General features: G+C 68.6%; 38 protein-coding genes and 1 pseudogene (1 of these 39 running past the window's edge). 29 read left to right on the top strand and 10 right to left on the bottom strand.

The features are described 5' to 3' along the window. The 3 genes from AB1L88_RS22880 to AB1L88_RS22870 form a co-directional block, all read left to right on the top strand. Positions 1-542, top strand: the 3' portion of a protein-coding gene (locus AB1L88_RS22880) for a CoA-transferase (protein WP_367099016.1). Its footprint begins 1,012 nt before the window's first position; 542 of the gene's 1,554 nt are visible here — the last part of the coding sequence; the start codon falls outside the window, past its left edge; the stop codon is at positions 540-542. Continuing rightward, positions 542-1,693 (top strand): acetyl-CoA C-acyltransferase, encoded by a 1,152-nt coding sequence (locus AB1L88_RS22875; protein ID WP_367099015.1) that lies wholly within the window; start codon positions 542-544, stop codon positions 1,691-1,693. Before AB1L88_RS22880 ends, AB1L88_RS22875 begins: the two co-directional genes overlap by 1 nt. Positions 1,694-1,764: 71 nt before the next feature. Beyond that, on the top strand, positions 1,765-3,153 hold the full coding sequence (locus tag AB1L88_RS22870) for a GntP family permease (RefSeq protein ID WP_367099014.1): 1,389 nt from the start codon (positions 1,765-1,767) through the stop codon (positions 3,151-3,153). 30 nt (positions 3,154-3,183) lie between these two features. On the opposite strand, the gene AB1L88_RS22865 is transcribed toward AB1L88_RS22870, so the two are convergent. After that, positions 3,184-5,232: a M13 family metallopeptidase gene (locus tag AB1L88_RS22865; RefSeq protein WP_367099013.1), complete on the bottom strand. Its 2,049-nt coding sequence runs from the start codon at positions 5,230-5,232 to the stop codon at positions 3,184-3,186. A gap of 327 nt (positions 5,233-5,559) precedes the next feature. Between AB1L88_RS22865 and AB1L88_RS22860 the strand changes: the two genes are divergently transcribed. Continuing rightward, positions 5,560-8,079 (top strand): prolyl oligopeptidase family serine peptidase, encoded by a 2,520-nt coding sequence (locus AB1L88_RS22860; RefSeq protein ID WP_367099012.1) that lies wholly within the window; start codon positions 5,560-5,562, stop codon positions 8,077-8,079. Positions 8,080-8,130: 51 nt separating this feature from the next. On the opposite strand, the gene AB1L88_RS22855 is transcribed toward AB1L88_RS22860, so the two are convergent. The 3 genes from AB1L88_RS22855 to AB1L88_RS22845 form a co-directional block, all read right to left on the bottom strand. Continuing rightward, positions 8,131-9,078, bottom strand: coding sequence for a ParB/RepB/Spo0J family partition protein (locus AB1L88_RS22855; protein WP_367099011.1), 948 nt, complete (start codon positions 9,076-9,078; stop codon positions 8,131-8,133). After that, a complete protein-coding gene (locus tag AB1L88_RS22850) occupies positions 9,075-9,914 on the bottom strand; it encodes a ParA family protein (RefSeq protein ID WP_367099010.1) in 840 nt (279 codons plus the stop codon). The genes AB1L88_RS22855 and AB1L88_RS22850 overlap by 4 nt, the downstream gene beginning before the upstream one ends. A 795-nt stretch (positions 9,915-10,709) precedes the next feature. Next, the gene (locus tag AB1L88_RS22845; protein ID WP_367099009.1) at positions 10,710-11,396 is read right to left on the bottom strand and encodes a recombinase family protein; all 687 of its coding nucleotides are present in this window, start codon (positions 11,394-11,396) and stop codon (positions 10,710-10,712) included. 188 nt (positions 11,397-11,584) lie between these two features. Here AB1L88_RS22845 and AB1L88_RS22840 point away from each other — a divergent pair, with 188 nt between their 5' ends. Both AB1L88_RS22840 and AB1L88_RS22835 read left to right on the top strand, forming a co-directional pair. Further along, positions 11,585-13,126, top strand: coding sequence for an ATPase domain-containing protein (locus AB1L88_RS22840; RefSeq protein WP_367099008.1), 1,542 nt, complete (start codon positions 11,585-11,587; stop codon positions 13,124-13,126). Next, positions 13,119-14,717, top strand: coding sequence for an ATP-binding protein (locus AB1L88_RS22835; RefSeq protein WP_367099007.1), 1,599 nt, complete (start codon positions 13,119-13,121; stop codon positions 14,715-14,717). Before AB1L88_RS22840 ends, AB1L88_RS22835 begins: the two co-directional genes overlap by 8 nt. A gap of 423 nt (positions 14,718-15,140) precedes the next feature. On the opposite strand, the gene AB1L88_RS22830 is transcribed toward AB1L88_RS22835, so the two are convergent. Further along, entirely contained in the window at positions 15,141-16,565 is a 1,425-nt protein-coding gene (locus AB1L88_RS22830; RefSeq protein WP_367099006.1) for a replication initiator protein A, read from the bottom strand. Positions 16,566-17,814: 1,249 nt separating this feature from the next. On the opposite strand from AB1L88_RS22830, the gene AB1L88_RS22825 reads away from it, so the two are divergent. The 8 genes from AB1L88_RS22825 (at position 17,815) to AB1L88_RS22790 (ending at position 28,744) form a co-directional block, all read left to right on the top strand. Further along, positions 17,815-18,141, top strand: a complete 327-nt coding sequence (locus tag AB1L88_RS22825; RefSeq protein WP_367099005.1) for a hypothetical protein — start codon at positions 17,815-17,817, stop codon at positions 18,139-18,141. A gap of 418 nt (positions 18,142-18,559) precedes the next feature. Continuing rightward, a complete protein-coding gene (locus AB1L88_RS22820) occupies positions 18,560-19,960 on the top strand; it encodes an MFS transporter (RefSeq protein WP_367099004.1) in 1,401 nt (466 codons plus the stop codon). Between the two features lie 154 nt (positions 19,961-20,114). Then, positions 20,115-20,285: a toxin-antitoxin system HicB family antitoxin gene (locus tag AB1L88_RS22815; RefSeq protein WP_367099003.1), complete on the top strand. Its 171-nt coding sequence runs from the start codon at positions 20,115-20,117 to the stop codon at positions 20,283-20,285. Positions 20,286-20,377: 92 nt separating this feature from the next. Further along, positions 20,378-21,064 (top strand): PTS sugar transporter subunit IIA, encoded by a 687-nt coding sequence (locus tag AB1L88_RS22810; RefSeq protein WP_367099002.1) that lies wholly within the window; start codon positions 20,378-20,380, stop codon positions 21,062-21,064. A 64-nt stretch (positions 21,065-21,128) separates the two neighbouring features. Further along, positions 21,129-24,245, top strand: a complete 3,117-nt coding sequence (locus AB1L88_RS22805; RefSeq protein WP_367099001.1) for a DUF2309 domain-containing protein — start codon at positions 21,129-21,131, stop codon at positions 24,243-24,245. Beyond that, positions 24,242-25,630, top strand: a complete 1,389-nt coding sequence (locus tag AB1L88_RS22800; protein ID WP_367099000.1) for a proton-conducting transporter membrane subunit — start codon at positions 24,242-24,244, stop codon at positions 25,628-25,630. The genes AB1L88_RS22805 and AB1L88_RS22800 overlap by 4 nt, the downstream gene beginning before the upstream one ends. Further along, on the top strand, positions 25,630-27,096 hold the full coding sequence (locus tag AB1L88_RS22795) for a proton-conducting transporter membrane subunit (protein ID WP_367098999.1): 1,467 nt from the start codon (positions 25,630-25,632) through the stop codon (positions 27,094-27,096). The genes AB1L88_RS22800 and AB1L88_RS22795 overlap by 1 nt, the downstream gene beginning before the upstream one ends. A 214-nt stretch (positions 27,097-27,310) precedes the next feature. Then, positions 27,311-28,744: a diadenylate cyclase gene (locus tag AB1L88_RS22790; RefSeq protein WP_367098998.1), complete on the top strand. Its 1,434-nt coding sequence runs from the start codon at positions 27,311-27,313 to the stop codon at positions 28,742-28,744. Positions 28,745-28,807: 63 nt separating this feature from the next. Here AB1L88_RS22790 and AB1L88_RS22785 read toward each other — a convergent pair whose 3' ends face one another. The 4 genes from AB1L88_RS22785 to AB1L88_RS22770 form a co-directional block, all read right to left on the bottom strand. Beyond that, complete coding sequence (locus AB1L88_RS22785; RefSeq protein WP_367098997.1) at positions 28,808-30,208, bottom strand: sulfatase; 1,401 nt, start codon at positions 30,206-30,208, stop codon at positions 28,808-28,810. A 12-nt stretch (positions 30,209-30,220) separates the two neighbouring features. Next, positions 30,221-30,673 carry a hypothetical protein gene (locus AB1L88_RS22780; RefSeq protein WP_367098996.1) on the bottom strand — a complete coding sequence of 151 codons (453 nt, stop codon included), beginning with the start codon at positions 30,671-30,673 and terminating at the stop codon, positions 30,221-30,223. Beyond that, positions 30,673-31,581: a DUF1559 domain-containing protein gene (locus AB1L88_RS22775; RefSeq protein WP_367098995.1), complete on the bottom strand. Its 909-nt coding sequence runs from the start codon at positions 31,579-31,581 to the stop codon at positions 30,673-30,675. Before AB1L88_RS22775 ends, AB1L88_RS22780 begins: the two co-directional genes overlap by 1 nt. Before the next feature lie 159 nt (positions 31,582-31,740). Continuing rightward, positions 31,741-31,878, bottom strand: a complete 138-nt coding sequence (locus tag AB1L88_RS22770; RefSeq protein ID WP_367098994.1) for a hypothetical protein — start codon at positions 31,876-31,878, stop codon at positions 31,741-31,743. 280 nt (positions 31,879-32,158) lie between these two features. Between AB1L88_RS22770 and AB1L88_RS22765 the strand changes: the two genes are divergently transcribed. From AB1L88_RS22765 to AB1L88_RS22705, 13 genes are all read left to right on the top strand, one after another. After that, the gene (locus tag AB1L88_RS22765) at positions 32,159-33,724 is read left to right on the top strand and encodes a sigma 54-interacting transcriptional regulator (RefSeq protein WP_367098993.1); all 1,566 of its coding nucleotides are present in this window, start codon (positions 32,159-32,161) and stop codon (positions 33,722-33,724) included. A gap of 631 nt (positions 33,725-34,355) precedes the next feature. Next, the gene (locus tag AB1L88_RS22760; RefSeq protein WP_367098992.1) at positions 34,356-35,888 is read left to right on the top strand and encodes an NADH:flavin oxidoreductase; all 1,533 of its coding nucleotides are present in this window, start codon (positions 34,356-34,358) and stop codon (positions 35,886-35,888) included. Next, complete coding sequence (locus tag AB1L88_RS22755; RefSeq protein WP_367098991.1) at positions 35,881-37,593, top strand: cytochrome c; 1,713 nt, start codon at positions 35,881-35,883, stop codon at positions 37,591-37,593. The genes AB1L88_RS22760 and AB1L88_RS22755 overlap by 8 nt, the downstream gene beginning before the upstream one ends. Beyond that, on the top strand, positions 37,590-37,991 hold the full coding sequence (locus AB1L88_RS22750; RefSeq protein ID WP_367098990.1) for a hypothetical protein: 402 nt from the start codon (positions 37,590-37,592) through the stop codon (positions 37,989-37,991). Before AB1L88_RS22755 ends, AB1L88_RS22750 begins: the two co-directional genes overlap by 4 nt. Beyond that, positions 37,988-39,514 (top strand): cytochrome c, encoded by a 1,527-nt coding sequence (locus AB1L88_RS22745; RefSeq protein ID WP_367098989.1) that lies wholly within the window; start codon positions 37,988-37,990, stop codon positions 39,512-39,514. Before AB1L88_RS22750 ends, AB1L88_RS22745 begins: the two co-directional genes overlap by 4 nt. A 71-nt stretch (positions 39,515-39,585) precedes the next feature. Next, a complete protein-coding gene (locus AB1L88_RS22740) occupies positions 39,586-40,761 on the top strand; it encodes a hypothetical protein (RefSeq protein WP_367098988.1) in 1,176 nt (391 codons plus the stop codon). Between the two features lie 63 nt (positions 40,762-40,824). Next, positions 40,825-41,610 carry a papain-like cysteine protease family protein gene (locus AB1L88_RS22735; protein WP_367098987.1) on the top strand — a complete coding sequence of 262 codons (786 nt, stop codon included), beginning with the start codon at positions 40,825-40,827 and terminating at the stop codon, positions 41,608-41,610. Positions 41,611-41,619: 9 nt separating this feature from the next. Next, positions 41,620-42,351: a hypothetical protein gene (locus AB1L88_RS22730; RefSeq protein WP_367098986.1), complete on the top strand. Its 732-nt coding sequence runs from the start codon at positions 41,620-41,622 to the stop codon at positions 42,349-42,351. 324 nt (positions 42,352-42,675) lie between these two features. After that, positions 42,676-45,966 carry a sodium/calcium exchanger protein gene (locus tag AB1L88_RS22725; protein ID WP_367098985.1) on the top strand — a complete coding sequence of 1,097 codons (3,291 nt, stop codon included), beginning with the start codon at positions 42,676-42,678 and terminating at the stop codon, positions 45,964-45,966. A 35-nt stretch (positions 45,967-46,001) separates the two neighbouring features. After that, positions 46,002-48,212 (top strand): GMC oxidoreductase, encoded by a 2,211-nt coding sequence (locus tag AB1L88_RS22720; protein ID WP_367098984.1) that lies wholly within the window; start codon positions 46,002-46,004, stop codon positions 48,210-48,212. Positions 48,213-48,240: 28 nt separating this feature from the next. Continuing rightward, on the top strand, positions 48,241-50,838 hold the full coding sequence (locus AB1L88_RS22715) for a hypothetical protein (RefSeq protein ID WP_367098983.1): 2,598 nt from the start codon (positions 48,241-48,243) through the stop codon (positions 50,836-50,838). A 208-nt stretch (positions 50,839-51,046) separates the two neighbouring features. After that, the gene (locus AB1L88_RS22710) at positions 51,047-53,551 is read left to right on the top strand and encodes a PAS domain S-box protein (RefSeq protein WP_367098982.1); all 2,505 of its coding nucleotides are present in this window, start codon (positions 51,047-51,049) and stop codon (positions 53,549-53,551) included. After that, positions 53,511-53,993, top strand: coding sequence for a response regulator (locus AB1L88_RS22705; RefSeq protein ID WP_367098981.1), 483 nt, complete (start codon positions 53,511-53,513; stop codon positions 53,991-53,993). Before AB1L88_RS22710 ends, AB1L88_RS22705 begins: the two co-directional genes overlap by 41 nt. Positions 53,994-54,208: 215 nt before the next feature. Here the strand turns inward: AB1L88_RS22705 and AB1L88_RS22700 are convergent, their stop codons facing one another. Continuing rightward, positions 54,209-55,843: a sigma 54-interacting transcriptional regulator gene (locus tag AB1L88_RS22700; RefSeq protein WP_367098980.1), complete on the bottom strand. Its 1,635-nt coding sequence runs from the start codon at positions 55,841-55,843 to the stop codon at positions 54,209-54,211. A gap of 475 nt (positions 55,844-56,318) precedes the next feature. Between AB1L88_RS22700 and AB1L88_RS22695 the strand changes: the two genes are divergently transcribed. Continuing rightward, entirely contained in the window at positions 56,319-57,260 is a 942-nt protein-coding gene (locus AB1L88_RS22695; protein ID WP_367098979.1) for a M28 family peptidase, read from the top strand. A 31-nt stretch (positions 57,261-57,291) separates the two neighbouring features. Beyond that, positions 57,292-57,671: pseudogene (locus AB1L88_RS22690) on the top strand (hypothetical protein); the annotation flags it as partial.

The raw sequence follows: 57,671 nt of genomic DNA, 5'->3' as shown, positions 1-57,671 counted from the left end.
GCCTGAGCTTCGGCGCCTCAAGTCACCCCGAGGCGATCGTCGATCAACCGGCCCAGTTCGACTTCTACGACGGCGGCGGCCTCGACTTCGCCGCGCTGGGGGCCGCCGAGATCGACCAGAGGGGCAACGTCAACGTCTCTCGCTTCGGCACCCGGCTCGCGGGTGTTGGCGGATTCGTGAACATCTCCCAGAATGCTCGCCGGGTCGTCTTCTGCGGCACCATGACCTCCGGCGGACTTGAGGTCGAGGTCTTCAACGGCCGCTTGCGGATCGTCCGGGAAGGGGACGTCCGCAAGTTCGTCCCGATCGTGGAGCAACTCTCCTATGCGGCCGACGTCGCCCGCCAGAAAGGGCAGGAGGCACTATACGTCACCGAGCGGGCCGTCTTCCGCTTGACGGCGGAGGGCCTGGAGCTGATCGAGGTCGCGCCGGGCATCGACCTCCGGCGCGACGTGATCGACCAGATGGGGTTCCGCCCCATCATCCGCGAACCCAAAACGATGCCGATCTCCGCATTCGATCGGAACACCGAGGAAGACTGATGGATCGCCTCTGCATCGTCGCGGCCAAGCGAACCCCCCAGGGCCGTTTTCTCGGGGCCTTGAAGCGGCTCTCCCCGGTCGACCTGGCCTGCGCGGCGGCCTGGCCGGTTGCCGATCAGGTCGACGGGTCGATGATCGATCAGGTCATCATCGGCAACGTCCTCGGCGCAGGGCACGGCATGAACATCGCCCGGCAGGTGGGCATCCGCCTCGGCCTGCCGCCGGAGGTCCCGGCCTTCACCGTGAATATGATGTGCGGATCGGGTTTGCAGGCCGTTCGACTGGCCGCTCAGGCCATCCGGAGCGGAGAGGCACGGGCCGTCCTCTGCGGCGGCACCGAGTCAATGTCGGGCGCCCCCTACCTGCTCCCCCGCGCCCGGCAGGGCCTGAAGCTGGGGGACGCCCCGCTCGTCGATTCGATCCTCCGCGATGGCCTGCTCGACGCCTTCGACGGCCGTCACATGGGCCTCCTGGCCGAGGCCATGGCCACCTCGTACGCCATCGACCGCCGCAGCCAGGACGCCTGGGCCGCTCGCAGCCAGCAGCGTTACGCCGACGCCGAGGAGTCCGGCGCGTTCGACGATGAACGGGTCTCCGTCGAAGGGCTTGAGACCGACGAGCACCCCCGACCGGGAACGACCCTCGACGACCTCTCCCGTCTGAAGGGTGTCTTCGACCCCGACGGCACCGTCACGGCCGGCAACGCCAGCGGGATCAACGACGGCGCGGCCATGCTCATGCTGGCCGATCACGCCCTGGCCGTCCGCGAGTCGTGGCCGATCCTCTGCGACTGGGTCGATTCGGTCGCGGTCGGCTGCGAGCCGGCGCAGATGGGTCTCGGCCCGGTGCATGCCCTGCGTCGACTCTGCGATCGGCGGCGGTGCTCCCTGGCCGACTGCGACGCGGTCGAGATCAACGAGGCGTTCGCCGCCCAGGTGCTCGCCTGCGTCCGAGAACTGGCAGTGCCCGAAGCGACCGTGAATCGCTGCGGCGGCGCCATCGCCCTCGGGCATCCGATTGGGGCCAGCGGCGCCCGGCTGGCAGTCCACGCGGCGCATCAGATCGCACGAGGGTCCGTCCATCAGGCCGCCATCAGTCTCTGCGTCGGGGGAGGCATGGGCGTGGCGGCACTCCTGAGGGCGCCGGAGTGATCGCCAGTCACGACCGAGACGAATCATTCCATGCCGACACGCCGTTCCAATGATCCCAGGGACCTAGACCAATGCTGATCGAGGTGGGAGCGATTGTCGTGGCCCTTGGCCTCTTGATGACGGTAGCCTATCGCGGCCTGCCCGTCATCGTCTTCGCCCCGCTCTGCGCCTTGCTAGCCGCGGCGCTGTCGGGGATGCCGCTCCTACCCGCCTACACCGAACTGTTCATGACTGGCGTGGCCGGGTTCGTCCGGGCCTTCTTCCCCCTGTTCCTGCTGGGAGCGATGTTCGGCAAGCTGATGGATTCGAGCGGTTCGGCCGCCGCGATCGCCGCCGCCATGACCCGGGCCTTGGGGCCTCGCCACGCGATCCCGGCGGTCGTCCTCGCCGGGGCGGTCCTCACGTATGGCGGCGTCTCCCTGTTCGTGGTCGCGTTCGCGGTTTATCCGCTGGGGGCGGCCCTGTTCCGAGACGCCGGCATCCCCAAGCGACTCTTGCCGGCGGCCATCGCCCTCGGGGCGTTCACGTTCACAATGGATGCCCTGCCCGGCACGCCTCAGGTCCAGAACATCATCCCCACGCGCTTCTTCGGGACCGATGCGTATGCGGCCCCGCTGACCGGGACGATCGGCGGGGCCATGGTCTTGATCGGCGGCCTTGTCTGGCTGGAACGACGACGGGCCCGCGCGGCGTTGCTTGGCGAGGGTTACGGCACCGGCCACCAGAACGAGCCCGCGGCCCGATCGGCCGATCGGCTCCCGCCTCTCTGGGCCGCGGTCGTGCCGTTACTTGTAGTGCTCACGGTCAACTTCGTCCTGAGCCGGACCGCCTGGTCGGTCGAGACGTGGTACCCCGAGGCGTCCTTGCTCCGCGACTTCCCCGAGACACGCCCGCGGGATGCGGCCTCGACCTGGGCCGTGATCGTCGCCCTCTCGGCGGGAATCCTGGCGACCTTGGCCTTGAACTCCGGTCGGATGAGGGACTCGGTCTCGGCGTCCCTCTCCGCCGCGGCGGCGGGATCATTGCCGGCGATCTTCAACACGGCCTCGGAGGTCGGATTCGGCACGGTCATCAAGACCCTGCCGGGCTTCGAGATCGTCCGGTCGATGGTGCTCGACGTGAGTCGGCATGTGCTCATCTCCCAGGCGGTCGCCGTCAACGTCCTGGCGGCGATCACCGGGTCGGCCTCGGGCGGGCTCTCGATCGCGCTGGAGGTGATGGGCCGCCAGGCGCTCGACGCCGCCCAGGCCCAGGGGATCAGCCCCGAGCTGCTCCACCGCATCGCCTCGATGGCCTCCGGGGGCATGGACACCCTGCCCCACAACGGGGCGGTGATCACCCTGCTTGCCATCACGGGATTGACGCATCGGCAATCGTACCCGGATATTTTCGTGATTACCCTGATCAAGACCGCCGCGGTCTTCATCCTCGCCGCGACGGCCTCGGCCCTGGCGGGGTGACGCACGGCCACCCCGCCAGGCGCGAGCGCATCACCAGATCTTGACACGTTCTTCGGGCGGGAGATACAGGTCATCCCCCTCCTTCACGCCGAATGCGTCGTAGAACTCGGGCATGTTGCGGATCACGCCGTTGCAGCGGAACTCGGCCGGGGAGTGGGGGTCGGTGGCCAGCCGGCGGGTCAGCTCGGCGTCGCGGTATTTGGTCCGCCAGACCTGGGCCCATCCCATGAAGAAACGTTGATCGCCGGTCAGTCCGTCGATGACCGGCGGCTCCTCGCCGTCGAGCGAGATCCGGTAGGCCCGGTGCGCGATGGTCAGGCCGCCGAGGTCGCCGATGTTCTCGCCGATCGTCAGGGCGCCGTTGACCGTCTGCCCGGGGAGCTGGTCCGGCTCGAAGCCGTTGTACTGCTCGATGAGCTTGCCGGCTCGGGCGTCGAACTCCTCGCGGTCGGAGTCGGTCCACCAGTCGTTCAGGTTGCCCAGGCCATCATATTTCGACCCCTGGTCATCGAACCCGTGGCCGATCTCGTGGCCGATCACTGCGCCGATCGCCCCGTAATTGGCGGCGTCGTCGGCCTCCATGTCGAAGAAGGGGGGACGCAGGATCGCCGCCGGGAAGACGATCTCGTTCATGCCCGGGTTGTAATAGGCATTGACCGTCTGCGGAGTCATGAACCACTCGCCCCGGTCGACCTCCTGGCCGAGCTTCTTCAGGTTCCGATCGACCTCGAAGGCGGTCGCGCGCTGGATGTTGCCGACGAGGTCGTCGGGAGCGATCTCCAACGCCGAGTAATCACGCCAGGTGTCGGGATAACCGATCTTCGGGTTGAAGGTCTCCAGCTTCTCCAGGGCCTTCGCCTTGGTCTCCTCCCCCATCCAGTCGAGGCCGTTGATCCCCTGGCGATAGGCCTCGATCAGGTTGGCGACCAGTTCTTCCATCCGTTCCTTGGCCCGGGGCGGGAAGTGTTCCTCGACGAACAGCTTGCCGACGGCCTCGCCGAGCGACCCTTCGACGACCTGGACCCCGCGCTTCCACCGCGGGCGGTTCTCCTCGGCCCCGGTCAGGGTCTTGCCGAAGAAGTCGAAATTCTCGGCAACCATCGCCTCGTTCAGGTACGGGGCATAGGCGTGCAGGACGTTCCAGGTCAGCCAGGTCTTCCACTGGTCGAGAGGGATCCCGTCCAGGACCTCATCCATCGCCTCGAAGTAGCTCGGCTGGGCGATGATGACCTGCTCGATCCCGCCCGCGCCGTAGGCATCGAAGTAGCGGGGCCAGTCGAAGCCCGGGGTCAGTTCGGCCAGGGCCTCGCGGTCCTTCTTGTTGTAGGTGAGGGTCGCGTCCCGGCTCCGGACGCGGTCCCAGTGGTGCGACGCCAGTTGGGTCTCCAGATCCATCACCTGCTGGGCCTTCTGCTCCGCATCGGCGACATCGGCCAGCGTGAACATGCGAGCGATGTGATCGAGGTACGCCTCCCGGATCGGCGCGAACTTCTCGTCGCGGTAGTACGACTCGTCCGGCAGGCCGATCCCCCCCTGGTACAGGTTGAGGATGTAGGCGTCGGACTGCCGGGCATCGGTATCGACGTAGCCGCCGAACAGGCCATCGACCCCCACCCGCTCCAGCTCGGCCAGGGTCTGGAGGAATTCGTCCTTCGATTCGATCGCGTCCACCTTCGCCAGCTCGTCGCGGATCGGCTCCAGGCCGAGTTCCTCGACGCGGTCTTCATCCATGAAGCTGGCGAACAGGTCGCCGACCTTTTGCGTCTCCGAGCCGGGCTCGCCGCCAGTCTCGGCCGCACGCTCGATCAGGGCCTTCAGGTCTTCCTCGGCCTCGTCGCGGAGGGCGTAGAAGGCCCCGTCGGCCGAGCGATCGGCGGGGATCTCCGCCTCGAGCAGCCACTTGCCGTTCACATGGCGGAACAGGTCGTCCTGCGGTCGGATCGCCGGATCGGTGTTCGAGAGGTCGATCCCCGATCGAAGCGTCGGCTTCGAGGAATCGACCGGGTCGGAGGCGAGAGCGCCTTGGACTGCAATCAGCAACAGCGACGCGACCATCGCGACGCGGGCCGGATAAGTCATCGGATGAGGCTCCTTGGGTGAATCATGCGGGCTCGGGCATGGTGGCGGAACGCCCTCGGCCGGGACCTTCGACCCGACGGGAGGGGATCCATGCCGCTCGCCCTGCTCATGGACGTCGGAACCATTGCAGCCGATCCCTCGATCCGATTCCAGGCCATTCACGCCGGAATGAGGACGGGACCGCCCGGCCGTCTCCGACCGGATCGGCCCCGGCGAGGCGGAGGGATGGTTCCCCTGAGGCGTTCCGTCGGGGATAATCGGCCCCGGCCGGCCGAGGGTTTCGCGGCCAGCAACACCGGACGACGACGGATCAAGAGGAGCCTTCTCGTGAATCGAACCCCACCCAGCGGGCCGCATCGGCCGGCGATCCTCGTGGCCCTGCTGACCGCCCTGTCGGCGACGGTGGCGGGGGCAGACGACCCGGCGCTGATCGAGATCCGGGAGGCCCTGGCCCTCCCCGGGATCGGCAGCGGGGGCCGGTCCCCCGTCCATGTCGATCCGGTCGAGGCCCGGGTCGTTTCCGGCGACTGGTCGATGCCCCAGGCCGGCGACGAGGTCATGCTTCCCGGCGATCGGTCGCGAGCCTGGCAAAGCGTCTCGGCCAATGAGGACGGCTGGTTCCAGGGCCGGTCGCTCCGGGGGGCGTACGTCGCGGTCGAGGTGGAGTCGGAGAGCGACCGCGTGATGATCCTCGAGGCCGCCGGGCATTCGATGGTCTATGTCGATGGGATCCCCCGGACGGGCGACCCCTACTCCTACGGCTGGCTTCGCCTGCCGGTGGCCTTGAAGGCAGGGCGAACCCCCCTGCTCTTCTCGGTCGGCCGCGGACGCTTGCGGGCCCGGCTCGTCGAACCGGAGAAGCCTTTGCAGCTTGATGCGAGCGATCCGACTCTCCCGGACCTGGTCGCAGGGAAGCCGGTCGAGTCCCTCGCGGCGGTCCTGGTGCGGAACGCCGCGACCACACCGGCCGCCGATCTCACGATCGAGGCGAGCCTTGGGGACGCAGAGGACTCGCCTCGGGAAATCACCCCGGTCCCTCCCCTGCTCCCCTTGAGTGTCCGCAAGGTCGGGTTTGCCGTGCAATCGGCCGAGCCGGTCGCCTCGGGGGTCGAAACGATTCCCCTCGTCGTCCGTCTGGTCGAACGGTCGGGCGATTCTCACCGGGTGCTCGATGAGACGCGGTTCGATCTTGGGGTCAGGACTCCCGAGCAGAGCCGAAAGCAAACGTTCATCAGTGGAATCGACGGCAGCGTGCAGTACTACGGTCTCCAGCCGATGACGCCGGGCGAGGCCGACGCCGATCAAGCCCCTGCCCTGTTCCTCTCCTTGCATGGGGCCTCGGTCGAGGCGATCGGCCAGGCCAACGCCTACGCCCCGAAAGTTTGGGGGCATCTGGTGGCCCCCACCAACCGCCGCCCCTACGGCTTCGACTGGGAGGACTGGGGACGGCTCGACGCCCTGGAGGTCCTCGAACACGCCCAGGCGTCGCTCGGCACCGATCCGAGTCGAACGTACCTGACGGGGCACTCGATGGGAGGCCACGGGACGTGGCACCTGGGCGTCACCTTCCCGGACCGCTGGGCGGCCATCGCCCCGAGCGCGGGCTGGGTGAGCATGTGGTCGTATGCCGGTGCGTCGCGGCGTGATGTGCCCGACGGCCCGGCCGAGGTCCTGACCCGGGCCGCCTCGCCGAGCGACACGGTCGGCCTGGTCGAGAACCTGGGACGCAACGGCGTCTACGTCCTGCACGGCGATGAGGATGACAACGTGCCGGTCTCGCAGGCGCGGACGATGCGGGCCGAGCTGGGCCGGTTCCACCCCGATTTCGTCTATTACGAACGGCCCGGGGCCGGCCACTGGTGGGGGAACGAGTGCGTCGACTGGCCCCCCCTGTTCGACTTCCTCCGGGGGCGGAGCAACCCCGAGCGATCGGCCGTGCGTCGGGTCGACTTCACCACGGCCAGCCCGGGGGTTTCGAGCCGGTGCGACTGGGTGACGATCGAGCTGCAAGACCAGGCCTTCGCCTTGAGCCGGGTGACGATCGACCACGATCCCGAGGCCCGCTCGTTCAAAGGGACCACCCGCAACGTCTCCCGGCTCAGCATCGACCTCGGGCACCTGGAATCGGGCGAGCCGGTGGCCTTCGAGCTGGACGGCGAGGCGATCGAGGCCCCCTGTCCGGACGACGCGCCCGCGGTCTGGCTGGCCCGATCGGGGGATTCGGGCGGCTGGGGCGTCGTCCCGGAGCCGGATGGGGCATCGAAGGGTCCGCATCGGTATGGGGCGTTCAAGGATGCGTTCCGTCATCGGGTGGTGTTGGTCTATGGGACGGTCGGCTCGGAGGAGGAGAACGCCTGGGCACTGGCCCGGGCCCGGTACGATGCCGAGACGTTCGGCTATCGCGGGAACGGGTCGATCGACGTGATCCCGGACACGGCCTTCGACCCGGCCGCCGATCCGGATCGGAACGTCGTGCTCTACGGCCATGCTGACTCGAATGCCGCCTGGTCGGGCCTGCTCGGGGATGGCCCGGTCGCCGTCGAGCGGGGGCGGTTGCGGGTCGGTGCGGTCGATCGTGAGCGGGACGACCTGGCCTGCCTATTCATCCGGCCGCGGCCGGGGAGCGAGCGGGCGAGCGTGGGGGCGGTCTCAGGGTCGGGGATCGAGGGCCTCCGGCTGAGCGATCGGCTGCCGGTGTTCGTCTCGGGGGTGGCCTATCCCGACCTCACGGTGATCGGTCCCGAGGTCCTGGCCGAAGGGCTGGAGGCGGTCGAAGGCGCCGGCTTCTTCGGCCCCGATTGGGGGGTCGAGTCGGGGGAGATCGTCTGGCGAGATGAGGCCCCGTGAGGCATTCCCCTCCGATCCGGTCGGCTCCGGATCGGAGGGGTGGTTGACCGGTCAGGCGGCTTCGGCATTCGTGCTCACGGATGTTTCGATCTGGGTGATGATCTCCTTGAGGGCGTCGAGGATGGAATCGGGGTCGGTCCCCTTGCGGTGCTCGACCGTGACCTTGTAGCCGGTCGAGGTCCGGTAGGTCCGGGTCGTGACCTTCCGAGGTTTGGCCTTGGCCTTGCCGGGGCGGCGGCCCCCCTGCCCTTCGCTTTTGCGGCGGCGGACGACCTCGGCCGTCTCGGCGCGATTGAGTTTGGCGGAGACGACCTCGGCGGCTAGGTCTTCCTGCTCGGTCGGGTCGTCGACCTTGCTGATCTCGTAGGCGACCGACGGGGCGAGTCGGCCGTCGTCGACCGAGGCCTGCACGGCGGTCGGCAGGTCCAGCAGGGCCAGTGCCCGGGAGACCGAGGCGCCGGTCAGGTTCAGGGCCTCGGCCAGCCGGGAGGCGGTCCAGGCGTTGGCGTCCATCAAGGTCTTGAAGGCCCGGGCCTGCTCGACCGGCTTCAGGTCCTCCCGGATGCAATTCTCGATGAGCTGCAGTTCGAGGATCTGCTCCGGGGAGCGGTCCCCTTCGAGGATGACGGCGGCCACCTTGGCCCGGCCGGCGTGCTTGATGGCCCGCCAGCGGCGCTCGCCGGCGACGACGACGTAACGCCCCCGGTCGGGAACCCAGCGGACGGCGATCGGCTGGAGTTGGCCGTGGGATTCGATGCTGGCGGCCAGGCGGGCGATGGCGTCGGGGTCGAACTCCTGGCGGGGCTGGTCGGGGTCGGGCTCGATCCGGTCGACCTCGATCTCGACGGCCGTCCGGAGGCGGTTGGTCCCCTGATGCGGGTTCGGCCCTGCCGGGCGATCAGAGGCAGGAGCGGCCCCCTGCCCCGATTGCCGACCGGCCCCCATTGACTCGGCGAGGTTCGACCCGAACCGGTTGAGCAACTCGTCTCGCTTGCTCATGCCGCCTCTCCTCGGGCCTCGCCCGGATCGGCGTTTTGCACGGTGTAAGACATGCGGAGCTTCAGCTCCTCGGCCAGGGCCTTGAGGGCCTTCGCCGAGGCGCCGCGGGGCTTGCTGTACGGGACCGGCTTGCGCTGGGCGATCGCTTCCTTGAAGTCGATGGCGTGGGGGATGGTCGTCTCCAGGACGTCGGAGCCGTACAGCTCTCGGAGCATCGACTCGTAGGCCCGGTGGATGGCCGTCCGGGAGCTGAACATGGTGATGAGGAAGCCGAGGAGGTTGAGGGCCGGGTTGACCTCGGTGCGCATGGCGTCGATGCAGTCGAGGATGGCAGCCACCCCTTGCGAGCCGAAGTCCTCGGCCTGGAGCGGGACGACGATGTGGTCGGAGGCCGCGAGCGAGGCCCAGGCGCAGAGGTGGAGATTGGGGGGGCAGTCGATGAGGATCCAGTCGAACCGGTCGGCGGCCTCGGCCACGAACTCGGCCAGGGCGCGCTGCTGGTCGTCGGGGGCGTCCCAGGGCTCGGGGATATTGTGGCGGGTCAGGTGGACCGATCCGGGGACGATGGCCAGGCGGTCGAAGGCGGTCGGCACGATCAGGTCTTCGGCGGCCGGGATGATGCCGTCGCCGAAGAGGCCGGCGATCGTCTCGTGGGCGGGGCGGGCCCTCATGGCGTCGGGGCCGAAGAACCCCTGGGTCAGGCTCGCCTGCGGGTCCATGTCGAGGCAGAGCACCCGGGCGCCGTCCCTGGCCAGGGTGCCGCCGAGGTGGTAGACGGAGGAGGTCTTGCCGACCCCCCCTTTCTGGTTCAGGAAACAGATCGTCGCCGCGGGCATGGCCAACCTCCTCGTCCTTCTGGTCGGTCGCCCTTTGGTTCTCCACCGAGACACTCGGCCCGGCGACGCGACCAATTCCCCGCTTCAAGCGATCGGCGTTTCCGGGTGCCAAGTTCAGCGAATCGGGGGGGGCCAAGACGGCTGTTTACACCGTGCAAGATCGCGAGGCCGGGGGCGGGGTGATCCTGGCGGCTTACACCGTGTAAGACGTCGAGGGGAGCGGTCGCCACCGGCCTCGCTCCGGGCCGTCGCCGATTGACGCGAATGGGGGCGGTCGTCGGCGCCCCACCCTCACCGTCTTACACCGTGTAAGACGGCGAGAAGGGGAGCGGCCGGGCAGGGGAGAGACACCCTTGGGCGTGAGACTCGGCCTGCCGGAGAGGTTAGGCGTATTCGAGGAGGAGAAGCCGGAAGCGAGATTCGTTTCGGGGGTCGAATGGGGCGGGGATGTGGGTTCGTTTCGTCGGGATTGGAGGCTGCGGCCGGGACTGGCCGGACGAAGGGAAGGCGGCGGTCCTGGGATCGGCGCGCCTCCGGGTGCGCCCCGGTTCCCGACGTAGGATCGACGCAAACCTCGAACGAAGAGACAATTGCGGAATCTCGACCCGATTCGTTCCGGCAATCGGGGGGCCATGAAAATGGCTTTGTTTCGTCGCCTGGAGGGCGAGCCGATGAGGTTGGGGCGGGGGCAAAGCGGGGAAGGAGCGAGGGCTGGTGCGCGATGCGGTGCGCCTTCTGGTGCGCCCCGGTGAGCCGGTCGCCAGCCGTCCATCTGCGCGGCGTCGCCGTTCTGCCCTACACCCCCCCCCGGGATCCGAGGTCGCGTCTCAGGACCCGCGAGACCTGCATCGCGTTCCAGGGCCGGCCCCGACGGGTGAGGTAGCCGGCCTCGTTGAGCCGGTCGGCGATCTGCTGGAGCGTGAAGCCGGCCCCCCGCAACTCCGCCGCCATCGGCCCGATTTCGCGGTACGCCGAGTCGGCCTGCACACGCCGGGCCGCGCTCGCCCGATCCACTCCCCGGGCGCGGGCCTCGACGGTCAACGTGGCACCGCCGGTCCGAGCGGCGCCCAGCTTCCCACCGCCGGCCTTGTAGGCCGCCAGGCCCGCCCGCGTCCGGGCCGAGGCGGCCCTGGCCTCGTATTCGGCCAGCGCCGTGAGCACGTCGATCGTCCGCCGGTTGGCCTGGGGGAAGTCGCAGGCGAGGAATTCGGCCCCCGACTCGTGCAAGGCCCGGAGGAAGGCCACGTCACGCGACAGGCCCCAGAGCGTGGCCACGATCAGCTCACAGCCCCGGGACCGGGCGTAGGCCAGGGCCTTGCGGAGCTCGGGCCGGTCCTCCACGCCGCCCGATTCGTCGTCGCGGAAGCGGCGGGCGATGACTCCTCCCGAGGCCTGGGCATGCTCCTCGACGCAGCGGACCTGCTCGGCGAGGCCAACGCCGTCGACCCGGAAGTAGGCGACGAATTGCCGATCCTGGCGCATGATTCACACTTTGTGGAACGGTGGTTGCTGGTAGCGTTACGGCCCCACCCGGGGTTCGTCTGCGACGGGAATGGCCCGCGGTGGGACGTCCCGGGACGGATGGGATGCAAGCCAGGTGCCGGCGACCGGGCGGGTCCGTCGCCCTCGCCGGCGAGCAGCCGCGGACAGGCGAAGGACGAACGACCGCGATGACGACCCAGCCGCCCCCGGAGGGGGCCCTCGACGACCGCGTGCCGACCGGCATCGCCGGCCTCGACCACATCCTCGGCGGCGGGCTCTTGCCCCACCAGCTGTACATCATCGAGGGGGATTCGGGGGCCGGCAAGACGACCCTGGCCCTGCAGTTCCTCCTGGCCGGACGCCGCCAGGGCGAGAGGACGCTCTGGTGCACCCTCTCCGAGACCGAGGACCAGTTGCGGACGACCGCCCGCTCGCACGGCTGGGACCTCGACGGCATCGAGATCTGCAACCTCGCCCTGAGCGACGCCAGCCTCAGGGCCGACGCCCAGTACACCTTCTTCTCGCCCGGCGACATCGAGCTGGACGACGTGACGAAGGCCGTCATGACGGTCGTCGAGCGGCTCAAGCCGTCGCGGGTGGTCTTCGACCCGTTCTCCGACGTCCGCCTGCTGGCCCAGGACCCGCTGCGGTACCGCCGGCAGGTGCTTTCGCTGCGGGAGTTCTTCGCCGGCCGGGGCTGCACGGTCCTTCTGGTCCAGGAGCTGCCGAGGGGCGCCCTGACCTCCGACGACAACTCGGCCGAGGGGGTGGTGCAGGGGGTGATCTCGCTGCACCAGTCGGTGCCCGACTACGGGAGGAAGCGGCGGCGGATCAACGTGCACAAGCTGCGCGGCGTCCGCTTCCGCGACGGGTTCCACGACGTCTCGATCGAGACCGGCGGCCTCCGCGTCTACCCGAGGCTGGTCGCCTCGGAGCACTTCGACGAATTCACCAACGAGGTCATCTCCAGCGGCGTGCCCGAGCTGGACGCGCTGCTCGGCGGCGGGCTGAACCGGGGGACGAGCCTGCTGGCGATGGGGCCGGCCGGGGTGGGCAAGAGCACGCTGGCCGGCCAGTTCGCGCTGGCGGCCCTGCGTCGCGGCGAGCGGGTGGCGTTCTTCCTGTTCGACGAGTCTTCGCGGGCGTTCGTCGCGCGCAGCGAGGGCCTGGGCATGGGCCTTTACCAGTACGTCAAGGGCGGCCAGGCCGTGCTGAAGCAAGTGGACCCGGCCGAGTTCACGCCCGGCGAGTTCGCCCACCTCGTCCGGCGGGCCGTCGAGCAGGACGAGACGCAGCTGGTGGTCATCGACAGCCTCAGCGGCTACCTCAACGGCATGCCCGACGAGCGGTTCCTGAGCATGCACCTGCACGAGCTGCTGACCTACCTGAGCTACCGCAACACGCTGACGATCCTCACGGCCAATGAGCACGGCATCGTCGGCGACAACCTGCACGGGGCGGTGGACGTCAGCTACCTGGCCGACGCCGCGGTGATGCTGCGCTACTTCGAGGCCTTCGGCGGCGTGCGGCGGTCGATCTCGGCGGTGAAGCGGCGGATGGGGCCGCACGAGATCCTGATCCGAGAGCTGACGATCGCCCCGCCGGGGATCCACATCGGCGAGCCGCTGGAGGGGTTCCGCGGGGTGCTCACCGGCCAGCCGACCTATGCCGGCAGCTCCGGCAAGCTCGGCCCCGGCGTCCAGCAGCTCGACGGAGGGGGCGATGAGTGAGCCCTCATCGGCGTCGGCGGCGCGAACACCCGGCGACGCCCCCGCCCCGGTCCGAGTCCTGGCCGTCGGCCGTGATGGCACGCTCACCTGTCGGATCCTGACCGAGGCGGGGATCGATTGCGCGGTCGCCTCCACCGCCGAGGAGCTCTGCCGGGAGATGGAATCGGCCCAGGTCCTCATCGTGGCCGAGGAGCGGCTCTCGGGGCCGGACGCCGCCGCGATCGCGGGCCGGCTCTCCCGGCAGCCGACCTGGTCCGACCTGCCGGTCGTCGTCGTCACCCGGCCCGGCGGCCGGTCGGGCTTGATGGAGGGGGCCGTCGAGTCCCTCGGGAACGTCTCGGTGCTGGCCCGCCCGCTCAACATCGAGGCGCTGGTCACGGTCGTCCGATCGGGCCTGCGGGCGCGGCGGCGGCAGTTCCAGGTCCGCGACCTGCTCCGGCAGCGCGACGAGGCGGACCGCCGCAAGGACGAGTTCCTGGCGATGCTCGCCCACGAGCTGCGCAACCCCCTGGCGCCGATCCGGGGGGCCGTCGGCCTGCTCGGGATGCTCGACCTCGACGACCCGGACCTGGTCGAGGTCCGAGACGTGCTCGACCGCCAGGTGCGGCACATGGCCCGACTGCTGGACGACCTGCTGGACGTCTCTCGGATCACCCGGGGGACGATCGAGCTGAGGCTGCGGCGCGTCGACCTCGTCGAGGTCGCCCGGGACGCCGCCCGGATGGCCTCGACCGCGCTGGAGGCGCGGAGGCACGCGTTCCGCATGGACCTGCCGCCGGGCCCGGTGACGGTCGAGGCCGACGCGACACGGATCGAGCAGGTGGTCTCGAATCTGCTCTCCAACGCGGCGAAGTACACCGATCCGGGGGGGGAGGTCCGCCTGACGTTGGAGCACCAGCCGCCGGATGCGGTCATCCGCGTCCTCGACGACGGGGTGGGCATCGACCCCGCGGTCCTGCCCCGGGTCTTCGACCTCTTCGCCCAGGCCGATCAGTCGCTCGACCGCACGCAGGGCGGCCTGGGGATCGGCCTGACGATCGTCCGGCGCCTGGTCGAGCTGCACGGCGGGATGGTGGAAGCGCACAGCGACGGACCCGGTCGGGGGACGGAGATCGTCGTGCGGCTGCCCGCCATGACCGGCCCGCGTGATGACCTCCCTTGGGGCGAGGATGGGTCGCGGCGGGGCGGCGGGACGGATGGCCTGCGGGTGCTCCTGGTCGAGGACAATCGGGACGGGGCCGCGTTGCTGGCGCGCGTCCTCCGCCATTATGGGTACGAGGTCCGGGTGGCCCATGACGGCGCCTCGGCACTCGGGATCGCCCCGGACTTCCGCCCGCAGGTCGTGATCAGCGACATCGGTCTGCCGGGGATCGACGGCTACGAGCTGGCCCGTCGGCTCCGCGACCAACCCGGACTGGGTCGCCCCTTGCTGGTCGCCGTCACCGGCTATGGCCAGCGGGAAGACGTGGCCCGCGCCGACGACGCCGGGTTCGATCACCACCTGATCAAGCCGATCGACGTGACCGCGCTCGTCTCCCTGTTCATCGGCCCGGACGGTCGTGCGTCGCGGCAATCCCCGGACGGCACTTGAAGGGGCAACGACCGGGCGAGGATGCCCCTGCCACCCTTTCGCGTTCCGCAGATCGGGCGAGCCCCCGCCCTGGCCGGCTCTCGAGACCCGGCTCGCCTGGACCTACCATTCCCGATGGAGGGGAAGTCCCCCCGACCAGGCTCCCAGACGGCCCGATTGCCTGATCCCCAGGACCCGCAATCGATCGTGGGAACCTTCCCCAAAGGATCGTGGACGCTCGGAAAGGGGTCGGGACGTGAGACGTCATTCGAATGATGCCGGGATGTGATCGTCAATCTCGACACACATACACCAATGATTGGCTGTGTGGACCACTCGCTCGTCAACGGGTGGGGGAGCGATCCGGGGCAAGGTCGAGGACGGAGGCCAGGCGGAGGGGCAGGGGGGACGTCTTGAGGGCGAGGGGGAGCGGGACGAGGAGGCTCAGTCGGTCGTGTCCGGATCGCCGAAGAGCAAGGCGCGGATGTGGGCCTCGCGGACGGTCTTGAGGTAGCTGCGCTTCAAGGGGGAGCGGAGGATGCCGGGCTCGGGGGGCATGGCCTTGAGGGCCTGGGCGTCGAGGGCGGCCTGGGCGTCGGGGGAGAGGCCGGACCAGTAGGCGTCGATCGCCTCGGCCTCGGCCTGCCGGCGGCGCCTCGCGTCGGCGGCATGGCGGCGGGCGTCGTCGAGCGTCGCCTGTTCCTGGCGGGCGGCCTGATCGTCGAGGTCTCGGGCGGCCTTCGGGCGGTAGCCCTTCGGGGGGGCGTAGTCGTCTCGGATGGCCCGGACGAGCCAGGCGCCGGCCTCCTTGACGTGGCCGGGCTTGTGCTCCTGGAGCCACTGGAGGAGGTCGAGCTTTGCCTCGATCCGGTCGGCCGGCACGGTGCGGACGAGGTCGGCGGCGACCCGGGGGGTGACCCCCTGGTCGATGAGCGGTCGGGAGAGGGGGTGGTTCGGGTCGTCGGTCGGGTCGGGCAGGGGGGGCTCCGGCTCGATCGGGGAGAAGGTCGGCTGCGGCCGGGCGATGCGGATGATCCAGTCGCGGCCCTGCTTGGTGTAGCGCTCCTCGCGGGGCAGGGGGGCGATGAAGCCGGTCTCCTCGAGCTCGGTGAGGGCGGGCTGGAGCTTCTCCTTGATCTTGCCGGCGTTGGAGGCGTAGTTGCGGCTCATGCCGATGTAGTCGATGGCGAACTCGCGGAGCTCGAACGACCACTCGGGGGAGGTGTAGAAGCGCTTGTCGAGGAAGCGGTACATGCGTTTCGAGATGGCGCTGCGGAAGCCGAAGTAGGTGTCGAGGTCGAGCCGCTTGAGGTTGTCGGCCTGGCAGCTCTCGATGAAGGTCTTGTTCCAGACGAAGTAGGAGAAGGGCTGCGGCTGGCTCCGGCCGGTGGCCTTGTCGTCGATCATGACGGTCTCGATGACGTGGAGCTTGGCCGTCAGGTGCTTCTTGGCCCGGTTGTCCCACCAGGTGTTGTCGTAGTAGAGGGTGACGCCGGACCAGCGGTTGAGCGACTCGTCGAGGCGGCGGTAGTACTTCCCCTCGTCGGGCCAGCGCAGGACTTTGAGCAGCTCGTACCGGGTGAAGTGGACCTTGGGGTCCTGGAAGTCGTTCTTCTTGCGGGTGAGCTGGATCAGGCCGACCAGGACGTCGGCGTCGGCGGCGGTGGGCAGGCCGTAGGCGTCGCTGCCGGAGACGGTCAAAGCGCCGTGCGGGTACTCGTAGCGGATCGACTGCTTCCCCTTGAGGCCGATCGGGACGCGGTCGGTCAGGAGGACGAGCGGGAACTCGGCGAAGTTCATCTCGTCGCGCCCGGCCTGCACGTCGGGGATCCGGGGCGAGTCGTCGGGGAAGAGCGGTAGCCGAGCCATTCACGGATCCTCGCCCGAAATTCTCAAGATCCAAGGAAGCACCACCAACCGCCGACAGTTGGTGTTAGTCTAACAGAGTTATTAAGGTTATGTAGTTATAGGGCGCGCAAATCTTTTCTTCGCTTGAACTTGCGGAACAAAATGTCCCTCATTTCCCGGTATTGTGTCCCTCGAATCCCGGTAAAGTGTCCCCCGAATCCCGGTGCGTTGTCCCTCGAATCCCGGTAGAAATGTCCCCCGGATCCCGGTGAGTGTCCCCCGAATCCCGGTAGGGAATGTCCCTCGAATCCCGGTAGGGGTTATCCCTCATTTCCCGGTAGGAGTAAGGGCGGGAACCGAGGGTTGGAAGACCTTGAATCGGGAAGGAGAAAAGTCCCTCGAATCCCGGTATCAGGGTGGCGAGGTCTCGGATTGATCGACGAGATCCCCCGGATCGCCCCATCCGGACCAGTTTGACCCGGGAATGGGCTCGTTGTCAGGGGGATGGAGGGGGCAATGTCCCTCGAATCCCGGTGAGGATGGCAGGCTTGAACCGGGTTTCAGGGGAGCGAAACGGCGAGGTGAGCGGTGGGGTTGAGGACGGGGACGGCGTCTGCAGACGGATTCTGGTTGCTTCAGGGCGTGAGTCGCGATGGAATCGAAATCGGCGTGAGGCTGTAGGAGCCGGGCGGTGCGAGAATGGGTATTCCCATGGTGTCAGGCAGCCCGGCAGGTCGAATCACCCAAGATATTCCGGTGCACTCCGGCTACGATGTCAGACCATGCTGCCAGGACGCCTTCGTCTCCGATCGCTGATGGTTGCCGTCGCGGTCGCCGGGTTCATCATTTGGTGGTGGACTCGGCCCCGGCTGCGAGAGGAGTCCTGGGGGCCCATCGGTAAGCCGATGCAGGTCAAACCGCCGGAGGAGCTTAGGCACGCAGACCCCTACGATCCCGATGCCCCTCCAGGGCTCAGGGAATCGTCGCGGGTGGGTGGCCCGGACAACGTGTTGTCCGGGTCGCGCAGCGACAAGAGGGGCCGGTGACCGCCCGGCCGACCCGGCTCAATCGAGGCTCGCTCGATCGCCTCTTGCGGCTTCGCCGCCCGGACAACAAAGTTGTCCGGGCCACCCCGCGGATGGAGGACGAGGCGTTGGTCGGTTCCAACCCATACGAAGCGCCGCAGTGCTTCCCGACCGACGACTTCGGGCCTCGGTCCCTGCAGAGGTGCAGACCCTCCCTCGCCGAGCTGGCAACGTTGCTCCTACTCGTGGTATCGGCCCTACCGTTCGCCTTGTTATCGAGCCTCTATTTCTTCGCGGTCCGGGCCGCGTTTTACCTCGGCCACTGGCCCTACTACGGCCACCCCGACCCGAAGGACTTGCCGCCCGACCTCCCGTGCGAATGGCTCAAGTACGCTGGTCCGCCAGCGGTCCTCGCACTACAGGTCGTCGCATCCCGCCCGCTTGTTGGGCGGTGCCGTGACTACGGAGGGCGCCTGCTCCTGGCCTTTGCCATGTTCCCGGCGTCCCTAATGCTCTGCTTCGCCTTGCTCGTCTCCGATCCGGTCGGTGTCCTCGATTGGTTTATGGACTGACCCCGGCTGACCTCGGCTTCCAGCGGGTACGGCCCGCCGCGACGGTCGTGCCAGTTAGCGTCTACCCGAGCTGGAACCTGGCGGGGTGGCATCGCGACGTCTCGTGGCCATGGAGGAGCGGCCGGGGCCCGCAGGCTTGTCCACGCAGACGTGGGAATTGCACCCGGCACGGGATCGGAGTGGCTTGGACCGGGCTTCGGTTCTTTTGCGACTCACGCCCCAAGATCGAAATCAGTTCACATTGGCACCTTGAAACGAGCATTGCCCAGTGGTGATCTGTGAGAGCTGGTAGGCGGAGCCGGGACGAGGCCATCGCGAGCCCTGCGGCGTATCTTCGTCGCCCGGGTCGGTGATAGGCTTCGGCGTGTGTCGAAGGCCGGGGCCGGGGTGGGTGGGTCGAACGATCGGGGTGGGCGGGATGACGATTCCTTCCGAGGCGGGGCGAGGCGCGGCGACCAACGGGGGGCTCCGGGAGCGGCTGGGGTTGCAGCGGCCGGAGCTGGTGGCGTGGGCGCTGTACGACTGGGCCAACTCGGCGATGGTGACGGTCATCGTGGCGTCGGTCTTCCCGATCTACTTCCTGAGGGTGGCGGGGGCCGACCTGCCGCCGGCGGTGGCCACGCAGCGGTTCGCGATCGCCAGCACGATCGGCCTGGCGCTGGTGGCGGTGATGGCGCCGATCCTGGGGGTGATCGCCGACCGGCTCGGGATCAAGAAGCGCTTGCTGGGCGCGTCGATGGCCGTCGGGGTGTCGGCGGTGGCGGGGATGTTCTTCATCGGGCAAGGGGATTGGCTGCTGGCCTGCGTGCTGTTGATCCTGGCCGAGGTGGGGGCGGGGCTGAGCTTCGTCTTCTACGACGCGCTCTTGCCGCACGTGGCGAGGCCGGAGGAGATGGACCGGGTGTCGGCGGCGGCGTATGCGCTGGGATACGTGGGCGGGGGGACCTTGCTGGCGGCCAACCTGGCCCTGATCCAGTGGCCGGGGTTGCTGGGGATCCCGTCGGGGGAGGGGGTCTCGGAGGCGATGGCCACCCTGCCGGCTCGCCTGGCGTTCGTGTCGGTGGCGGTCTGGTGGGTGGTCTTCTCGATCCCGCTGTTCCTGAGGGTGGGCGAGCCGGAGGCGGTGCCCGAGGCGGGAGAGCGGGATCGGGGGAATCCGGTGCGGGTCGCCTTCCGGGGCGTGGCAAGGACCCTGCGGGAGCTGCGGGGGTACCGGGAGGCGTTCGTGATGCTGATGGGGTTCCTGCTCTACAACGACGGGATCGGGACCATCATCAAGATGGCGGCGATCTTCGGGGCGGAGATCGGGCTGGGTCAGGGGGAGATGCTCCCGGCGATCCTGCTGGTGCAGTTTGTCGGGATCCCGTTCACGTTCCTGTTCGGGATGCTGGCCGGCCGGATCGGGGCGAAGCGGTCGATCGTGCTGGGCCTGGTGGTGTATACGGGGATCAGCATCCTTGGGTATGTGATGACGAGTGCGTCGCATTTCTTCCTGCTGGCGATCCTCATCGGGATGGTGCAGGGGGGGACGCAGGCCTTGAGCCGGTCGCTGTTCGCCAGCCTGATCCCGAAGCCGCGATCGGGGGAGTTCTTCGGCTTCTTCGCGATTGCCGAGAAGTTCGCGGGCATCCTGGGACCCGCCTGCTTCGCGGCCGTCATCGCGCTGACCGGGTCGAGCCGGTCGGCCATCCTGTCGGTGATCGTCTTCTTCGTGGTGGGAGGAGGGCTCTTGCTCCTCGTCGACGTCGAGGCGGGGCGGAGCAAGGCGAGGGAGGAGGAACGGGAGCTGGAACTCGTGAACGACCCGGGGGTGGCGTGACCGGCGGTCGTCGCGAGGCGAAATCGATCGATCGGGGCACTGCTCGGTTGACAATCGGGGATCATGCCGGAGAATGTCCTCAGATGTCACTCGATGTCTCTGTTCGACGCTTCGTGTTCCCGGCCCGCGATCCGGCCCTGATCCGAGGATTCCGATGCCCGAAACGGTTGTTCATTTTCAGATTCGCATGCCACCAGACCTGCACGAGCAGCTTTCCAGCCGAGCCCGGGAGGAGAAGTGCTCGTTGAACGCGCTGATCGTCTCGATCCTGAAGGGGGCCGAGGAGCGGGCCGTCGCCGAGGGATCGTCCGCGGCGCAGGGCTAGTCGGCGGGCGCGGCGGGCCTGGCCGGGTACCCGAGGAGAGTCCTGAACCCGGGTCGAGGCGGTGAGAACGGGATCCGGGTGGGGGCGCGACGGTGAACCTTTCGGTCAAGGACACGGCCCGCATTCTGAGCGTGTCCGAGAAGACGATCTATCGCTGGATCAAGCAGCAGTCGATCCCGGCGTATCGGGTGCAGGACCAGTACCGGTTCAATCGGGCCGAGGTGCTGGAGTGGGCCACGTCGCGGCGGTTGAAGGTCTCGGACGAGATCTTCAACGAGCCGGAGGCGGCCGGCCAGCCGGTGCCGTCGCTGGTCGAGGCGATGGAGTCGGGGGGGGTCCATTATCGCGTCTCGGGTCATGACACGGAGTCGGCGCTGCGCGAGGTGGTCCAGCTGTTAAGGCTGCCCGGGGAAGTGGATCGCGAGTTCCTGCTCCGGGTCCTGCTGGCCCGGGAGGCGATGGCGCCGACGGCCATCGGCGATGGGATCGCGATTCCTCACGTGAGGAATCCGGTGGTGCTGCACATCGATCGGCCGACCATCGCCCTGTGCTTCCTGGAGCAAGCGATCGCCTACGGTGCCCTGGACGGGGGGCCCGTGAACATCTTGTTCGCGATCATCAGCCCGACGACGCGGGCCCACCTGCATTTGCTGGCGAAGCTGTCGTTCGTGCTGCGCGATGCCGAGGTCCGGGAGGGCCTGCGGGGCCAGGCGCCTCGGCAACGCATCCTCGATCTGGTCAGGGCGGCCGAGGATCGGCTCGTCGGCGCCGGGTCGTGACGGTTGCTCGATTCGATCGGCTGGTTCGACGCGAGACTTCATCGACGCCCTTGGCCCGACTCTCATGCAAGACGGAAGGACGCTGCGGGCCGATCGGCGGCGGCCCGGCGACGAGGGAACGCCGACCGATCGGCTGGAGGATCAGGTCGAGCACGCGGCGCACGTGCTGCCGTCGCAAGGGCCGATCACGGTCTTCGTGCATCACAATCCGCTGCATGCGTTCGAGGGGTTGCCGTTCGACGAGGCGTTGGGCGCGGCCTCGGCCCTGTACGGGTGCCATCCGTACCTGCCGGAAGACCACTATCGGGCCGAGGTCGATCGCGGCCGGATCGGCCGCCGCGATCTCGCCGAGGTGCTCATGGAGGACCTGGGCGAGGATGCGGATCTGCTGATCGGATTCATGGGCACGCGGTATCACCTCCGGCTGGCGATGCTCGAACATCCCTTGCGCACCGGGACCGACGCCGAGATCCGCTGGCTGGTCACCGGGAGCGACGCGCTGAAGCGGTTCCGATCGGAGACCCCGCCCGACGTGCGGCGCAGGATGATCGATCAGACGCGGGATTGGGCCTTGCGGGCGTCTCGGGAGGGGCGATCGGGGGGGGAGGGGGGCGAGGCCCTGACCCGGTTGCTGGGGCAGGTCCGGGGGAGTCGGGTCGGCCGGTGGGATGATCGGGTGTGGGAGGCCTTCACGCTGCGGCTCCTCTGGCGGGTGTGTCACGCCGGGGTGCATGGGGTGAAGCGGCTCGGCGATCCGCCGCCGGGGTCGTCGGTCAGCTCGGCCGCCCCGGTCCGCCACCGGGACTTCCTGCTGTTGGCGACGGGGAGGGACACCGATCGGTTGGTCCATGGGCAGCTCATCACGTTCTTGTCGGCGTTTCTTGATCAAGGGTTGGCGGCCTGGATGATGCCCGGCCGGTCGCTCGGCCTGTTCCGGGGGTTCGTGGGGCTGTACAAGGATGCCCGGCCGGTTGAGCCCTGGTTGCGAGGGCTCCCCGGGTTGCTCCGGGAGATCGACCGGTCGGGGCAATCGGCGATCGGCTCGCTGGAATCGTCGCTGGCGGAGCTGGGGGTGGCGGATCCGGAACGCGAGGCGTTTCTTTCCGCCACGCTGCTGGCGCTTCCCGGGTGGTTCGGGATGATCCGGCAGTTGGAGACGAATGCGGAATGGGCGGTCCATCCGGCGCCCCCGGGGACGCTCCGAGAGGCCCTGGCGGTCCGCCTGCTGCTGGAACGACTGGCGTTGGGCCACGAGGCCCGGGAGGCGCTGGGCCGACCGCCGAGGCTGGAGACGATGCGGCATGAGCTGCACCATCGCATCCCGCAGGCCCCCCGAGTGAGCGTGGACCAGCGGACCTCGCTGGTGTTCCAACTGGCCCAGGTCCGGGGCTGGAGCCCGTCGGATCTGGATCGGTTGTCCGGGGTCGAGTGGTCCCGGTTGGTCGGGGAGATCGAGGGGTTCGGGAGCCTGGCGCGCCGCCGGGTCTATCATCGGGCGTTCGAGCGTCGTTATCGGCACCAGGCCCTCGACGCCCTGGCGTCGCACGCCGATCGGGTCCGGGCCGGGGGAGAGGTCGATCGTCGACGACCGGAAGTCCAGGTGATCACATGTATTGACGATCGCGAGGAGTCGTTTCGGAGGCACCTGGAGGAGCAGGGCCCGGAGGTCGAGACGTTCGGCGCGGCCGGGTTTTTCGGCGTGGCGATGTATTACCGGGGGGTGGGCGACGCCCACTATCGCCCGCTCTGCCCGGTGGTGGTGAAGCCTCGCCATTACGTCCGGGAACAGGCGGCGTACTCGCTGACCGGCGGCAGCCGGCAGCGGGCGGAGACGAGGAGGCTGCTGGGGACGGCCCTGAGGCACTGGCACCAGGGCAGCCGAGGGCTGCTGGGCGGGATCGCCACGGCGATGCTCGGCTCGCTGGCGTCGGTGCCATTGCTGACGCGGATCCTCCTGCCGAGGCTGACGGCCCGGATCAATCGGCAGACGGTCGGATTCGTGGCGTTTCCTCCTGTTACGGAACTCACCATCCGGCGCCTGTCGGACCCTCCCGGGCCCGAGGAGGACCACCTGGGGTTCTCCGATGCCGAGATGGCCGAGATGGTCCTTCGCCTCCTGCAGGACATCGGGCTGACCGGAGGGTTTGCCGGGCTGGTCGTGGTCATCGGGCATGGGTCGAGCAGCCTGAACAACCCGCATGAGTCGGCCTATAACTGCGGGGCCTGCAGCGGAGGGCTCGGCGGGGCCAATGCGCGCTCATTTGCCTTGATGGCGAATGATGCCCGGGTCCGGGCGATCCTCGACGATCGGGGGATGAGCATCCCCGAGGGGACGGTGTTCGTGGGGGCCTTCCACGACACGAGCACCGAGGACGTGATCTTCTATGACCTGGACCGGATCCCGACCGCCCACCGTCGGGCGTTCGAGCGGTTTCGGGAGCGGATCGACCTGGCCCGCGGGCGGAACGCCCATGAACGCTGCCGGCGGTTCGAGTCGGCCGACCTCGGCCTGTCCCTGGCCGAGGCCCTGGAACACGTCGAGACGCGGGCGGACGACCTGTCGCAGGTCCGGCCGGAGTACAACCACGCGACCAACGCGCTGTGCCTGGTGGGGCGTCGCGCGTGGAGCCGGGGGTTGTTCCTCGATCGTCGGGCGTTCCTCGCCTCGTATGATCCCGGCGGGGACGATGACGAGCAGACGATCCTCCGCCGGATCTTGCAGGCGGTGATCCCGGTGTGCTCGGGGATCAACCTGGAGTATTACTTCTCGAGGGTCGATCCCGCCGGGTACGGCTGCGGATCAAAGCTGCCGCACAACATCACCTCGATGCTGGGGGTGATGGAGGGGGCCCAGAGCGACCTCCGCCCGGGGTTGTCGCAACAGATGGTCGAGATCCATGAGCCGATGCGGATTCTCTTCGTGATCGAGGCGACGCCGGACGCGCTGGAGTTGATCATGGATCGGGTCGAGGCGATCGGCCGGTTGGTGCGGAACGGATGGGTCCAGATGGCGACGATCAGCCCGAACGGGCGACGCCTCCACGTGTACCGCGACGGCCGATTTGCCCCGTATGCCCCGGAGTCGGGCGAGCTGGCCGAGGCGGGCTCGTCGCTCGACTGGTATCAAGGGCGGCGCGAGGCCCTGGGGTTTGCCTCGATCGCCCCCCGAGGTGGACGATGAGCGATTCTCTGGCGTTCGAACTCATGGGGACGGCGGTGCTGGCCATGCCGGCCTTGCTGCTGGCGGTCCTCGGGATTTCCTTGCTGGTGGACCGGCCGTGGAGCGAGCGGGCGATCGCGCGGTGGACCGAGGCAAGCGTCGTGACGGCGCTGACCGCCGCCGTTGGGGTGCTGGTTCTGATGCTGGTGACGGGGGATCGGGAGCTCTCCCTCGACCTGGGGTCGCTGATCGCGATCCCGGAGGAGCATTTCCACTTTCGGCTGAAGTTCGTGTTCGATCGGCTTTCGGTGCCGTTCCTGATCCTCTCGCTGGTGCTGATCGGGCTGGTGGGGGCGTTCGCCAACCGCTATTTGCACCGGGAGCCGGGCTATGCGCGATTCTTCCTGTGCTATGCCGTGTTCTTGATGGGGATGGTGGTCGCTTCGCTGGCGGGGACGATCGAGGCCTTGTTCCTGGGGTGGGAGCTGGTGGGGTTGTCGTCGGCCTTGCTGGTGGCCTTCTTCCACGAGCGGTCGGCGCCGGTGATGAATGCGCAGCGGGTCTGGTCGGTGTACCGCACCTCCGACGCGGCGTTCCTGCTGGCCGCGGTGGCGCTGCATCATGCCTCGGGGGGTGGCGACTTCGAGGCGATGACCGGGACCGGCCCCTGGCCGGAGGCCAGGGCGAGCCTGACGTCGGGTCAGGCGTTCGGGGTGGGGTTGCTGCTCCTGCTGGCGGCCGCGGGCAAGTCGGGCCTGGTCCCGTTTTCGGGGTGGGTCCCGAGGGCGATGGAGGGCCCGACCCCGTCGAGCGCGGTCTTCTACGGGGCCCTCTCGGTCCACCTGGGGGCGTTCCTCCTGCTGCGTGTCAGCCCGATCCTGGAACGGTCGGCGGTCTTGTGCGGGATCGTGGTGGTGCTGGGATTGGCGACGGCCGTGGTCGCGGCGATCGTGGGGCGGGTGCAATCGGACGTGAAGGGGGTGCTGGCGTTCGCCTCGCTGACGCAGGTGGGGATCATCGTCGCGGAGATCGGGCTCGGCTTGCGCTACATCCCCTTGATCCACATGATTGGGCATGCTTGCTTGAGGACGCTCCAATTGCTCCGCGCCCCGTCCTTGCTGAGGGACTACCACCAGATCGAGAACGCGATGGGCCGGCGGCTCGAACGGCACAACGCCTGGTTCGAGGGCGTGTTGTCGGCCCCGATGGCGTTGCGCCTGTATCGGTTCGGGCTGGATCGCGGCCGGTTCGATGCCGCGCTGGATCGGTTCGTCGTGACCCCGTTCATCCGGGCCTTCCGGTGGTGCGACGGCATGGAGCGGCGATGGACGGATTTCCTGGCGGGGACGGGCTCGCGGGAATCGGACCGGGTGCCGGCCTCTGCCCCGAATGTTGAGGAGCTGTGATGCTCGGCCTCCACCAGCCGTGGCTGGGACTCTGCGTGACCATCCCGGTGCTCGGGGCTTTGGTGGTGCGGTTCACGGGCCAGCCCGAGGCCGCCCGCCGCCGGAGCCTGGTGGCGTGCGGCCTGACGCTGGCCTGCGCCGTCGCCGCCTGGCACGACTTCGAATCGCTCCGGGTTCGGGAGGCTCACGACCCCGACGGGTGGTCGATCTGGCCGCTCGGCGGGGGCTTGCTCGTGGTCGACGCGTTGAGCGCGCCGCTGTTGCCGCTGGGGGCGTTGCTGTTCCTGCTCACCCACCTGGCGACCCTGAGGACCAAGGTCCGTGAGTTCTCGTTTGCGCGATCGCTGGTCTCCGAGGCGATCCTGCTGGCGACTTTTTCGAGCAAGAGCCCGTGGCTGGTCGGGCTCTTGCTGGCGGCGGGGGCCGTCCCGCCGTACCTGGAATTGCGCAAAGCGAGCAAGCCGACCCGGGTCTATGTACTGTTCATGGGGGCGTTCGTCGTCCTGCTCGTGCTCGGGTTGGCGATCCTGTCGAGTGCCCCCGGGGGCAGTCGCCTCTCGGTTGTGGCGGTGGTCTTGCTGACGGCGGCGGTCTTGCTGCGGAGCGGCATCGCGCCGGTGCATTGCTGGATGACCGACCTGTTCGAGCACGTGAGCTTCGGGACGGCCTTGCTCTACGTCTCTCCGATGGTGGGGGCCTATGGCCTGGTCCGACTGGTGTTGCCGGTCGCGCCGACCTGGGTGCTGTCGGCCGTGGCGATGGCCTCGCTCGTCACGGCGGTTTACGCCGCGGGGATGGCGCTGGTCCAGCGCGAGGCGCGGCGATTCTTCAGCTACGTGTTCCTGAGCCATTCGTCGCTGGTGCTGGTGGGCCTGGAGACGGCCACGCCGATCGGGCTGACCGGTTCGCTGAGCCTTTGGCTCTCCGTCGCGCTGTCGCTGACGGGGTTCGGCCTGGTCTTGCGGTGTGTCGAGGCGAGGACGGGGCGGATCTCGCTCCTCGACTTCCACGGCCTCTACCCGCATGTGCCGGGGCTGGCGGCCTTGTTCCTGATCACCGGGTTGGCCAGCATCGGGTTTCCGGGGACCGCCGGGTTCGTGGGGCTGGAGCTCCTGGTCGAGGGAGTGATCCAGGTCTTGCCGATCGCGGGGGCGCTGGTCGTGATCGTCGCGGCGCTGAATGGGCTTGCGGTGATGTACGCATATTTCCTGATCTTCACGGGGCGTCCCCACTCCAGCACGATCGACCTGAGGATCCGGCCCTCGGAGCGCATCGCGGTGCTCATCCTGACCGCGATGATCCTGATCGGGGGCGTGTTCCCCCAGCGGGGCGTCGATACGCGGTACCGGGCCGCCCTCAGCCTGGCCGCCCCGCGCGACGATCGAGGTCAGACGCAACCCGGCAGGGCACGCGAACCCGGACCGACGATTGAGCGCACGATTGCGCATGGACCCGGCCCTTTCTGAGTGACCTTGCGCGGAGACTCGGTTAGGATCTCCAGTCAACTCGACTCGCCATCGCACTTTGCCCGATCCGGGTCGATGCGAGCGCGGCCGGCATGGGGCCTACGCCCGGATCGCCCGAGGGGTTCGACGCCGACCGTCCGATCCGATCCACCGTCCGAACCGATTCAAGGGGGCCTGCACCATTCCTGCGATGCCCGATCCGAGCTGGCGAGAGTTGGCCGACATCCTGGCCCTCAGCTATCTCGCTCACCGCCTGCTGCTGTTCGCCCGGGGCACCCGAGCCCTGCAGGTCTTGCTGAGCCTGGTGGCGCTCTGGGCGCTCTGGCACCTGGCGAGGCGGACCGGCCTGGAACTGACGGGGTGGATCCTGGGATCGGCCATCCAGCTCGCACCGATCGCGTTGATCGTGGTCTTCCGCAACGAGCTGCGAGAGGTCCTGATTCATGCCGGTCCGCTCCGCTTGCTGGCCGGTCGGCGCCCGCTGGTCGGGCCGATCGACCCGACCGCGGTGGCCGAGGCGGCCTTCCGCCTGGCCGCGTCCCGGACGGGGGCCCTCCTGGTCTTCCAGGGGAGAGACCGCCTGGACCGCCTGGCCCAGCAAGGAGAGCGGATCGATGCCCGGTTCAGTGCCCCGCTCGTCGAGAGCCTGTTTGTGAAGGAGAGCCCGGTTCACGACGGCGCCGTGCTGGTCCAGGACGGCCGGATCGATCGGGTCGGGACGCTCTTGCCCCTGTCGACCAGCCCGGGGCTGCCCGCCCAGTACGGCACGCGTCACCGTGCCGCCGTCGGCCTGAGCGAGCGGTGCGACGCAGTCGTCTTGATCGTCTCGGAGGAGCGAGGCGAGGTCTCGCTGGCGAAGGGGGGGGAGATCGAGCAGGTCGCGACTCCCGAAGACCTGGAGCGGTCGCTCGTGGGGGGGCCGGTCGGCGTGGGGCGGGCTGACGCCCGGGGGGGGCGGCTCGCGGGGCTCGCCTCCGCCTGGGGAGGGTTCCTGCTGACGACCCTGGCGGTTTCCGTCGTGTGGGCGCTTTACGACCTCCAGCAGGTCGCGCAGCGGACCGTGACCGCGACGGTCCAGTTCCGAGGGTTGCCCGAGTCGCTGGAGCTGGTCGACCCGCCCGAGACGTTCGAATTGCAGGTGTGGGGGAAGCAGTCGCTGATTGACAACCTGCCGTCCGAGGGGATCACGGCGACGGTCGACCTGTCCGGGGCAGAGCAAGGGGGGACCTACACCCTTGAACGTGGTGATCTGACGGTTGACGTGCCGGCCGGGGTGGAGTGGTCGTTGTCCGAGTCGTCGATGGGTCTGGGTCTGGTCGAGCGGGTCGAAGTGACGGTCCCGGTCCAGGTGCGTCTGGAAGGGGAGCCGCCGCAGGGCCGGGCCTTCGCCGTGCTGCGGGCCGAACCGGATCGGGTGGTCCTGCTCGTGCCGAAGCGGGTGGGCGATCGCCTGGAGGCCGTGGAAACCCGGCCGATCCACGTCGGGTCGCTCGGGATCGATGCCGACACCCCGGAGGCGACCGTGACGATTCCGCTGGAGCTGAGCCGGCATTCCGCCCGGCCGGTCGCCGGGTCGACCGATACGGTCCGCGTGACCATCGGGCTGAGGCCGGCCGATCCGCAGGAGGATCCGGCGACGGGCCCGTGAGCAAACGCCCGAGCCGGCCCGGCGGATGGGGTCGGGCCGGCTCAAGCGTCGCGATCCGTTGATTCATCGGGCCGGGGGAGCGTCCGGGGCATCGGTCGAGGGCAGGTGCGAGGACAGCTCGTCCTTGACCGATTGCCAGCGGGGGTCGGCGGCGAGGTTCGTCCACTCGCGGGGGTCGGCCTGGTGGTCGTAGAGCTCCTCGGAGCCGTCGGCGTAGCGGATGTACCGCCATCGCTCGGATCGGACGGCGTGATTCCCGCGGCCGTGCGTGGTCAGGGCGGGCCGATCCCGGGGGGCCCCGGGATCCCGGAGCAGCGGGGCGAGGCTTTCCCCCTCCAGCTCGGGCCGGCCCGGGAGCCTGCAGAGGTCGATCAGGGTCGGGTAGAGGTCGAGCAGCGAGACGGTCCGATCGCTCCGGCCGTCCGCCTCGGTCAGGCCGGGGGCGACGACGATCAGGGGGACCCGGGTCGCTTCCTCCCAGAGGGCGAACTTCCGCCAGTGCTGCTTCTGGCCGAGGTGCCAGCCGTGGTCACCCCAGAAGACGATGATCGTGTCGTCGCGATGGCCGCTTGCGTCGAGGGCGTCGAGCAGGCGGCCGATCTGGGCGTCGGCGAACTCGATGCTGGCGAGATATCCCTGGACCGCCTTCTCCCACTGGCCGGCCGCGACGACCTTGCGGTGGTCGCCGTCGGGCCTGGCCATGGCGATCCCGGCGGGGGGGAGATCGTCGAGGTCGTTCGCGAGGGTCTCGGGGAGGATGATCTCGTCGACCGGGTAGTGGTCGAAGTAAGCGCGGGGGGTGTACCAGGGGAGGTGCGGCCGGATCAGGCCGACGGCCAGGAAGAAGGGGGCTTCCCGGTCGGCCTGGAGCCAGTCGATCGCCCAGGAGACGGTCTTGGAGTCGCCCATCGCCTCGTCGGGCACGTCGAGCGGCCCCCAGTCGAAATGGGCCGCGCCGGGGATCCCGTTGACGGGGGTCTGCTCGGGCTTCGGGTGATCGGAGCCCTTCAGGCCGAACCACTCGGGCCACGAGTCGCGGTCGTTGAAGCTGTTGTGGAAGAGCTTCCCGCCGCCGGCGACGTCGTAGCCGGCGGCCGAGAAGTGCTGGGGCAGGGTCACGGCGTCGGGTAGGACCGGACGCCAGGGCTGGTTGTTGTGGTAGACGCCGGTCGTCGAAGGCTGCAGGCCCGTCATCAGGCTGGTCCGGGACGGGTTGCACGCGGGGGCCGAGCAATAGGCCCGGGTGAAGTGGACGCCCCGGGCCGCGAGGCGGTCCAGGTTGGGCGTCCGGGCCTGGGGGTGTCCGCCGAGGAACCCGGCCCAGTCGTTCAGGTCGTCGACCGCAATGAAGAGGACATTCGGCCGGCTCGGCGGGTCGTCGGCCCGCGAGGGGGCGGCCACCGCGAGCGCGACGGCCGCGAACCAGAGACGCGGGAGGATGCCCTTGAATGCGAGTTTTTTCATAAAATACCCTGGTTACCTGGTGGTCACGGCGAACTCGAAGTGGTTGTCGCCGCCGTCGCCCACCTCGACGCGGAGCGTGCTGGCGCGATTGAATCGCGGGGGGACGATGTTCTCGGTCTCCTCGGCCGTCTGGCCGAGGAGGTCGGGGTGTTCGATGATCCGCCCGGTGGGGCGGACGGCATCGATCTCGACGCGATAGGGGCCGGGTTCGGGGCCCTCGGAGGGGGGGATCCGGAATGCGCCGCCCTGGACGACACCGGTGACCGCCGGCCCGCTCGACTCGGGAATCAGGGTGATGTGGGCCTCGTCGAGGGGTTGGCCGTCGAGCAGGACCTGGCCCGTCACGGCGACCCCGCCCTGGTCGGGGGCCGGGCCGCACCCCGGGAGGCTCAGGAGGAGCGCGGCCAGGGCGACGGGCGGCGAGAGGGGGGCAAGGGTGGTCCGGATCGGGTGATCGCCTCGCATCAGAACTGGTCTCCGCTGATGACCTCGCCGCCGGCCCGGCTGCTCAGGGCCCGCCAGACGATCAGATCGATCGAGTCCTTGACGAATCGCACGGAGCCGTCGCCGAGGAGGGTGTGCACGCCGCCGGGGTGGAAGCTGCGCGAGCCGATGTAATGCTGGGGGCCCTGGCCGGTGTTGCGGATGCAGGGGGACCTCAGGTCAGGGCGGTCCCAGCAGGCGCCGTAGTCGGCGGCGCGGCTATTGGGGCCGATCCGGCTCGAAATCTGGTGCGACGAGGGCTGATCGCTCCAGATCCGGCCGCGACGGTCGATGACGTCGACCGGCTGGCCGAGCGGGTGGGGGGCCTGGATCAGCTCGGCCATCAGGAGGGTGTTCGTCGTGCCGTCGCGGATCTCGGCGAAGGTCGCCCCGTAGTTCAGGCCGAAGGGGGACGGCAGGATCTGGTCGCCGTAGGTGTTCTGGCCCCAGTTGACGCCGTAGTTGCCCTTCACGTCGGTGACGTTGCCGCCGTTGTTGACGAACCGCTGCTGTTCGTCGGTCGGGCAGCTGAAGACCGAGACGATCGAGGCCCGGGTCGTCTCGTTGGCGGAGACCTGGAAGCTCAGGTCGTAGTTGTAGCTCTCGAAGAGGTTGCGCTGCTCCAGGAACGGCAGCAAGGACGCGAGGAAGGGCCGGCGATAGGCCCCACTGGGGGTCTGGACCTGGACCGATCCCATCGGGAATCGGCCCCAGGCGTCGTGGTAGTTGTGCAGGGCCAGGCCGATTTGCTTCAGGTTGTTTGAGCACTGGGCACGCCTGGCCGCCTCTCTGGCCGATTGCACCGCGGGCAGGAGCAGCGCGATCAGGACGCCGATGATGGCGATCACCACCAGTAATTCAATGAGCGTGAAACCGCGTCGATCGTTCATGGGTTTTGGTCCTCGGTCTGCTTCGGGGATACTCGGGCGCACCGTACCGGGAGCGGTGACCGTTCCCCCATCGCGGGGGGATCTCTCGGTCCGATGCTGCCGGATCGTTGGGAAGAGGGGGCCCGGTCGGGGCCTATTTGAGGGGCCGGTCCGGGGGATTCAGGGCAGATCTTCGTCGGCGGGGGACGCGGCGATGAGGTCCCGCTCGGACCATCCGGCGAGGAGACAACACCGCTCCTCGATCAGGGTCGGGGGACGCTGCATGGCCCGGTCGGTCATGACGAACATCGTGGTCATCGCCCTGCTTTCGGTCGGTGGCGTGGGGATGGTGGGTGGCGGCCGGTCGGGTTGGGGGCACGCCCACCCCGGCACGGCCGGGGTCGCCGGCCCGATCAAGGCCGGCACGGCAGGTGGAAGGAGCAAGGCGCGGACCAACCACCGGAATTGCAGCTTTCCCGGGGATTATCCGTGAGATATCATCGAATCGTCGTTGGGACTGGCGGAAACCGCGAAATAAGACGGTTTTAGGCCGTGATATCCCACGGGTAAGCCGTTTCATTTCACGGAATCTCGCCCCATGGAGCGTTACGCGACGTTGCTGCTGGAGATCTGGCGTGAGGTCTGCCGTCACATCGAGATCGCCGAGTCGGTCGAGCGCCTGGCGCCGCTGCTCGCCCGTCGGGTGGCCGCCGACCTGGTGCTCGTGAGGCGGATCGACGTGCCGGGCGGGTCCGTCGACACGGTGGCGATGGGCCATTGCCGCCCCGGCCAGGCCGACCCGAGGCCGCGGAGCGAGCTGACGACCGAGGGGGTCCAGCGGCTGATCGCCTGGTGCCACCGCCGGCAGGTGCTTCGGCTGGCCCACCGTTCCCGGACGGCCGGCCCGCCGGGGCTGCTGCCCGAGGGGCTCTCGGGCGAGATCCTGGCCGGGCCGCTCATCGCCGAGGAGGGGCCGGTCGGGATCTTGCTGCTGACCACCTCGCCCCCGAGGCAGTTTCGCGACGAGCATGCCGAGCTGCTCGGCGCCCTGCTCGACCCGTTCACGGTCGCCCTGGAGAACGACCGGCGGCTTCGCGAGCTGACCACGCTGCGCGAGGCGGTCGAGGCCGACAACCGGTCCCTGCTGACGAAGCTCGGCCGGCTCGACATCAGCGATTCGATCGTCGGCGCCGAGGCGGGGCTCCGGGAGGTCATGGAGCAGGTGGCCCAGGTCGCCCCGTCCGATGCCCCGGTCTTGATCCTCGGCGAGACGGGATCGGGGAAGGAAGTGATCGCCCGGGCCGTGCATGCCCGGTCGCGGCGGGCCAGGGGGCCGTTCCTGCGGGTCAACTGCGGGGCGATCCCTCCGGAGCTGGTCGATTCCGAGCTGTTCGGGCACGAGGCCGGCAGCTTCACCGGGGCGGTCGGCCAGCGGAAGGGGTGGTTCGAGCGGGCCGACGGCGGGACGCTCTTCCTCGACGAGGTCGGCGAGCTGCCCCCGGCGGCGCAGGTGAGGCTGCTGCGCGTGCTCCAGGACGGGCTGATCGATCGCGTGGGGGGCGAGCGATCGGTCCCGGTCGACGTCCGGATCGTCGCCGCGACGCACCGAGACCTGGAGGCGATGGTCGCCGACGGCCGATTCCGACAGGATCTCTGGTACCGGATCGCCGTGTTCCCGATCCGCTTGCCAGCCTTGCGCGACCGGCCCTCGGACATCCCGGCCCTGGCGGCGCACTTCGCCATGCGCTCCTCGAAACGCCTGGGGATGCCGCCCTTGTCGCCGACGGCCGCGGAGATCGGCCTGCTGGTGACCTATCCCTGGCCGGGCAACGTGCGGGAGCTGGCCGCGGTGATCGAGCGGGCGGCGATCCTCGGCGACGGGGAGCGGCTGGAGATCGCCCGCGCCCTCGGCTCCCCTCGCGAGCCGTCCCCGGTGATCGCCCCGACTTCGGCCGCCGCCCCGACGGCCGATCCGGGGGGCGAACCCTTCATGGCGCTGGAAGCGGCGGTGGCCCGGCATATCGAGTCGGCCCTGGAGCGGAGCCGAGGCCGGATCGAGGGCCCGACCGGCGCCGCGGCATTGCTGCGCGTCAATCCCCACACGCTGCGGTCGAGGATGCGGAAACTCGGCCTCGACTGGGGTCGATTCCGGGCACGGGGTTGACCCGGAATCGATCGGGTTTCAAAGGGCGGATCGGGGCCTGGCTCTCGACATCATCGCCGGGGCCGCCGAATCGGAGGCGATGGGTCCATCGGGGCGGCAGGCGTCTGTGCGTCCGGTCCACCTGCACGCTCCCGGGCCTCGTAGGTGCCCGTCGAGCGTTCCGGACCGGGTTCGATGCATGAAGATTTGGAAAATCGACGATCGGAAAAAGAAAATTCATGACATCCGAAAGAATTTCCGTGACACCTGGCTGTTGAGTCTGTTAGAAGGAAGATGATTAGTTTGGCAATGTAGATGCTGCGGTCATCAGCACATCACGATAGCAGTCGACATTTCGGTCTACCTCTGCCGGGGCAAGGGGGCAGAGATAGGGTAATTTGGGCGAGTTTGCGGGCCGAAGCGGCGGCTTATCCCTGCGTGCTCGAACGCATTTCGCGGCGATCGATCGTTCCGATGAGGGCATCATCGGATGAATTTCGTCAAAATGTCTAGATAATTCGCCACATAATATGAGACGTGCGGATGCGGGGCGTCCGCCCCGGCGAAGGCGCGATCGACTCGGGTTGGACCGTTGCCGAGGACTCCCACATTGGGTTGATTGAGGGCGGCACCCATGGGACACGAGACCGGGATGACGACTGGGATGGGCACGCCGTCTCCGGATGCGGGTCCGAACGCCGCGATCTTCCAGCCCCTGGAATGTCCGAGCGGCCTGAAGATCAAGAACCGCCTGTTCCGGTCGAATGTGTCGGGTCAGTTCGACGAGTACAACGGCCAGGGCGGCTACGCTCGCATCAACTGGGAGGAGAGTTTCGCGGCCGGGGGGGTGGGGGCGATCATCTCCTCCTTCACCCCCGTCATGGTCGGCGGCCGGATCATGATCCGCTACGCCATGATCGACGACGACGACAAGATCCCGTTCTGGAGGCTGGTCGGCGAGCGGGTCCACGCCCACGACTGCCGCTATCTCCTCCAGCTCAGCCACTCCGGGCGCCAGCAGGACAATGGCGGTGTCGAGAATCGCATGCGTCGATCGCTCAGCTCGACCGACCGCGCCGACTACTTCCACGGCATCCTTTGTCGGTCGGCCACCGAGTCCCAGATCCGGGAGATCATCGGTGCATTTGCCGCCGGTGCGCGGCGGGCGAGGGAGGCCGGCCTCGACGGGGTGGAGTTGCACGGGGCCAACGGTTACCTGATCACCCAGTTCCTGAGCAGGGGCATCAACGACCGCCGGGACCGCTGGGGAGGATCGCTCGAGAATCGGGCCCGGTTCCTCCTCGAGATCGTCAAGGCCATCCGGGCCGAGGTCGGCCCGGGGTTCCACCTCCAGCTCAAGATCAACGCGGCCGATTACAATAACGCACTGTTCCCCTGGCGGAAGCGAGGCAACCGGATCGAGGAGACGATCCCGATTTGCAGGTGGGCGGTCGAGGCCGGGGTGAATGCCCTGCACATCTCCTCCGGCAGCATCTTCCCCCACCCCCGGAATCCTCCCGGCGACTTCCCGCTGCGCGACGTGGTCGCGTACTACGACAGCCTGATGAACGCCGGGACGCGCGTCCGGATCAACTACAAGATCTTCACGACACCCGTCCTCGGGCCGCTCTTCCGATGGTGGTGGAACCACCGCCGCGGCCTCGCGTTCGACGAGATCTCCTCGGGGATCAACCTGGAGGCCGCGGCGGCCATCAAGGGAGCCGTCCCGGGGGTCCCCGTGATCGTCACCGGCGGCTTCCAGGATGCCAGCGTGATCCGAGGGGCCATCGAGCAGGGCCGGGTCGACGCCGTCTCCATCGCCCGACCCCTGATCGCGAACCGAGACCTCCCCAGGCTCTTCGAGCGGGGCCTCGACTGGTCGGACCTCCCCCGGATCGAGCGGGAGGGCGGCACCTGGCCCCTGAGGAACAAGCACCGCTGCAGCTACTGCAACCGATGCCTGCTCAACGACCTGGAGAGCCCGCTCGGCTGCTATGACCGCAATCGCTACGACTCGTATGAGCAAATGATCGCCGAGGTGATGCAGGTCTATCAGCCCAATCCGTGGGGCATCCCCGAGCGGTTCGGGCTGGCGACGACCAATGGCAAGGGGCCGTCCGGGGCGGCGGCCGGGGGCATCGTCGAGCCCGGCATCCGGGGGATCGGGGAGGTGGACCGTGGATAAGAACAGGATCCTCGACCCCCTCGAACGCGAGCTGAGGCGCCGCAGGCGCATCGTGAAGGCGACCCTGGTCATCGCGCTCCTGGCCGTTGCCTGGGCCGCCTACTGGTTCGTCTTCGCCGAGATCCCCCGGGACTACGACAACCCGGTCGACCATTTCAAGTACGGTTCGATCGGATCGGAGACGAGCGGCGGCCTGCCGCTGAGGCTCTGGGAGGTCCTGCCCGCGGCCTTCCCGGAGCACCTGCCCGACCCGGACGCCTACCGGGCCATCGCGGCCGATCGCCGCACCCCGCTCGACGGCTACCGTCAGTTCGGCTTCGTGACCGAACCGGACCGGCCCTTGCCGATCGGCTTCAGCGTCCGCCGTCGCGGTGCCGAATGGGTCGGCCTGAATTGCGCCGTCTGTCACGTGGGCACGATTCGGGTCTCCGACGGGCTCGATCCCGACCGGATCTACCGGGACACCCCGCTGACCTTCGCCCTCCCGGGGATCGGCGAGGCCCCCCCGACTCCCCCCCGCGATCGGGCGATCGTCCTGGGGATGCCCGCCAATACGGTGAACCTGACCGCCTACTTCGAGTTCCTCTTCGACTGCGCCCGGGACCCGAGATTCACCGTCAATTACTTGATGGCGCAGATCGAGGCCGATGGGTCGCTCGGACCGGTCAAATCCCTCTTCTATCGTCAGGCGATCCCGGCGGTCCGCGAGGGGCTGCTGACCCGCCGCGATCAGCTCTCCTGGACCGAGCAGAACCCCCCGGCCGGACCGGGTCGGATCGACACATTCAACCCTTACTGGACGATGATCTTCAACTATCCCTGGAACGGGACCAACGGCATCGCCGATTTCCCATCGATCTGGAACCAGCGGCCCCGGGACGGCATGCAGCTGCACTGGGACGGCAACAACACGTCGGTCCTCGAACGGAACCTCAGTGCCGCCTTCGGCGCGGGGGCCACCCCGGTCTCGGTCGACCTGCATCGCATGAAGATGGTCGCCGACTGGATCGGATCTCCCGAGGACCGCCGGGCGTCTCCCGAGCCCGACGCCCGCCGGGAGACCACGCCTCGTTCGGGAGAGCTGGAGATCCCCCGCTTCCCGTTCCCGATCGATGAGGCCCTGGCCGCCCGAGGCCGCGAGATCTACTTCGAAGCCGACTCCGACCCCTCCCGTTCCGGCGTACAGAGCTGCGCCTCCTGCCATGATTTCGAAGGCCAGGACGTGGGGAAGGTGGTCTCGATCGACGCGATCGGGACCGACCGCCACCGGCTCGACTCGTTCACCGAGGAACTGGTCGCGAACCAGAACACGCTGGGCATCGGCCACCCGTGGCGGTTCCACCAGTTCCGCAAGACGCATGGCTACGCCAACCACCCCCTCGATGGCCTCTGGGCCAGGGCGCCCTACCTGCACAACGGCTCGGTGCCGACGCTCCGAGACCTGCTGGAACCTCCCGAGCGACGGCCTAAGTCATTCTATCGGGGCGATGACGAATACGACCCTGTGCGGGTCGGATTCCGGAGCGACCGCGACACCTCAGGCGACGGCCGCCGGTTCTTCCTGTTCGAGGTCGGGGCGGTCGGGCCGTCGGGCAATGGGGGCAACGGCAACGGCGGGCACCGCTACGGCCTCGAACTGGATGAGGCCGACAAGGATGCGCTGGTCGAGTATCTCAAGACCGAAGGGGGGGGCGACGCGCCATGAACCGCTATGCCGTCGGGTTCCGCTGGGCCGTGATCCTCGGCGTCGTCGCCAACCTCGCGCTGGCAGTCCCCGGCGTGTTCGTCCCGAACGCGGTGCTCGGGCTTGTGGGCCTGCCGCCGGCGATGCAACAGATCTGGCCGTCGTTCGCGTCCTTGCTGCTGATCCTGCTGAGCCTGATGTACCTCCCCGCGTCGTACGACCCCTTCGCCTATCGGCCCGTCGCCTGGCTGGCGGTCGGAGCCCGGGCCGCCGGCGCGATCTACTTCCTGGGCTTCCACCGGGAATACCTGGCGTTCGGCCTGCTCGATCTGCTCTTCGGTCTGATCGAGGGCGTCTTGTTGCTGGCCGCCTACGCTCGCGGCCCCGTCGACCCCGAACTCGCGGAGGCGCACCCGTGATCCCTCGCTCGCTTCCCCCGGCTGATCGCCGGAGGCTCGGCCGATGGCTCTGGCGCGGGCTGGCGGCGCTCGTCGTGCTGGCCGCGGTCCTCGGCCTGGGCGTCTATGTGATGCTCTTCCGGGAGGTGCCCCAGCGCCTGCCGGTGGAGCCCGGCGTGGAGCCGATCGCGACCTATTTCAAGTACGGCTCGATCGGCGCCGAGAACACCGACGGCATCCCGTACCCGATCTGGGTCGTCTTGCCCCACGTCTTCGCCGACAAGCTCCCCAGGCCCGGCGGCTACCTGGCCTTCGGCATGCCCTGGGAGGCGGGCGACGAGCTGCCGATCGGCATCTCGAAGAAGACGATCGGCTTCCCCAGGGTGGCCATCAACTGCGCCTTCTGCCACGTCGCCAGTTACCGGACCGAGCCGGACGGGCCGCGCCAGGTCGTACTGGGGGGGCCCGGCAATCGCGCCCGGCCGCTCGAATACGTCCGCTTCCTCTCCGAATGCGCCGAGGACCCCCGATTCAACGCCGACACGCTGCTCCCGGCCATCCAGTATTACTTCGACCTCTCGCCGGTCGAGAAACAGCTCTACCGTCATGTCCTGATCCCGCTGACCCGAGACGGACTGCTCGAGCAAGGGGAACGCTACGCCTGGACCGAGAGCCGGCCCGACTGGCTCGTCGGCCGCATCGACCCGTTCAACCCGGTGAAGTACCGTCAGCTCGGCATCGACTGGCGGGAGGAGCGGGAGGAACTCGGCTTCGAGACCATCGGCAATTCCGACATGCAGCCGCTCTGGAACCTGGCGATGCACCGAGCGGCCGAGCCCGGCGGGCCGCTCCCCTACTCGTACCACTGGGACGGCCTGAATACGGATCTGAAGGAGGTCGTCTACTCGGGGGCGATCGGCGACGGAGCGACCACCGAATCCCTGCCCGTGCAGGAGCTGGACGCGATGCAAGCCTGGCTCGAACAGCTGCCGCCGCCTCCCTATCCGTTCCCGGTCGATCGCGAGCTGGCCGACCTCGGCAAGCCGATCTACGACCGCCTCTGCGCCGACTGCCACGCCTTCGACGGCACGCGCACCGGGACGGTCATCCCCCGGGACGAGATCGGCACCGACCCCCATCGGATCGACATGTGGACCGAGGAGGCCATGACCATCTACAACTCGTTCGCCCGGGGCGAGCCCTGGGCCTTCCGGGCGTTCGTCAAGCAAGACGGCTATGCCTCGGTGCCGCTCGACGGCCTCTGGCTCCGCGCCCCTTACCTGCACAACGGCTCGGTGCCCACCCTGGAGGATCTCATGAAGCCGTCCGGCGAGCGGCCGAAGGTCTTCTATCGGGGCTATGACGTCTACATCGACGGCGGGACCGGATTCATCTTCGAAGGCCCGGAGGCCGAGGCCGAGGGGGACCGCTACGACACCGCCGTGCCCGGCAATTCCAATGTCGGCCACGAGGGGCCCGACTACGGGACCGATCTCCCCGAGTCCGAGAAGCGGGCGGTGATCGAGTACATGAAAACGCTCTGATTGTGATCGGCGGCCTCGGGTCGTCCTCGATGCCGGTGCCGCCCGGTTGGCTCCCAACGGAGGTGTTTGTGATGAAGCGGGTGCTCGTGTGTCTGATCGTGGCCGGCCTCGTCCCGCTCGCCCTGGCGTCCCAGCCCCTCCCCCAGGAGCAGGAGGCCGGCCAGGCCGAGACCTCGTCCCCGGCGAAGGCGGGGGACCGGGTGACCATCACGACCGCCAACCGGACCATCTCCGGCAAGGCGCGTGCGTCCCGAATCCCCGGCTGGATCCTCGTCGAGGATTCGGCGACCGGCCGGGAACTCTGGGTGCCGATCCAGGCCATCCAATCGCTTGCCGTTGGTGAGGCGGAGGAGGAGGCCCCCGGGGCGGTCGTCGATGAGGACCTGGCCCCAGGCGCCGCGCGGAAGAAGTACGTCGTCTACGTCCACGGCATCTGCCACCACGATTCCGGCTACTCGAACGGCTGGTGGCGTGCGATGAAGCCGTTCGCCCCCGATATCCCGGACGCCAACCGCCGGGAAGTCCTCTGGAGCGACCTGGTCAATCTCGCCCCCGGTGCCGTCGACGCGGAGGCCGAATTGAGCGAGGACGAACAGGCCGAGCAGGCCGAGGTGGAGCAGCAACTCCTGGACACCCTGCGCGACCGCGCCGAGCGGCAGCAGGTCGAGGCGCCCGGCGGCAGCGTCTTCGAGGGGGAGGAGGATGCGCCTGGCGGTCTCATCGACAACATCCCAGGGGTGAGGTGTGTCGATGACTTCACGCGGTACATGCTCGAGATGCCCCTTCGCCAGCAGATCGTCGGCCGGTTCATCGCCGTGGTGGCCCCGCTGCTCCAGGAAGAAGGCGTCGAGGTGATCGTCATCAGTCATAGCTGGGGGACGGTCGTGGCGCTCGACGGCCTCAGGCAGCTCTCGACCCAGCCGACCCCGAGCCGGGTCAGCAACCTGTTCACGGTGGGCAGCGCCCTCTCGATCGGTGAGGTCCGCCGGCGTCGCTACCCCGGCGAGGATTTCATCGAGAGGCCGTCGAACGTCGGTCGCTGGGTCAACCTCAACGCCCGGAACGACGTCGTCGGTGGCCCCCTCCGGCAACGTTACCGGGTCGATTTCGAGTACCTCGACCTCCCGCCTATCGGCTGCGGGAGCTTCTTCCCCACCCCGTCCTGCTCGCACAGCTCCTACTTCGAGGGGAGCAACGTCGCCGTCAACCGGGACATCTTCGGCCGGTTCATCGGCATGAGACCCTGAGCCCCGCCGTTCCACGCCCGCGGGAGGGCGAGATTCCACCCTTTTACCCGAACGGAGAGGTCGATGTTCCGACTCCGAACCATTGCGCTGGCCGGCGCGATGCTGTCGACGGCCGCCGCCGCGACCCTGACAATCCTCCACCAGCGTCCCTCGGAGGCGAGCCCGCTGCCGGCCCAGCCGAGGTCCAAGATCCTCGGGCTCGACCTGCAGCCGCAACGCATGGGCAACTGGTGCTGGGCGGCCTCCGGCCAGATGGTCATGGACTTCGGAGACCGGAGCGAAGGGCAGGATATCAGCCAGTGCACGCAGGCCCGGTTCCGGGTCGAGCAGCTGATCGCGCTGGTGGGGGGGACTGATCCCCCGCCCAATTGTTGCAGCCAGCCGGTCGACTGCAATCGGACCGGCTGGCCGATCTTCGACAGCTTCGAATTCCAGTCCAGGAACACGGCGTCGGAGCCGCAAAGCTGGCTCCCCTGGGAGACGATCGTGGCCGAGATCGATGCCGAGCGGCCCATTTGCTTCTCGATCAAGTGGACGGGCGTCGGGGAGCGAGGGGGCCACATGGGGGTGATCCACGGCTACGAGGAAACCGCGGATGGCGAGCGGTTCCTGCACATCATGGACCCCTGGCCGGTGCCGCAGCCCCAGTCCGACATCCCGGAATTGCAACGAGGGGGGACCCCCTGGCGGCTCGCGTACGACCATTACGTCCGGTTCGACGACGTCTCGGAGGGGCCCGAGGCCCAGGAGCGGGGCATCCCGTTCCACTGGAAGCAGCACCGTCACTGGCGGGACTATTACGAGATTCGGCCGATTCCCCAGGAGAACGGCCCGAATGGGCCGGAGTGAGTCGATCACATGGACATCAATCTCATCGCGTCGCTGGCGCTGGCAGTGAGTTCCCTTGGGATCTTCGGCTGCGGCGGCTCCGGGCCCGCCCCTCAGCGGTCCGGCGAGCCCGGGCGGGAGGGCCCGCAGGCGGGCATCCAGGAGATCCCGGATTCGACCCGCGCGAGCCTCGAACGGTCGGCTCGGGAGACGCTCCAGAGCCTCCAGGACTCGCCGGACGAGGCGCCGAGCGGGGTCGACGAGGGAAACCTGACCCTCGAGGCGCCCATCACCTTCTCGTCGATCCCGGCGGCCTCGCTTCTGGAGGATGGGCCCGGTGGGGCCGGGCGGGTCGAGGACCTCATCGACCGGTCCGAGCGCCGGGTGATCTTCCCGATTCGGAGCGGCAACAGGGTCGTCAGGTCGATGCTCTATCGGCTGGAGTTCATGGACGATGCCCCGGGTGCCGTCGGCCCGCCCTCGGTCTCCAATCGGGCCGACCCGTTCACCCTCCTCGTCGAGGAGGCCCGCCGGAAGCAGGGCAGGGAGCGGCCCGAGGTCGACTACAAGGGCGTCTCGGTCTTCTCGCTCAACCAGCACTTCCTCTACTTCAATGAAGGGGACCGGGAAATGATGATGCCGATCGCCACTGATCCCGGCATGGGCTTCACCGCGGGTGAGGCCTTGCCCGCCGCCGAGGTGCTGGAACGCCTCCGGGAGCAGCTCATGACCGAGCTCTCCGGGGAAGAGGCGCCGGGCTGATCGACCTTCCAGGGACTACGTCCAGGCACCGAGGGGGCCGGTCCATTGTGCCCGATTGTCGATGGATGACGCCTCGGTCGTCTGGAGCGGCCCACTGGAGATCGGCCCGCCCGCGTTCCGCGAGGACACCATCGAGGACATTCGACAAATTCGAATGCAAATGCTTCAAACGGGGCCGCTCCCCCCGATGTGGCCCACCCTGGTCGGGTGGGGAGGCGAACACAGCAGGTGTCTCCCCGTCTCGAGTCCGAATCCCGATTGAGATCGGTTGAGGTGCCAACCATGCGTTTCCGGGCATTGCGATCGGGCTTGGCGGCCGCACTCGTGGTTCTCCTTCTCCTGTCCGGGTGCGGGGACCGCGTCCCGCCGGATGAGGCACTCCAGCGTGTCCGGGAGGGAGGGGGCGAGTATGCCGACCTTGGGCCTCGATCCGACCCCGTCGACTGGCAGCGGGCGGCTGAGGCGTACTACCCTCCGGCCTATCGCGACTACTTCGAGGACATGGACGCCATCGGTTCGACCGACGAGGCCGGACCCAGGCCGCTCGGACTCGACGACCAGGCGATCAAGGGGCGCAACGCCTGGGTCCTCTGGACCGCCGGCAACGAGGCATGGTGGGACTGGCTCGCCCGATACGGATACGGCACGATCGACCTGCTCAAGCTGATCGACGACCGGGGCCGAGAGTCCAGGTTCGCCCGCTCCGGGCTGGTCAACGAGCCCGGCACGAGGCCACCGACCCCGGAGGAGACGGAAGAGGCCTTCGGGGTCAGGTATGCCAGGCCGGTCATGGAGCCGACCCACGGCCTCGAAGTTCATGTCGAGTACCGCGACGATCGGGACGACTGGGAACCCCCGGACCCGAGGGTCTATGGATATCCCACCGGTGTCGTCGGGCTTCGCCTGTTCCGCAACCCCGACTTCGACGCCGCCGCCCAGCGGCAGTGGGATCCGGACCTCTACTACGCAGACACCCCCGAGGGGCGACGCTACTCGGCCAGCCCGGAGACGATCCGCCCGTTCCGGGTCGGCATGAGCTGCGGGTACTGTCACATCGCCCCCCACCCGCTCAGGCCGCCGGCCGATCCCGAATTCCCGAAATGGGAGAACCTCTCCAACAACATCGGCAACCAGTTCATGCGAATGCGGGTCGCGTTCGGCAACTCTTTGAGGCCGGACAACTACTTCTATCACGTCTTCGACTCGTACATGCCCGGCGCGGTCGATACCTCGGGGCACCCCTCGGACAACAACAACAACCCGAACACGGTGAACGCCGTCTTCGGGCTCCGCGGCCGGCTCGACCGCGCGCAGCACAACCCGATGGAGACCCTCGGCCAGGACTCGCTCTCCTACGTGGCCGCTCACACCGACGAGGGGGGGGAGAACCCGAGGCACCTGGCCCGGGTCCTGCTCGACGGCTCGGACAGCGTCGGGGTCCACATCGCGCTGGCGAGGGTCTACCTGAACATCGGCACGCATCACCAGCAGTGGATCCGGACGATCAACCCGCTCCTCGGGTTCCACGACCAACGCCCCTTCAAGCTCGGGGACATCGCGGGACATTCGCTCTACTGGCACGCGACCCGGATCCGGGTCAACCCCATGGCCGCCTTCTTCCTGGCCTCCACCGACCCCATGAGGCTGAAGGACATCGAGATCGTCGGCCCGGACGGTGCTCGGCAGGAGCAGCGGGAACGGGACCTGCTCAGGGAGCACCTCCGAGGGACTGGCCTCCCCTGGTACAGCAAGGCCTCGGAGGACGGTGAAAGCCCCCCGGAAGGCGAAGGCCCCCCCGCGGTCGGCGACCCCGAGGCGGATTACGAGATCGGCCGGCAGGTATTCGCGAGGGGGTGTATCGCCTGCCACTCCAGCGTCCAGCCCGGAGACGTGCTCGCGCTGGAGGAGAAGCTCGTCCCGCGAGAAGACTTGAAGTACCTGCCTCCCCTCGGCCCAAGCCCCCCCCCCGGCAAGATCTGGACGAGGGCGGAATGGGAGGACCAGATGGACGTCACCCTCGCTGGGCGCCGCCGGCTTCGCCTGACCCTCGAGGACCGGGCCCGGCTGGCCAGGGGGGACGGTCGCTTGCCCGCCTCCTACGCCGAGTGGGCCGGCGAGGCGGTCAAGCACCGGGAGTTCTGGGAGTATCCTTCGCTGGCCTGGGACCTCAACGGCAACCCGGTGCTGGGCGAGGACGGCCAGCAACAACGCCTCGTCGTCCATAACTTCCTGTCCATCGACGACCGGCTGCCGATCACGATCCCCCGGACCAATTCCGGCCGGGCCATGGCGACCAATTCGGTCCACGGCCACGTCTGGGAAGACTTCGCGTCGCTGACGTATCAGGAACTGGGCGAGGTCGGCCCGATCTCGTACCGCGACCCGGTCTCGGGGGCATCCAAGACGTACTCTCCCCCCGGCGGCGGGCCGGGTTATTACCGCGTCCCGTCGTTGATCAGCGTCTGGTCCACCGCGCCGCTGCTGCATAACAACGCGCTGGGCCTGTTCAACAACGACCCGAGCGTCGAGGGGCGGCTCTCGGCCTTCGACGACGCCATCGATCGCCTGCTCTGGCCAGACAAACGCCGGGTCCCCTCCCGGCAGGTCTACTGGCCGGGCGCCGGCTCCTCCACGACGGTTCACGACGCCTGGTATCGCGACAAGAATGCCGACGAGGCCGTCGACGACCCCGCCCCGCTGACCCAAGCGGGGCTCGCCTCGGCCGCCGACCAGCGCGAGCGGGACGGCGGATGGATCTGGCGCACGACCGAGGAAAGCTGGCTTTACTTCAACGCCCCCCACGTCCCGATGCTCGTCGGCGGCGTGGTCGGGCTCTCCCGATACCAGATGCAGCTCGTCGCCTGGATCCCGGCCCTGGTCTTCCTGGTCCTGGGGATTGCCCTGCTCCTGAGCGGCCGGTTGGTCCGCTTCCGGGAGCGGATCGGGCGCCGGCTCTCCTGGCTGGAATGGTTCTTCGGGCCGTTCCGTTGGATCATTGCCACCGGCAGTTTCGTGCTGGCGGTCGTTTCGATCTATGTCATCTGGCGTTTCTGGCCGGCGGTCGAGCTGATCGACCTGGGGACGGGTGGGGCGATCTCGGGTCTCCGAATCCAGGCGATCCTCTTCCCGGCGGTCCTGTTCGCCTCGACCGGCCTGATCTTCTCGGTGCACCTGATCCGGTCCGAGCGGGCCCGCACCCTGATCACGCGATGGCTCGGCGTCCTTTGCCTGGTGCTCTCCGTCGTGGCCGTCCTCGGGGTGGGCCGGACCCTCGCGGGCGTGGGTGAGAATATCCGGATCGGCCCGGTCCCCGAGGGCGTCCCGGTGAACATCGTGGCCAACTTCGACCCGCACGCGCCGAAGGAGGCCCGGCTCGATGCCTCGAAGGCGCTGGTCCACTTCTTCTCCAGGCATCAGGAGCAGGCCCAGGCCGATCGCTCCCTCGAGGCGAAGGATCGTCGCAGGAGGGAATTCGAGGTGAAGGTCGCCCCGCTCCTGCTCCGGGCGAGCCGGTGCCCGGACTTCGTCACCGACCGGGGGCATGATTATGTGTTCATCCGCGACTTCACCGACGAGGAGAAGCGTGAGCTGATCGCCTTGCTCAAGACCTTCTGACGACGATCGCCGCGGCCTTTGGATGCGACGGGCCCATGAGTGAGATCCCGGACGATTGGCGGGTCCGCGACCGGACCCCGATCGATTTCATCGTCGTCGGCGCCGGCGCCGCCGGCGCCCCGCTGGCGGCTCGCCTGGCCGAACGCGGCTACGCGGTGCTCGTGCTCGAGATGGGTCCCAAGCAGCCGCCCCCATCCGACGGCGACGCGGTCGAGGTCACCGACGTGCCCTTGCTCCACCCGGCCGCCAGCGAGGACCGCCGCCACGGGCTGCGGTTCTTCGTCAAGCACTTCGACCACGACCCCGAAGGGAGCCGCGACTGGAAGACGCACCCCAGGCCGGGCGACCCTCCCCCGGCCCGTCGGGATGAGCGGGGGATCTACTACCCGAGGGGGCAGGGCGTCGGCGGCAGTACTGTCATCAACGCCATGATCACCATCTGCGGCCCGCCGGAGGACTACGACGAGATCGCCGAGGCCACGGGCGACGAAAGCTGGCGGGGCGAGCGCATGCGTCATTACTTCCAGCGCGTCGAGCGCTGCCACTACGCCCGCCCCTCACTCTGGGCCTCGCTGCGCTCCCTCTTCGGCAGGCGGACCGGCTGGGAGGGCAGCCGGCATGGGTTCCAGGGTTGGCTCGACGTCACCCTCTCCAGCCTCCGGATCGTCAAGCGGGATCGACGCCTCTTCCAGGTCGTCCGGGCCGGGTTCCTGGGAGGGGCCAGGTCCGGGGCCGAGCGGCTCGGGGAATTGCTCCGGGCCGTGCTCTCCGGGAGATTTTTCCCCGCGCTCGACCCGAACCACTGGGAGACCCTGCGGCGGAGCGCCGAGGGAGTCGCCCGCCTCCCGGTGGCCATCACCCCGAACGGCCGACGTTCCAGCGCCCGGGACCGCCTCCTCGGGGTGCTCGATGATCGGTCGCCGCACCGAGAGCGCCTTTGGCTTCGATCGGAATTCTGCGTGACCGGGATCCTCCTCCGGCACGACTCGGACGGCGGCCCCGGGCCCAGGGCGGTCGGGGTCCGCTGCCTCCCGAGGGCCCATGTCTACGAGGCGGACCAGGATGCCCGGGTGGTCGAGCCGTATCCCGAGGCCGAGGAGGTCCACCTCCACTGCCGACGCGAGGTGATCCTCTGCGGGGGGGCGTTCAACTCTCCCCAGTTGTTGATGCTCTCGGGCATCGGCCCGGAGGAACACCTGCGATCGCTGGGCATCGAGCCGATCATCGATGCTCCGGGAGTCGGCCGGAACCTCCAGGACCGCTACGAGGTGCCGATCATCGCCACCGTCACCGACCGGTTCCGGAGCCTCGACGGCGTGGGACTCTCCCCCTCGACGCTGGACGACCACCTGCGTCACTGGGTCGAGCGCCCGGGGGCGTCGGCCGATCGCCGGGGACTCTACGCCACCAACGGCGCGCTCATGGGGATGTTCGTCCGCTCGACGTTCGAGGACAGGACCCCCGACCTCTTCCTCTTCGCCCTGGCCGGCTACTTCGACGGCTATTTCGTGGGCTACTCGCATCCGGATAACTTGCTCCACCGCCTCCCGGGTAGCCAGTCCACCTTCAACCGGACCATCACCTGGATGATCCTCAAGGCGAGGACCCGGAACCGGGAGGGGTCTGTCCGCCTCCGGTGCCGGAACCCCCTCAGGCGGCCCGAGATCCACTTCCGCTCCTTCCCCACGCCCCCCGAGGGGACGACGGATCCGGACCTCGAGGCGATCGAGGAAGGCGTGAACGTCGTCCATCAGATCCTCGAGGCCGGCGAGGAGCGGGGCGTTTTCGATCGTCGCATCTACCCGGGGGGGCTCCACGAGGACTTCGGCGGCGACGTCAGGGAGTGGATCAAGCACACCGCCTGGGGGCACCACGCCAGCGGCACCTGCCGGATCGGCGCCGATGGCGATCCGCTCGCCGTGCTCGACAGCCGGTTTCGGGTCCGGGGGACCTCGGGCCTCCGGGTCGTCGACGCCTCGGTCTTCCCCCGCATCCCGGGGTTCTTCCTCGTCTCCAACGTCTTCACCATCGCCGAGAAGGCCGCCGACGCCATCGCCGAGGACCACCCGATCCCCGAGGCCCATTTGCCTCCCGAGGCCAGGGCCGAGCGGGATCGAACCCCCATCCTCCCGTCTCGCCCCGACTTCATCGCCCGCCGTGCCTACCCCGCCGCGATGGAACGGGCCGAGTCGGAGCTGGTCGCCGCCCGCCGGCGGTCGGCCGGCCTGATCGAGCCGCTCGAATAACCCTCACGCCACTTGCCGGGGCAGAACCTTGAACGGATTTCCCGAACACCGCGATTCGGCAACCGGCCGCCCTTGGCTCCTGGACCTCAAGACCTTCGAGCCCACCCGCGAATCCCCGGAGGCTTCCCCCTCGGCCGCCGAGGACCGGGCCGGGGCGCTTCCCGCGGATGCCCTGGGCCTGGCGCTCTCCGGCGACGGCATCCGCGGCGCCGCCTTCGGACTCGGGATGCTCCAGGCGATGGCCAGGGCGGGATGGCTCCGCCGCGTGGACTACCTCTCGACCGTCTCAGGAGGCGGGTACATCGGCGCGTTCCTGGGTCGGTACTTCGACGCCGCCCGGGAGCAGCCGGGAGAGCCGGGGAGGACCCCCGGGGCCGTCCACGATCGCGTCGCCCGGGGCCTGATCGGCCACGACTCGCCGCCCATCGAATGGCTCAGGAGGCACTCGGACTCCCTGACGCCGGGCGGCCCGGTTCACCTCGCCGGCTTCCTGAGGAATCTGCTGGCCGTCTATGTGGTGCTGGGGGTGACGTTCCTCGCGCTGTTCGGCGTCCTGAACGCGGTCGGGTACAGCCCGTCCATCGTGGCGTTCGCGGTCCGCGCCGATCACCTGCTCGGCGGCCTCTCGCCCTTGACCTGGCAACTCCCGGAGGGCTGGGCGGGGCCCTGGTTGGTGCTGGCCGAGCTCTCGCTCTGGCTCGGCACGGTCCCCCTGATGGTCGCCTACTGGCTCGTCTCCCAGGACCTGCCCGAGTCGTTCATCGCGGCCGTCCTCGTGGCCTCGGGGATCATCGCCGCGTCGCTGACGTTCCTCACCGGGGGCGCGCTGCCGCTGGCGATCCTGGCGGCGGCGGTGCTCTGGGCGATCGCCTCGTGGGCCGCGGTCCGCCGGTCCGAGGGGCCGGCGGACCCCGCCCATCCCTACCGGCTCTCGCTGGCCAGGGACCACCTGACCGGACAGCTCGCGATCGCCCTGGTCGTCACCCTGAGCCTCGCGGCCTTCGCCGCGCTCGACGGCGTGAGCCGGTGGCTCGCCTTGCTGATGATCGAGGGCGGCCTGACTGTGCAGCGGGTCTCCGCCTGGCTCGTCTCGGTGGGGACCGCGGTCGTGGGGTCGGCCACGCTCCTGAGGATGCTGGTCGTCTCCGTTGCCGAGCAATCGCCCGGCGTGGCCGCCTTCAAGCGGGGCAAACGCCGCGTGATCGGGGCGGCGATCGCGTTGGTGCTCGGCGTCGCCCCTCCGCTGATCGCCCTCTCGTTCGTCAGCCATGCGTCGTATCAGGTCGGGCGGGCCTACACCCTGGGGCTGGCGGTCACCGCCGTGGCGGGGGCTGTGAGCCTGCTCTTCGGCACCCGGGAGTGCGTGCCGTTCATCAACCGATCGAGCCCGCTGGACATCGCCGCCGGCCGGCTGGCCAGGTCCTTCCTCGGCGCCGTCAATCCCGACAGGCGACGGTCTCCGGAGGGCCAGGACGCGAGCCGCCCGGTCGCCGGCGACGACGTGCCCTGGGACCGTTATCGGCCCGATCGGGCCGGCGGGCCGTTGCACGTGATTAATTGTGCCATCAGCGAAACGATCGACATGCCCTCGCATCGGAAGGTCCGGGACCGCCAGGCGGAGAACCTCGCGGTCGGCCCGGTGGGGGTGAGTGTCGCGCGAGACTGGCACGCCTCCTGGGTCGACGGCCCGCCGCCCGGGCGTCCCCTCCGGCCCTTCCTCGACGGGATCGCCCCCGACCCCTGGCGGGTCCGGTCCCGGGAGCCCGCCCCCGCCGAGTCGCTCAGCCTCCGGGAATGGATCGCGGTCTCGGGGTCGGCGGCCGGCCACGGACTGCGGCGACGGCCCGGGGTCAAGGGCAGCCTCCTCTCGACCCTCGCCAATGCCCGGCTGGGCTACTGGTGGGACTCCGGGATCGACGCTCGGGACCGGGATCGGCCGGATTCGCCCCCCGATGACGGGCCGTTCGCTCGCCTCGGGTCTGGGATCGCCGGCCTCTTCCGGGCCCAGGGGCTGCTGCTCTCGGAGCTGACCGGTCGCTTCGGTGGGCCCTGGCTCCGCCATTGGTACCTCTCCGATGGCGGGTTCTTCGAGGCCACCGGCGCCTACGAGCTGCTCCGCCGCCGACTCCCTTACGTGATCCTCTGCGACGCGTCCGAGGACCCTGATCGGGTCGGATCGCTCCTCGCCGAGCTCGTCAGGCTGGCCCGGATCGACTTCGGGGCCGAGATCTCCGAGATCTCGCTCGTCCCCGAGGCGCTCCGGACGATCGGCATCCCGGAGCAGGTCCTCGACCATCTCGGCACGCTCGAAGATCTCCATGCACCGGCCGGCGGGGTCGCCCGCCGGCACGCGGCCCTGCTCCGCGTCCGCTATCCCGAGGCTCCTCCGGGAAGCACCCCCGACCCCTGGCTCTCAAGGCGGCAGACCTGGCTCCTCTACCTCAAGCCCACCTGCACCGGCGACGAGTCGGCCGATGTGCGCAGCTATGCCGCCTCCCATCCCGATTTCCCGAACGGGACGACCCTCGACCAGAACTTCGACGAGGCCCGGTGGGAGAGCTATCGCAAGCTCGGCGAACACATCGGATCCCGGTTGTTCGTCACCGCCCCGCGGGACATCGCCTAGCCGATTCCCGGCCGCAAGTCTCGCCCGGGAACGTGGGCGGCCGTTGTTGAGATTCGATGCCTCGGGGGCCGGACCTTCCCCCGGAGGGCCGGCCTGCATCCCGCTGGCCCTCCGGATCGTCCGGGCGTATGCTTCCATTTGGGAAGCGCGTTGATGCGTCCCCCCGCTCCTCGTCCTCGGTTCGCTCCCATCATCAGGAGAGCGCGCGATGAGCAGAGCAAGGCTGAATCTCGGGGTCCCGTTCACCCTCCTCCTCGGTGCCATCGTCCCTGCGGTGATCATCTGGCTGGCCGATCTCCTCTTCTCGGATCGGCGGTGGGTTCACGTCCCGTTCCATTCCGTCGTCGAGGCGCTGGGGGCGTTCGCCGGGCTCACGCTCGCAGCCGTGCTCCGCTTCCTCTGGCTGAACAAGGCCCGATCGGCGCACTACCTCTGGACCTCGAATGCCCTGATCGGCATGGGAGTGCTGGACGGATTCCATGCCGCCGTGGGGCCCGGCGAGTCCTTCGTCTGGTTGCGGAGCACCGCGACCCTGGTGGGCGGATTCCTGCACGCGATGGTCTGGCTGCCGGAGCGGGCCACCCGGTCGGGGGCGGTCGCCGCCCTCTCGGGCCTGATCCTGGTCGTGACGGTGCTCTTCGGCGTCCTCTCGATCACCGCTCCCGGCATGATCCCCCTGATGGTCGAGGTCGACGGGGGGGCGTTCACGACTACCGCAAAGTCCATCAACGCGCTCGGGGGCCTGTTCTTCGTCGGTGCGGCGGCGCGATTCCTGAGCTTCTACTGGCGGACGGGCCATGTCGATGAGCTGCTCTTCGCCAACCTGATGTTGCTGTTCGGGGTGGCGGGCCTGCTGTTCCCGTTCTCGCGAATCTGGGAGGCCGACTGGTGGTGGTGGCACCTGCTCCGCCTGCTGGCCTACGTCATCGTGCTCGGCAATACCTTCCAGATCTATCGCCATGCCGAGGAGCAACTCCGGGCGATGAACCTGATGCTGGAACAACGCGTGGCCGAGCGCAGCGCGGCCGCCGAGCAGCGGTCTCGGGAGCTCGCCGACACCGTCAACACCCTCGAACGGGAGATCGCCGAACGCCGGAGGGCGGAGGAGGCGCTCCTGAAGGTCACCCGAGCCGTCGAACAGAGCGCCAATCTCGTCGTGATCACCGACCGCCAGGGCCGGATTGAGTTCGTGAACCCGGCGTTCGCGAGGGTGACCGGCTACTCGATGGCCGAGGTCCTCGGCAAGAACCCCCGGATCTTGAAATCGGGGCGCACCCCGCCCGAGGAATATCGGCGGCTCTGGCAGACGATCACCTCCGGCCAGGAGTGGCGGGGGGAATTCCACAACCGGAAGAAGGACGGCCGACTCTACTGGGCGTCGGCCTCGATCTCCCCCATCCGAAGTCCGCAGGGGTGCATCACGCATTACGTCGCGATCGAGGAGGACATCACCGAGCTGAAGCGGGCCGAGGAGGCGCTGCGGGCCTCGGAGCAGCGCTACCGACAGCTCACCGAGGGGACCCAGGATGCGATCGTCGTGGCCGACCAGCAGGGGTGCATCACGCTGTTCAACACGGCCGCCCAGCAGACCTTCGGCTATACGGAGCGGGAACTCCTGGGGCAGCCCCTCACCCTGCTGATGCCGGAGGAATCGCGTGACGCCCACCAGAAGGGCTTGCAACGCTACCTCGAGACCCGAGAGCCGCGGGTGATCGGCCGGACCGTCGAATTGCGGGGCCGGCGCAAGAGCGGCGAGACATTTCCGCTGGAGCTCTCGCTGTCGGTCCTCGAACTCCCCGAAGGGCTCGCCTTCCTGGGTGCGATCCGAGACGTGACCGATCGCCACCAGATGCACGCGAGGGTCGTCCAGTCGGAGAAGCTGGCCTCGCTCGGCCTGCTCAGCGCGGGGGTGGCGCACGAGATCAACAACCCCCTGGCCTACGTGGCCAATAATCTGGCGGTGATCGAGCGGGATCTGCAGGGGTTGATCACCTTGGCGACGGCCTGCGAGAAAATCCGGCCGGAACTGGAGGCGAACCAGCCGGGAGTCGCCGCGGAGTTCCTCGACGTCGCCGAGACGATCGACCTGTCGTACCTGAGCGAGAACCTCGGGCCGATCCTGACCAGCACGCGCCGGGGGGTCAAGCGGGTCGCCGACATCGTGCAGAACCTGAGAGGCTTCGCCCGGCTCGATCAGGCGGCCGTCGACCGGGTGGATCTCCACGAGGCGATCAGCAGCAGCCTGGAACTGATCCGGGGCCGGCTGGGCCGGCGACGCATCCACGTCGACCAGGATCTCGGCGAGCTCCCCCGGGTGGTCTGCGCCCCCGCCCAGGTGAATCAGGTGATCCTGAATCTGCTGGTCAATGCCCTGCAAGCGATCGAGGCGACCGACCGGGGCGAAGGCCGGATCGAGATCCGGACCCGGATGGACGGGGACGAGGTGGTCATCGAGATCGCCGACGACGGCTGCGGCATCCCGGCCGAGCACCTCGCGCGGATCTTCGACCCATTCTTTACGACCAAGCCGGTGGGGCAGGGGACCGGCCTGGGGCTGGCGATCAGCCACGGGATCGTCCAGGACCACGGCGGCCGCATCGAAGTCCGGAGCACCCCCGGCCAGGGGAGCCGGTTCCGGGTGATCTTACCCATTGAAGGAAAGGGGAAGCACGATGACCGCACCGCACAAGCCCTGCCTGCTGGTCGTCGATGACGAGCCCGAGGTCTGCAACTCGGTCTATCACCTGCTGCGCCACAGGTACCACGTCCTGCGAGCCCATGGCGCCGCCGAGGCGATCGAGATGATGGCCCAGCATGAGGTCGAGATCATTATGACCGATCAGCGGATGCCCCTGGTCTCCGGCGTGGAGATGCTTCAGAAGGTGAAGAGCCGGCATCCCGAGGCCATCCGCATGCTGTTCACCGGCTATGCCGACATCAACTCGGTCATCGCGGCGATCAATCAAGGGCACGTCTACCGCTACCTGACCAAGCCCTGGCAGCCAGAGGAGCTCGAGGCGGCGGTGGATGATGCCGCCGCCGAATATCTCCGACTCGTCGAGCGGACCGACGAACTGACGCACTGCCGGGAGCGGATCGCTCAACTGGAGCAGGAGAACCGGCAGCTCCGCGCGTCGCGGGGGGGTCGTCCTTGAGGAACCGGACGAAATCCCGCTCTTCGGGATCGGATTCGTATGGGACGGTCGCCGATCACGTCCCGAATTGATGCGGCCAGATCCGTCCGATGATAACGACGTTGCGATCAGCGCATGTTATATCAAAGATCATCTCTTCGAACGATTGGACGAACCCTGCCAGGAGCAAGGTCATCGCGCCGTTCAGCACCCGCTCGGGGCGTGCAATGTCCGGGCTAATCTGCGGCAGGGGATGGGGGCCGGCCTTCGAGACCTTCCGGTGACCTGAGTCGCTCGAGGAACTGCGGGTCGTGCCGATCTCTCACGACACGCCAGTCCAGGTCCAGGCGCCGGCCGGCGGCCCTGAAGTTCTCCCCCGACTGTCGGTAGGCCAGCGCGTAGTAGCGGCCGAGGAGCTCATCCCTCGTAAGGGACGCCCCTCGGACCATGCTTAGGAACTCCTCGACGGGAGTCCCGGGGCGTCCGCCCCCTTCGAGAGGGGTCGGCCTGTAGGTGCCGTGGACCATGACGTTGCGGACGCAGCGGCTGAGCTCCCGGAAGTTCCCGGGCCAGCGATAGCCGGCCAGATTGGCTTCGACCCATTCGACGACCTCGCCAGTCAACACGTCGGCCTCGCTGGCGGCCCACTCGGCGTCGAGCGCGCCGTCGCGTCCCGGGGTCAACTCGCCGAGGAGCTGGTTTGCGAGGAACCGGACCAGCTCCGGGAGATCCTGCGGGCGGTCGTCGAGTTGCTCGGCGAGCGAGGGGGTCGCGATGTGGTCGTCGGACAGCCGGTGGTAGAAGTCCTCGCGGAACCGGCCATCGCGCATCGCGGCGGCGAGGTCCCGATTCGTCGCAGCGATGATCTTGCCGTGGAACTCGAGCGGCCGGCCCGTCGTCTCTCCGACTCGGGCGAAGTGACGCTCCTGGAGGACGCGGAGCAGCTTGACCTGGATCGCCTCGTCGAGCTCGCCGATCTCGTCGAGGAACACCGTGCTGTTGGGCCCGTTGCACAGCTCCAGCCACCCTTTTCGCTCCAAGGCCCCGTTGAATGCACCCTTGACGTGGCCGAAAAGCTCCGACTCGATCAGCGTCGGCACGAAGGCGGAGAGGTTCAGCGGCGTGTACTGCGACACGGCGAATTTCTTCGATCGTTCGTCGAACTCGAGGTACCGAGACCGACCGATCGCCTGGGCCACCAACTCCTTCCCCGTCCCGGAAGGGCCGGTGATCAGGGTCGTGATCGAAGCCATCCGGCCGTGCAGGACTCGCGTATATCGACGCATGTTGCGCGTGAAGATCGATTCCCAGGCCGCCGCCCGCAGCCGGGCCGCTGGCATCGAGCCGCCGATGATCTTCTGGAAGATGTGGGTGAAGGCCCGTTCGATCTGGTAGAAGCCGGCGAAGATCACGGCCGGGTCGTGGTCCGAGGGGAGCCGCCTGGCGGGGACGCGGAGCAGGTGCTCGAACTCGCGGCGGAAGCCATCCCAGAAACCGACCGGCTCGCCGTCCCGGTCGCGGTCGCGCATCACCAGGCCGTCGAAGGCGCTCATGTGATGGCTATAGAGCAGGTAGAGGGCGAGGTCCTCGTAGAGCAGCAACTCCTCCGATGATGCAGGATGGCCCTGTTCCAGCCGGGAGCGCATCTCCCCGACGAGTCCCTCCGCCTGCCCCCTCATGGTGAGCACGTTCGGGAAGAGTCGCTCGATCGAGACTCCCGGCCGGGCCCAGATGACCGGACCCACCTCGACGAACGCGTCGCCCAGCGCCCGGCGTTCCAGCGCGAGCCGCTCGGGCAGGAATGGGTTGCAGTAGCCGATCCGGGCGATCGCCCGGGCGATCCGACTCTTGCTCGGGCTCAGCAGGGCCATTGGCACTACTCCTCGTGAAGCCGGACACGGACGATGCCTGATGCCGCAATCCTACAAAAAATGTCGCCTGCCTCGTTGATTCGTACGGAAAATGACCCACATCCCCATAAAACAGGAACCGGAAATTGGCTCAGAAAATCTCATAAGTCTATTTTCTGCAATGACTTGCAGGATTGAATGTTGCCCGGCACGGGATTCGTTATCTCGACGGATCGACGGGTCGATGCGGATTGAAGATCCATGCCGCCCTGGCTCCTTGACCGGTTCTCCGGGCGGATGCACTTCGTGCTGATCGTGGTGCGAGGGGTGGGGGCTGATTGGAAGAGAAGGACTGGCTCAATCACGTCGGAGAACGATTATGAGACACCGGGAACCTCGGCGAGGGGGACGATCTGTCCTTCTGCGGCGCATCGTCATCGGCGTCGCGATCGGTTCCGTGGTCCTGATCGGTCCGACAATCGGGGGCTATGAAACCATGATCCGCATGCCAGGCAGGAGTCATCGGGGGCCGCTGCCTTCACTGGATCGGGAGCAGGTAACGCTTCGAGACTTGCTCAAGGAGTACGTCGATCTCCTCGCCGTTGAGATCGGCGGCCGATCACTGGATGCCGACCAGGAGGGGCTGGCCGAGGCGGCGAAGGCGCTGGAGATGGAATTGTCCCGGGCCGGATACAACGTCGATCCTCAAGTGTTCGAGGTACGCGGGCAGCCCTGCGCAAACCTGATCGTCGAGATTCCCGGGAGGCGGAAGCCGGATGAGATCGTGATCGTCGGTGCCCACTACGATTCATGCGGTGACCTCCCCGCGGCGAACGACAACGCCTCCGGCGTCGCGGCGACGCTCGCCCTCGCACGCTCCTTCGCTGGGAGGGGATCGCCCGCGGGCCGGTCCCTCCGGTTCGTGCTCTTCGTCAACGAAGAGCCCCCGTTCTTCCAGACCGACGCGATGGGCAGCCGGGTCTACGCCCGGAGGTGCCGGGAGCGGGGCGAGCAGGTCGTGGCGATGCTCAGCCTTGAGACGATCGGCTATTACTCGGACGAGCCCGGCAGCCAGAAGTACCCCTTCCCGCTCAGCGCCTTCTATCCGTCGCGGGGGAACTTCATCGGCTTCGTGGGCAACGTCGCCTCGCGGGGACTGGTGCGGCGGGTCGTCGGCTCGTTCCGCAGGCACGCGAACTTCCCCTCGGAGGGCGCGGCGTTACCGAGCCGCCTCCCGGGCGTCGGCTGGTCCGACCACTGGGCATTCTGGCAGGAAGGGTATCCGGCCCTCATGGTCACCGATACCGCACCCTTCCGCGATCCCCACTACCACACTCCCGAGGACATGCCCGAGACGCTCGACTTCGACCGCATGGCCCGGGTCGTTGCCGGGCTGGATCGCGTGATCACGGACCTGGTCTCAGACCCGGTGGACTGACCCGATGACTCGATCGCAAGGGGATCGCACGATGGAAATGTCAACTCGATCGCGAGGGGGACGCCGTGCCCTGCGGGCATGGGTCGTCCGCGGGGCGGCCGTCGCGAGCGGGCTGCTCGTGCTGCTGCTGGTCGTCATCGCCGCCAGGACGGCCCTGTTCCGGACCAGGCAGATTGACGTGCCGGAGGCCAAGGCGATCGAGCCGCTGGAGGGCTTCTCGGGGCGGTTGGCGGCGGCACTCCGACTCCGCACGACCGCGCCGAAGGAGGGGGAAGCATTCGACCCGACGCCGTTCGAGGACCTCCACACGCTCCTGTCCGACTCGTACCCGATCGCCCACGAGCAGCTCGACCGCAAGGTCTTCGGCGGTTACAGCCTCCTCTACCGGTGGCGGGGAACGGATCCGGCCCG

Source organism: Tautonia sp. JC769, from assembly GCF_040717455.1.
GTDB lineage: Bacteria > Planctomycetota > Planctomycetia > Isosphaerales > Isosphaeraceae > Tautonia.
This window is presented reverse-complemented; position numbering and strand designations above follow the sequence as displayed.

What these genes read in the sequence shown, in the direction of transcription:
- AB1L88_RS22875 (WP_367099015.1), top strand. Translation starts at nt 542, where the DNA reads ATGGATCGCCTCTGCATCGTCGCGGCCAAGCGAACCCCCCAGGGCCGT.
- AB1L88_RS22870 (WP_367099014.1), top strand. Translation starts at nt 1,765, where the DNA reads ATGCTGATCGAGGTGGGAGCGATTGTCGTGGCCCTTGGCCTCTTGATG.
- AB1L88_RS22865 (WP_367099013.1), bottom strand. Translation starts at nt 5,232, where the DNA reads ATGACTTATCCGGCCCGCGTCGCGATGGTCGCGTCGCTGTTGCTGATT.
- AB1L88_RS22855 (WP_367099011.1), bottom strand. Translation starts at nt 9,078, where the DNA reads ATGAGCAAGCGAGACGAGTTGCTCAACCGGTTCGGGTCGAACCTCGCC.
- AB1L88_RS22850 (WP_367099010.1), bottom strand. Translation starts at nt 9,914, where the DNA reads ATGCCCGCGGCGACGATCTGTTTCCTGAACCAGAAAGGGGGGGTCGGC.
- AB1L88_RS22845 (WP_367099009.1), bottom strand. Translation starts at nt 11,396, where the DNA reads ATGCGCCAGGATCGGCAATTCGTCGCCTACTTCCGGGTCGACGGCGTT.
- AB1L88_RS22840 (WP_367099008.1), top strand. Translation starts at nt 11,585, where the DNA reads ATGACGACCCAGCCGCCCCCGGAGGGGGCCCTCGACGACCGCGTGCCG.
- AB1L88_RS22835 (WP_367099007.1), top strand. Translation starts at nt 13,119, where the DNA reads ATGAGTGAGCCCTCATCGGCGTCGGCGGCGCGAACACCCGGCGACGCC.
- AB1L88_RS22830 (WP_367099006.1), bottom strand. Translation starts at nt 16,565, where the DNA reads ATGGCTCGGCTACCGCTCTTCCCCGACGACTCGCCCCGGATCCCCGAC.
- AB1L88_RS22820 (WP_367099004.1), top strand. Translation starts at nt 18,560, where the DNA reads ATGACGATTCCTTCCGAGGCGGGGCGAGGCGCGGCGACCAACGGGGGG.
- AB1L88_RS22815 (WP_367099003.1), top strand. Translation starts at nt 20,115, where the DNA reads ATGCCCGAAACGGTTGTTCATTTTCAGATTCGCATGCCACCAGACCTG.
- AB1L88_RS22805 (WP_367099001.1), top strand. Translation starts at nt 21,129, where the DNA reads ATGCAAGACGGAAGGACGCTGCGGGCCGATCGGCGGCGGCCCGGCGAC.
- AB1L88_RS22800 (WP_367099000.1), top strand. Translation starts at nt 24,242, where the DNA reads ATGAGCGATTCTCTGGCGTTCGAACTCATGGGGACGGCGGTGCTGGCC.
- AB1L88_RS22795 (WP_367098999.1), top strand. Translation starts at nt 25,630, where the DNA reads ATGCTCGGCCTCCACCAGCCGTGGCTGGGACTCTGCGTGACCATCCCG.
- AB1L88_RS22785 (WP_367098997.1), bottom strand. Translation starts at nt 30,208, where the DNA reads ATGAAAAAACTCGCATTCAAGGGCATCCTCCCGCGTCTCTGGTTCGCG.
- AB1L88_RS22780 (WP_367098996.1), bottom strand. Translation starts at nt 30,673, where the DNA reads ATGCGAGGCGATCACCCGATCCGGACCACCCTTGCCCCCCTCTCGCCG.
- AB1L88_RS22775 (WP_367098995.1), bottom strand. Translation starts at nt 31,581, where the DNA reads ATGAACGATCGACGCGGTTTCACGCTCATTGAATTACTGGTGGTGATC.
- AB1L88_RS22770 (WP_367098994.1), bottom strand. Translation starts at nt 31,878, where the DNA reads ATGACCACGATGTTCGTCATGACCGACCGGGCCATGCAGCGTCCCCCG.
- AB1L88_RS22765 (WP_367098993.1), top strand. Translation starts at nt 32,159, where the DNA reads ATGGAGCGTTACGCGACGTTGCTGCTGGAGATCTGGCGTGAGGTCTGC.
- AB1L88_RS22760 (WP_367098992.1), top strand. Translation starts at nt 34,356, where the DNA reads ATGACGACTGGGATGGGCACGCCGTCTCCGGATGCGGGTCCGAACGCC.
- AB1L88_RS22750 (WP_367098990.1), top strand. Translation starts at nt 37,590, where the DNA reads ATGAACCGCTATGCCGTCGGGTTCCGCTGGGCCGTGATCCTCGGCGTC.
- AB1L88_RS22740 (WP_367098988.1), top strand. Translation starts at nt 39,586, where the DNA reads ATGAAGCGGGTGCTCGTGTGTCTGATCGTGGCCGGCCTCGTCCCGCTC.
- AB1L88_RS22735 (WP_367098987.1), top strand. Translation starts at nt 40,825, where the DNA reads ATGTTCCGACTCCGAACCATTGCGCTGGCCGGCGCGATGCTGTCGACG.
- AB1L88_RS22730 (WP_367098986.1), top strand. Translation starts at nt 41,620, where the DNA reads ATGGACATCAATCTCATCGCGTCGCTGGCGCTGGCAGTGAGTTCCCTT.
- AB1L88_RS22720 (WP_367098984.1), top strand. Translation starts at nt 46,002, where the DNA reads ATGAGTGAGATCCCGGACGATTGGCGGGTCCGCGACCGGACCCCGATC.
- AB1L88_RS22710 (WP_367098982.1), top strand. Translation starts at nt 51,047, where the DNA reads ATGAGCAGAGCAAGGCTGAATCTCGGGGTCCCGTTCACCCTCCTCCTC.
- AB1L88_RS22705 (WP_367098981.1), top strand. Translation starts at nt 53,511, where the DNA reads ATGACCGCACCGCACAAGCCCTGCCTGCTGGTCGTCGATGACGAGCCC.
- AB1L88_RS22700 (WP_367098980.1), bottom strand. Translation starts at nt 55,843, where the DNA reads ATGGCCCTGCTGAGCCCGAGCAAGAGTCGGATCGCCCGGGCGATCGCC.
- AB1L88_RS22695 (WP_367098979.1), top strand. Translation starts at nt 56,319, where the DNA reads ATGATCCGCATGCCAGGCAGGAGTCATCGGGGGCCGCTGCCTTCACTG.